Here is a 57671-nt window from a genome sequence, read left to right as displayed (position 1 = left end):
CCATCGAGCAGGACCTGAATTACTTCGGCCAGTTCCTGCTCAATTTGCTCAGTTTGGGGGCTGAAACGGCGCGGGTCCGCTGAGGTGATCAGGCAGGCCGGGATTGGCTAACTACACTGGCTGTACTGGACTCTTTATCAAGCAAGGATCTGTTCGATGCTCGATTACAGCCACAAGCGCTTTCTGATCGTCGATGACTTTTCCGACTTCCGCACCTCGCTCAAAGCCATGCTGCGCGAGCTGGGCGCCAAGGACGTGGACATGGCCGACCGCGGCGAAGACGCCCTGAGCCTGTGCCGGCACAAGCGCTACGACATCATCCTGCATGACTACAACCTCGGTGCCGGCAAGAACGGCCAGCAGGTGCTGGAGGAGTTGCTGATCGGCAAGCTGATCAGTCACCAGTGCATTTTCGTTATGGTCACCGCCGAGAGCAGCCAGGCCATGGTGCTCAGCGCCCTGGAGCATGAGCCGGACGCCTACCTGACCAAGCCGTTCAACCGCGCCAGCCTGAGCCAGCGGCTGGATAAGTTGCTGGAGCGCAAAAGCGCCCTGCAGCCGATTTTGCAGGCCCTCGATAAGCAAGACCCGACGGCGGTGTTGGCCGCGTGCGCCAGCCTAAGTCAGCAAGACCAACGCTATGCGTCGCTGTGCCTGCGTTACCAAGCCGGCGCCCTGCGCGAATTGGGTCGCCTCGATGAGTTGGAGAAACTGCTCACTGCGGTGTTGGCCGACCGCGCCATGCCCTGGGCCTGTACGGCCATGGGCAGTTTGCTGCAGGCGCGTGGGCAACTGCCGCGCGCCCAGCAAGTGTATGAGCAGGCGTTAAAAAGCTTTCCGCTGTTGCCCGGGCTCTACGATGGCCTGGCCGCCGTGCTGGCGGCGCAGGGTGAGGGCCAGCGCGCGCAAGGCTTGCTGGAGGAGGCCGTGAAGCTGTCGCCGATGGCCATTCGTCGGCAGATGCAGCTGGGCAAGCTGGCGCTGGAAAACGATGATTTCAGTATCGCCTCCAAGGCTTTTCGGCAGGCGGTGGAGCAGGGCCGCACCTCCAGCTTCAAGAACCCGGAAAACTACCTCGGGCTGACCCAGGCCCTCACCGGCCAAGCGGTCGATGGCAGTCTGGATAAACGCTTGCAGCAGGACATCAACCAGACCATCAGTGAATTGCAAAAAACCTACAGCGCCGACCAGGCGGTGCAGGTGCGCGCGCGCCTGGCCCATGCCAGCAGCCTGGTACTGTCCGGCGATGCCGCCCAAGCCAAGAAACTCACCGAAGAAGCCGTGGCCCGGTTGGGCGACTTGCAGTCGTTTTTCTCCGCCGAGACGGCCATGGCGGTGGCCAGTCAGTTGCGTGAGCTGGGGCAACCCGGAGCCAGTGATACCTTGCTGAAAAACTGCGTCGAGATCTACGGCGATGACCCGGCGGTGATGCAGGGCATTGCCCTGCAAACCAGCGACCCGGCCATCCTCGGCAGTGGCCTGCAAGCGCTGGAGCGCAATCGCCAAGGCGTGCGCAGCTACCAGCAAGGCGAGCACGGCCAGGCCCTGGAGCATTTTCGCGCGGCCCTGGCGCTGCAGCCGAAAAACATCAGCATTGCACTCAATACCGCCCAGTCGTTACTGCGCCTGGGGGGCGAGCAGCTAGAACCGGCGCTGCTCGAAGAGTGTCGGGCGTGCCTGGCGGCGGTGCGGATCATGCCGGAGAACGATCCACGTTTTGCCCGCTACCAAAAGCTGCGGCACAAGGCCTTTGGCGATGAGTGAGGAGCGCCCGGGGTTGGAGTTTTCCACGGTGATCGCCTCCACCGTGCATGACATGAAAAACTCCCTGGCCCTGTTGATCCAGACCCATAGCCAATGGTTGACACAGCTGCCGCCGGCGCTGCTGCACAGCCGTGAACACGGCATCATCGAGTACGAGTTCGCCCGCCTCAACGGCATGCTGGTGCAACTGCTGGGGCTGTACAAACTGGGCATCAACCAGCTGCCATTGCGCCCTGCTTATCATGAGCTGGAAGACTTTATCCAAGCCCAGTTGGCGCGCCATCAGGAGGTGCTGCAGAGCCGGCATATCAGCGCCCGTTGCGAGGTCGCAGAGTTCGGTTTGATGGGCTTTTTCGATCAGGAGTTATTGGCCTCGGTGGTGGCCAATATCATCACCAACTCGATCCGCTATGCCCGCCAAGAGCTGTTGGTGCGCGCCTGGGAAGAGCAGGGCGTGCTGGTGCTGGCGATCTGCGACGACGGTGCGGGCTACCCGGCGGCCATGCTCGCTGAGCAATCGGACTATGTCCTTAGCCTCAATCACAGCACCGGCAGTACCGGCCTGGGGCTGTACTTCGCTGGCCGTATCGCCGCCCTGCATGAGCGCAATGGCGTGTGCGGCCACATCGAAATCCGCAACGGCGCGCCCTTGGGCGGTGGCGAGTTGCGCATCTATCTGCCTTGAGTCTCTGTCCCCATTACCTGTTGAGCGCCAAATGTAGGAGCGGATTTATCCGCGATGCTTTGCGGTGTGTCAGCGCGCGCTGTGGCGAAGCGGTCGCGGGCAGCAGCCGTTCCATACGGCTCGCTGCATTTCCCACATCCATGTGGGTCCTAAAGCCCCTCCTACAAAAGCTGCAACCTGCACAACGCATAACTAGAACATCGCCTTTCACACGGCCTGTTGAGTCGGGGCTTTAGCTAAAAACTCAGCTCTCCAGCCACACGTCGCGGGCCCAGTGCCAGACCGAGTCCCAGGTCTCGTCGGTCAGTTCGGCTTCGGCGCCGGACCATAGGGTGACTTCGCCTTCGACACTGACCACGTAGTAGTCGTCGCCGTCTTGGCAGATCGGCACCAGGTCGCGCGGCACGCCCAGGCTCCAGGCGGTGGCGGTGACTTCCGGCAGGTAGGTGTGCGATTGCGGGTCGCTGGCGGTGACGGGCTCGAGGTGGCCGTAGACCACGTCGCTGACCTTGAGCAGAAACTCGCGCAGCTCAAACGGCAGGTGAATCAGCAGCTGTTCTTGAATCTCGACCAGCACTTCTTCTTCGGGTAATTCCAGCGGCACCGGCACGGTTTCGTTGAGTTCACGCAGTTGTTCGATGACTTCTTCCAAGGCCTGAGTCTCCAGTCGAAAAGCGACTTTAATAGCGGGTTACGGAGCGCCGGGAAACTGCGCTGGCAGTATGGCGACAGAGTTTAACAGGCTCGCCCGCCCACGGCCGAGAATGGCCAGGGTCTGTTGCCATTTCTCGCGGCAACGCGGCTCGCGATGAAACGGCAACAGACCCTATTCGCAGGGCTCAGGGATTTGCTGCTATGGTCGATATAATCAGTTATGAGTGTGGCGACTAGGCGGATGGGAATGCAGCATGAAAAGCGAATCTGAACCGAGTGGCGATGCCGTCCTGAGCGACGCGGAGCGCCTGCACCTGCTGGAAAAATCCGCCAAGGTTAACCGGCTAATTCTGTTCGGCTTGGCCGTGGTGGTGCTGGTCATAGTGCTGGTGACGGTGATAGTGCAAAGCGTCAACCTGATGAGCAGTGACCCCGTGGATGAAACCGCAGCACAGATCGAAGAATTGAAAAAGCAGCTACACGAGGTGCAAGGCGACCTCAGCACGCAGCAGGAGCAGTTACACAAACAAGAGGCGCAACTGGCGCAAGTGGCCCAGCAGCAAACCGGCAATCTGGCCGGCATTCTCAAGCCGACCCAAGATCCGGGCACGGTCGAGCAGTTGGCGAAAACCCTGCTTGGCCAGGAGAAGGATTTCCAACAGGTGATGCTGACCCTGCAAGTGGGCATGCGTGATCTGGCCTATATGCTGCCGGGTTCGCGCACCTGGTTGGAGTACTACACCGAGGCGCTGAACAAGTCGGTGGCCACCAGCAAGGTGCGCAGCACTGAGATTCAGCAATGGGCCAAAGGCCAGGCGCCAGTCGCGGTAGTGCCGGTTGTGGCACCGACGCCAGCGGTTGCCGCGCCGGCAGCGGCTAAGCATTAAGGTCAGTCCGACAGCCGTTAGGCGTGGCGCTTTTCGTAGGAGCCAGCTTGCTGGCGATCCACTCGTCGCAACAAGCATCGCCAGCAAGCTGGCTCCTACAGGTCGCAATAGGCTGGCGATTTTTTGCCACTAACGGCTGCCCTGAGTTGGCCGAACTGCCCAGGCGGTTGGCGGTTCGGCCCTAAGCGCCATGCACCGGCTGTGGCAGACTCCGGCGGCCTCTAAGCGCCGTTCTGGAGTTGCCCATGGCCGTGGCCAATCGCCTTAATCGCATCGTTGCTGTACTCAATAAATTGCCCGCCGCTTGGCGCACGCCGGCCTTGAGTTGGTTGTTCGGTGCGCAGGTCAAACTGGCCGGCACCGCGCGCATCCGGGTGCAGGAAATGACCCGTCAGCGCGCCACCCTGAGCATCGCCAATCGCCGCCGGGTACAAAACCATATCAAGGGCGTGCATGCCGCCGCGATGGCCTTGTTGGCCGAGTCGGCGAGCGGGTTTTTAGTCGCCATGAACCTGCCGGAAACTAAGTTGCCGCTGATCAAGACGCTGAAAGTGGACTATCGCAAACGGGCGGTCGGCGGCTTGACCGCCGTGGCCAGCCTGACGGCCGAGCAGATTGTCGCGTTCGAGCAGCAGGATAAAGGCGAGGTGTGGGTGACAGTGACAGTTACGGATGAGAGCGGCAGTGCGCCAATCGACTGTGCAATGCTCTGGGCCTGGATAACTAAAAAAGCTTAACCACGCCGCTTGGCAGCGTGGTTAACAGGCCGGCTTAGCCCATATGAAAGAAGGCCAGCTTGTTGCCGTCCAGGTCGCGAAAGTATCCACCGTAGAAGCCCGGCATGCGTTCGCCCGGAGCGCCTTCGTCGGTGGCGCCGAGGCTGATGGCTTTGGCGTAGAGCTTATCCACGCCTGCGCGGGAGCCGCCCGGTAGTGCGACCATATTGCCGTTGCCGGGTTGCGCCGGCTCTTGGTTGTAGGGAGTGCAGATGCCCAGCATCGGCTTGCTCATATCGATACCGAAGAAGGCCGCACGACCAACGTCCATCAGCACTTTAGCGCCCATCTCGGCGAGCAGTGCGGTGTAAAAAGCTTTGGCTTTAGGCAGATCATTGCTGCCGATAGTGGCGTAACCGAGCATGGCGAAGTCTCTCTGGTGGAGGTTTTGGAGGTATTTGCCGCGCCTTGAATGTAGCAGCAATCGCCCGTCGATAACGCACAGAGCTTTTGTAGGGTGGGTTAGCGGCGCAGAGTTGAGTTTGCCGAGCCACTGCGACAGGCGGGCGCCGCGTAACCCACCAGGCGATAATCGGCCGGGTTCAACCCATAATCAGTAGGCAAACAAAACCCGGGCATGCCCGGGTTTGTTGTACTGCCGCAAGCCTTTAGTTCTGGCGCATACCGGCAATCAGCCAAGGCTGGTTGTCGCCCTGCAAGCGTTCCATGCGCCAGCTTTCACTGAAGGCTTCACCCTGATCGAAGCGCGAGGTTTTCTCGATGCCGCTGAAGGTCAGGGTGGCGACGGTCTTGTCGGCCAGGTCATCGAGGCCATCGAGCTGTACATCGAGGTCATCGATGTAGGTCGACTGGAAGCCATCACCCAGGGACGCGCGCTCTTGCTGCAAAAACGCCAGCAGTTGCGGGGTGGTGAACTCGGCCAGCTTGTCCATTTCGTTGGCATCCCAATGCTGTTGCAGATTGAGAAAGTGCTCACGACCAACCTTGATAAAGTTGCTTTCGTTGAACCAGGCCGGCGCTTTGATCACCGGCTTAAGCGCGCTCGACGCCGTCGAAGCACCGAAAATGTTGCTCGGTTGTGGCGTGATATCGCGCTGATAAGGTACGCCGCCGGCAGCCGCGGGTTGCGCCTGTTGCTTGCGGCGTGAGGCGATAAAGCGAAAGGCCAGGAAGGCAATCAGGCCGATGATCAGGATGTCGAGAAACTGCATGCCTTGAAAGCCGCCGCCCATAAACATCGAGGCCAGCAGACCGCCCGCCGCCAAGCCGGCTAAAGGCCCGAGCCAGCGCGACATGCCGCCCGCCGCTGCGGCTTTGCCTGCCATGCCGGCCGCCGGGGCTGCCGCTGTGCTGCTAGGCGCCGCTTGGCTGGTTTGATGGCTCGGCGCCGAACCAAGGGATTTACCGCCGCCCATGCGCCGGGCATTGGCGTCCAGGCTCAGGGTCAGGCCCAGGCACAGCACCATGAAAAAGGTCATAAAACGTTGCATAGCAGTCATTCCACCAATGGATTACACGCGCGTAGTTTGCCCGCCCAGTGTGACAGAGGCTAGCGCCAGAGTGTTTCGGGATTTTTGCAGCGATATTGCTGGTGATGGGGTTTGCGTAGGCTGGGCTATGCCCACTTCCCACTTCCCACTCCTTAGGCCAACGGCAGGCTGAAGTAAAAGGTGCTGCCCTCGCCCGGCACGCTGTGAAAACCTATCTGCCCGTGCATGCGCGCCATCAGGGCTTTGCAGATGCTCAGGCCCAGGCCGGTGCCACCATGGCGGCGGGTGTCGGAGCCATCGGCTTGGGCGAAGCGCTGGAAAATGCGTGGGCGAAATTCCTCGGCAATCCCCAATCCATAGTCGCGCACAGTCACCTCGACCTGGCCATTGAGCAGGCGCGCGCCGATCTCAACCCGGCCGCCGGGGTTGGAGAACTTCACCGCATTGGAGATTAAATTACTCAGGACTTGCTGCAAGCGCAGGCTGTCGATGGCCACCGTCAGTTGCGCCGGCAGGGCGCTGTCATCCAGGCGCAGCTGCACCTTGAAGCTCTCGGCGTAGCCTTGGTTAAGCTTTAGCGCCTGTTGCAGGAGCGGGCGCAAGTCGGTGTCGGTGAGCTGAATGCTGAGTTGGCCAAATTCGAGTTTTTCGATGTCGAGGAGGTCATTAACCAAGCTGACCAGACGCTCGGAGTTGCTTTGCGCAATGTCTACCAGCTCTTGCGCGGGAGCCGGCAGTTGGCCGAATACCCCGGCGGACAGCAGGCCGAGGGAGCCCTTGATGGACGTCAGCGGGGTGCGCAGCTCGTGGCTGACGGTGGAGATAAATTCGTTTTTCAGCTGCTCAACCTGTTTGCGTGGGGCGATGTCACGCAGCAGGCAGATGTACAGCTGGCGGCCGGGTAAGGCAAAGCTGCTTAAGCTGATTTCCAGTTGCAGTTGCTGGCCATCGGCGTGCTGGCCCAGCACCTCAATGTCGTTACCGAGCAGGTTTTGCAGGCTGGTCTCGACCTGCCCTTGCAGTGCTGGCAGTAGTGTGTCGAGTGGCTGGGCAAGCATCCGCGCGGCATCGTAGCCGAACAGTTTACTGGCGGCCGGATTGCAGCGTTCGATGTGGCCGTGCTGGTCGAAAATCAGAATCGCCTCGGCGGCGTTTTCTAAAATGGCGCTGAGCTCCAGGGTGCGCTGCTTAACCAGCCGGCGCACCTGGTCGGCGCGCCCGGTCATGCTCAGCAAAAAGCCGCCGAGCAAGCTGCACAGCAGCAAACCGCCGACCAATTGCGCCCAGGATTGCCGGCTTTGATTGTGCTGCAAGAAATCGCTGCTCGTCGCAATCGATAACTGCAGGCTGCGCCCGGCCACTGGCCAGTTCTCCTGCCAAACCAGTGGCCGGGCATAGGCCGGTAAATTGTCCTCGACGGCGCCGTAGATAACGGATGGGGCGGCATCGGTGTTATCGACCAGTTGCAGTTGAAAATCGCGGGTCGAGTAGCCGCTTAACGCGGCGTTGATCAGGTCACTGATGCGCACCATGGCGGTGGCATAGCCCTGCAGATATTGGTGTCGTTCGGTCAGCTCGTTGGGCGACGTAGCGTATTGATATACCGGGTAAAATAGCAGCACTCCGGGTTCTTGTTGCGGGTCCACCACCAAACTGATGGGCGCGGTCATGCTCACCTCGCCGGTGTCACGGGCGCGCTGCATGGCTGCATGGCGGATCGGTTCGGAGGCCAGGTCGTAACCCAGCGCCTGGCTATTACCGGCCAACGGCTCTATGTAGGTGATCGGCGCATAAACATCCCGCGGGCTGGCGCTGATCAGATTACCGGTGGCGTTGCTTTGGCTGATGCTAAACCCCGGATGGCCTTGGGCGATCATCGCCGCCTCATAGGCTGGGCGTTGCGCCTGGCTGATCTGCGGGCTCCAGCCCAGCGCCCGCACGCCGGGGTAGGTGCTTGGCAAGTTGGCAACAAAGGTGCCGAACTCTCGGCGGTTGACTAGCTGCGAGGCGGCAAATAAGCGCTCGATAGACTGCACCGAGTGACTGTAAAGCTCAAAACGAGTCTTGATGGCCGCCGCCATCAGCTTGCTCTGCTGATGAAAGCGGATACGCAGACTTTCTTCTTCATCGGCACTGGCGCGAATAAATAGCAGCACCATGATGGCGCTGCCGATCAGCAGCGGCAGGCCGACACTGTTGATCCGGCTGCGCCACAGCGGGCGCGGTTGGGCGAACAGAATAAACATCAGCGGTGTGGCAATCAGCACGCCGATGCTGTCGCCGACCCACCAGGTCAACCAACTGGCGGGCACTTGGGCAGCGCTGATGATCTGGTTGGCATACAGGGTGCCGACCCCGCCGCTGGCGCTGACGATGCAGGTCAGGGGGCCGCCAATCAGCAACAGCAGAAAAATACTGCGTTCATCGGTGAGCGGGTTGGGGAAGCCAACCCAGCGGCGAATCAGCCAGTTAGCGAGTAAGCATTGCAGCGTGGTACCCAGGGCGATGCCGCCGGCCACCTGTAAGCCGGGCAGGCTCAGCGCCCCGCCGATACTGAGGTTGAGCAGGGTCGAACCAAGCAATACGCCGATCAGCAGCGGGTAACCCCAGATCAACACGGCGGCCAAGGCGATGCCCACCGGCGGAAACATCGCGCTGGCAAAACCCGGTGGAATCGCCAGCAGCAGCGCCAAGCGCCCCGCGACCAGGTAGGCCAACGCCAACAACAAAATTTTGCCCAGCAAGGGCGCGTGTGCGCGGCTGATTGCTTGCATAGCGTGCGGTGGCTCCGGTGACACGAGGGGCGGCGAGGCTTAAACGCCAGCCTTTACGGGCTGACGCCTAGCCTGCAGTTAAGCAGGTATGACCGGGCGGTGCTGGCTGGGTTGGTAAGGGCGCAGGCAGCCGGGGAGTAACGCTGGCTATGGACTCGTTATGGGTTTAACCGAGTATCGGCGCCCACAGCTAGTGTTCAGGTATTAAGGTAAACATCGCTTAAAGCTATGGGGGGCGGCACCGCAGAGCCTGAGCTTTGCGGATGCCTTAGGTGCTGCGTTTAAGGCATCAAAACCTTATCGACGACATGAATCACGCCATTTGACTGCATAACATCGGCGATGGTGATCGCCGTGTTGGTGCCTTTGCTGTCGGTTAGGCTGAGCAGTTTGCCGTTATAGCTGACGGTGAGGTTTTCGCCTTGCACTGTGGTCAGCATGGTTTTGCCAGCGGTTTTATTGGCCGCCGCCATCAGGTCTTTGGCGGTGTGCGTACCGGCAACCACGTGGTAGGTCAGAATATTGCTGAGGGCGGCTTTGTTCTCAGGCTTTACCAAACTCTCAACGGTGCCGGCTGGCAGCGCGGCGAAGGCGGCATTGGTTGGCGCGAAAACAGTGAAAGGACCCTTGCTGTTGAGGGTGTCGACCAAGCTGGCGGCCTTAACAGCGGCGACCAAGGTGGTGTGATCCTTGGAGTTAACCGCGTTTTCAACAATCGTCTTGTTTGGGTACATGGGCGCACCGCCAACCAGTACCGAATCGACGGCGAAGGCGGGCAATGCAGCGCCGATGGCCAAGGAAAAACCAGCAGTAACCAGCGCGTGGCGAACCAATTTCATGGTCTAACTCCGTAATTTAAGTGGGCCCCAAGCAGTGGGGTACTAGAGCTACGGAGTGGCTTCAGGAAAAGATGCATCAGAGGCTAAAAATATTCCCTTTAGCCACTACTGGGCCGGTCGGTTGCTGGGTCGGTGAGCCACCAGCCGGCTCGAGTGAGATGGCAAACACAGTATTTGCGCTCACCAGTTGTTGTAAGTCGTCGGGGATAGCCACGCTCATTGGTAGGTCCGCATGCAGTAACCCCAGTGAGCGCGGCGCGGCGCCGGGGCTGATAAACCACAATTCGGCAACCCGGCCATCGAGTTGCAGGGCGGCGGCCGGAATGATCACGATGCGTTGGCGCTGAGCATCGACAGTGGCGGTGTACACGGCCGCGCCATTCTCGAGCTGCAAGGCTGCCGTCAGCGGGGCGCTATAGCTGGCGGGCTTGGGTTGCACGATTAACACGCCCGCCAAGATCAGGCTGGCTGCCAGGGCACCGGCTGTTAGCCCACGCCAAACCGCCAAGCTGCTCCAGAAACGGCTGCTTGCTGTTGTCGGGCGGGGCTGCGCGCTCGCTGGCGACCACTGCAGGGCGTGAGTGATGCGCGACCAGATAAAGCTCGGCGCCTCGAGCGAGTCGTATTCGTCAGTTAAGGGGCCGAGTCGTTGTTGCCAGGCACTCAGTTGCGCGGCGTAGCGCGGGTGGCTGGCAATTAAGTCGGCCACCTCGGCGCGCTCTTTTGCATCCAGCACGCCCAACACATACTCGGCTATGCGCAGGTCAAGTTCTTGCGGGTTAACGGGGTCGGTGGTGTTCATTGTTCTAAACAAGCCTTGAGGCGCAACAGGCCCCGGCGAATCCAGCTTTTCATGGTTCCCAGCGGCACACCTTTACGGTTTGCCAGTTCGTCATAGGTGCAACCATCGAGGAAGGCCGTACGGATTAAACCTTGATGATTATCCGCAAGCGTCGACAGGCATTGATCGAGCCGGCGCCGGTCGCTGTCCACCTCAAGGGGATCGACGGGCTCGTGGGCGAGCAGCGAGTCGGCTAACTCAAGCGACGCTTGGTTACGTTCAACGCCGCCGGTGCGTAGGCGATCAATACACTTATTGCGCGCAATCATGGCCAGCCAGGTAATCGGGCTGGCGATTTTCGCGTCAAATAAATCAGCTTTGCGCCAGACCGTAACATAGGCCTCTTGCAGTGCATCTTCGGCGTCACTGCGCTGGCTGAGCATGCGCGCGCAAATGCCAAAGAGTTTTGCCGAGGTCAGTCGATAGAGCGCGTCAAAAGCTTGTCGATCTTGTTGCGCAATCGCCGTCAGCAAGCTGCTGAGGTGTTGCCGGCGCAGGACGTCATCATTCATTGGTGTTGGCTCAGGCGTATGGCTGTTAAGCCCTAACAGGTCGGTAGTATAGCCAGGGCGCGGACAATGGCTGATGGCGATTAACCGTTGTCCGCATCGGCGTTACTTAGCGTTGGTGCCGGATGCAGGTGCTGGCCCGTTACCGGCTTCAACGTCGCGATACATCGGCGCTAACTTTGCCAGTAACTGATTTTGCGCAGTAAAGGGCACAGCATGCTTATCCATAGCAATTTGTAGTGACTCAACCAGCGAGTTAAATTCGGCGCGACCAATTTTAAAGTTGGCATGGGTGGTCTTCATGTCGCGGCCTGAATACTTGCAGCCACCGTCGAGCAGGTCGCAAAACTGTTCAACCAACATAAATTTAATAAAGTCTTTTTTCGGATTATCGAAAAACGGCTTGGTCAGTGGCGCGGCAATTAAGTTGAGCATCATGTCATCGACAATCAGCACTAAGCCGGGCTTGCTGCCAAACTTCTCGAAGGTCGTTTGCTCGGCGTGCGCCTGAACGCTGATAAGGCTGAGCAGCGCCGTTAAGATCAAAGTGCAGAACTGTTGCTGAGTGGCCGCCAGCTGGGTAAAAAGTGAACGCATGGTAATATTCCTTTAACTGTTAGTCGCTGCTTGGTAATTAGAAACCAAGTTGCACGGAGAGATAGGTCGCTTGTTGATCGGCGAAGCCGCGCAAACCGAGCTTATTGCCATCAACGATATTGCCTAAGTTAACGTAGGCGGCGGTTACCGAGACGTTTTTGGTCGGCGCGTAAGCGACAAATAAGTCCCACCAGTCGTCTTCGGCTAGGGTGCCGTTGGGTAAGTTACTTTTGTCTAAGTTGTCGGGCTTCATGCGGTATTCGGCGCCAACGGTTAAGTTGCGTGACAATAAATAAGCAGTCGACAGTTCGAGTTGCGGCTTGTAACTGTTGTTGTCTTCGCTGCCAAAACCGAGGATGCCCAGTTGGTTGGCTTTGGTCATACGCAGGGTGCCGTTAACCAATAAGCTTTGGCCGATAAATAATTTAGTGGCCGACACATAGTAATCAATGCCGCTGTCATCTTTGGCACCGAGAAACTTAACCAGTTTTTCTTCTTGGTTATTTTTGTATTGCATACCGGCGGCGATTTGCGGCATCCAGGTGTCTTGATCCAGCACCGCTTCGCCAGCCAGGCGCACTTTGGCGCCGACGATGGTTTGCTTGATATCGCTGGTGCCCAACAAGCCGCCCAAGGCGCCGTTCAATTCACTGACATTGAACCGCTGCTCGGCGAGTGACAGTTCCACCCGGTCATATAAACCTACGGTCAGACCTTTGCTGCTCAAGGCAAAGTCTTGGGCGTCGGCATAGGAGTAATGCAGGCTGGCGCCGATTTCCTCGCCAGTGCCGTAGCCGCCGATAACTGCCCATGGGGTTAAGCCCCCGCCGGCCGCGCCTTCGATTTGCGACACGCCGCCGGTCAGCAGCAGTTTGCTGCTGCGGCTGGTCTCGGCAAACGCCATATTGCTGGCCAAGAGCAGGCTCAAGGCCGTGGTGGCGAGGGGTAGTGATAGGTTTCTTGTGGTTGGCCTGTTTGCGTTTTGCATGAATCCTCCAGGCTAAATTCGAGTGCTGGTCGTCAGCAACTCGCTCATCAGCCATTCAGATACGTAACAAACGCCAATGCGGATGCACGAAGGGCAGAAATTATTTCTGCCCTCATCCAGCGCGTTCAGGATGAGGGTGGATGGTGTCGGCCGATAGTGCGTAGGCGGCTACTTCACGGCACTCGGATCGCAGCTCGCTTGCAGTTGCAATTGGTTGTCGGCGCGCAGTTTGGGCGGCACTTGCGGGTCGTCGCTGAGGCTGAAGTTACGCTGCAACCACCGGGCGGACTCGGCCAGCGTGGCGTTGACCGGCGGCACGGTGAACTCCCAATTACTGTCGCGCGTGCGCATGCAGCGGCTATTGATGCTGAGCGTCGGGGCGTCGGCAAAGGCTTGCTGGGGGTTGTTCAGTGGGGTGGCGATCAGGTGCAAATTGCCCTGCTCGTCATCGACGTAGAGTCGGTAGAACCAGCCGTGGCGAATATCCAGCAACTGATTGCCCGCCGAGATGGCCGCAAAGGGTTGCTGGCGAATGAGTAAGCCGTAACTGCGCAAATACACCCAGCCCGCCAGGCTCGGGTCGAAGGGGCTGGCGGGGTAGGGCTCGCTCTCGAGCAGGTTGTCCAACTGCAATTGGCCGTTGGCATCGCTGTGGGTGCGCCAGAGGTCGTAAGGGCCGCTGCCACGGGTTTTCAGCAGCACATCGTTGCTGCCAATTACGCTTACCTCGCGGATGGCGCGCTCTTCACCGCCGCCGGAAGCATCCTCTAGATAGCGATAACGCTGACCATCTTTACTCAGCTGGTAGAGCAGTTGCGCTTGCACCTGGGGCTTTACCTCTGCGCCACCGGGCCGGTAGTCGTAGCGCAGCTCGTGCAGCTCCCAGTTGCTGCCCTTGGCCAAACTACGTTGCTTGACCGGCAGCAAGCAGCGTTTGGCCCGCTCACTGGCGGCCACCTCGTGGTGCTGATCGCTGAGGCAGAGGTCATCGGCGAGCAGGGTTTCGCTCGGATACGGCTCGGCATTGGGATGCTGGTAGGGATTGGGGTTAATGCCGCTGCAGTCCTTGGCGGTGATGTCGATGTTGTCGTCGACGCTCTCCTCGCTCGGGCTGCTGGCCCAGCCGAGACTCTCGAAGCTGCGCGGCTGCTGGCCGAGATCGATCTGTCGCAGGCTAATGCCCCAGCGCTTGGGGTCGGGCTTTGGCAGTTGCTGCTCGGCGCGCAGTTGTAGCTCGCTGCCGGGCAGCAGTTGCAAGTTGCGCGCAAACCACGCCGGGCCATCGACAAAACCCAGGCGCTGGTTAGTCGAGGCGCCCATTTTGTCGTACACCTGCGGGTGGCTGAACTCAAACTCGGGCAGCACAAAGCAGCCCGCGTCTAAGCGCAGTTCACTCAGCTGCTTGCCGCTGCTGAGGTCTACGGCGCGCACGCGCGGGGCCGGATTGCGCTCGGCATCGGCGCCCCAGGGGGTATCGGCCAGCAACGCGGTTTCGCCTTGCACATCGAGCAGCGCGCCGATGCCAACGTCGACGATGCGCAACGGTTGGCGTTGGATCATATACAGCTGCTTCTCACCCGCCAGGGAAATCCAACCGGGCCGGCGGGCATCGGTGAACCAGCTGTTGGGTAGGCCTTTTAGCAGCACCTTAGCCTGCAGCTGGTTGCCCTGCATCGACAGGTGGGCCAGTTCATAGTCTTCGCCGCTGCCGCGACTAAACAGGGTCAAGGCGTTTTGTGCGTCGAGGGTCGCGGCATCGAACAGTTGCAGGCCCCGGCGCTGCTCGGGATCGGGCTCGATCAACTCGGCCAAGTTAGCGGCGTCGATCAACTCACCGTCATATTCCAGCTGTGTTTCGATCTGGATGTAATCGGTGCCGGTATTCCAGTCGCTGTGGCTGGAACGCCGGTGCTCCACCCGGAACGCCTCAGCAGCCCAGGTCTCAGTGCTCAGCAGCAAGGTTGCCAGCAGTAAATAAGTGCGCACGTCCATGTCCTTGGGCTGGGCCCGCTGTTGTGGCGCTTGGCCGGATGGGTAGCGCCGAGTTCAACCGCCTCCTAGGGTCGGTCGCCACTCACCCCGCCTCCAGCTTGGCATAGCCGAGCATCAGCCATTTAGTGCCTTCGCTGAACAGCGAGTGGTAATTCGGATTGCTGTGATAGATGACGATGGAGGAGCCTCCACCGTCGGTTTATTTCGCTTAAGCAATAAACTGGTAATCACTTAAGGCGGATGCAGATATATTTGCCGCTGTGCCAAGCAAGGTCAGTTCGGCAGTAGAGACTAGCGCATCGGCGCCGGCAGAGTGGAACTGATAGATCGCTGTTTCACTACCGTTATCGACAGTAAACAAGCGGTTATCACCGGCCGCATAAGCACTGCTGGCTGAGCCAATGGTTGCTGCCGCGTTGCTGGTGGTAATGCTGCCAGTAATATTCTGGGTGAATATCACCAGCTCAGCTGTAGTGCCAAAACCGCCGCTAGCCGAACGCATAAGAGCGCCATCTATGACGGTGTCACCATCGCCAATACGAAGGGTTGAAAGGCTAAACGTTAGTTTGTCTTGGCCGGTGACGAAGTCCGTTATGCGATCAGTGCCCTGCAGGCTGTCGAAGGCGAAGCTGTCATTACCGGTGCCGCCCGTTAGCGTATCGCTACCAGCCCCGCCGATTAGCGTGTCGTTACCGGCAGCACCATTGAGCGTGTCGTTGCCAAGATAGCCGAGCAGACGATTATTACCGATATTGCCCTGCAAACTATTGGTCAGTTCATTGCCTGCACCCGCAATGCCGGCGCTGCCGGACAGCGTTAGATTTTCAAGATTGCTAGACAGTTTGTAGCTAGAAGATGCCAACACGGAGTCGGTGCCGGCGTTAATGCCCTCAATGGTTTGGTCTAGGGCATTATCAACAATATAAATATCGTTGCCAACACCGCCAGACATGGTGTCCGCTCCCGCGCCACCATTCAGGGTGTTGTTGTAGTTATTGCCAGTAATTTTATTGGCGAGACTATTGCCTGTAGCAGTCAACACCGTGGCGCTGTTGGCCAGCGTGAGGTTTTCGAGACCGGCACCAAGGAGATGACCATTTAAGTAAGATATGACACTGTCAATTCCGCTGGTTTCGACAATTACATCTGCAGCGTTGTCGATGTAGTAAGTGTCATTACCTTCTGCGCCATTCATGGTGTCAGCGCCGGAGCCGCCATTTAATGTATCGTTGCCAAGCAAGCCGAACAGTTGGTTGTTATTTTCGTTGCCAATAATAACGTTGCTATACTCTGAGCCAATAGCATTCGTCGCTATGGTGCCGGTGCTTAAAGTAATGTTTTCAATATAATTATAAGATTTGGATGTGCTTACCCCCGAGATATATCCACCAATCGTTGCATTAAAAGCGATTTTAATGGTGTCAACACCTGCGTTTGAAACTTCGGTTACATAGTCGGATGTCGAGTCGATGATGTAAGTGTCGTCGCCGATGCCGCCGACCATGGTGTCGTTTCCGCTACCGCCATCGAGCGTATCATTGCCCGCACCGCCAGTAAGGCTATCGTTGCCTGCCAGACCGCTGAGGGCATTGTTGTTCTGGTTGCCGGTGATCTGGTTGTTCAGTTCGTTACCGATACCGTTGCTGGCTGAGCCAATCAGCTCAAGGTTTTCCACGTTGCTGGCAAGGCTGTAGCTGGCCAACTTGGACTTGACCAAGTCAGTACCCTCGGCGGCGTTTTCGATCACCTTGTCGGAGAGGTTGTCCACGTTGTAGGTGTCGTCACCGATGCCACCTACCATGCTGTCGATACCCACTCCGCCATCCAGCAGGTCATTACCGGCCCCTCCCACTAGGGTGTCGTTGGAAACGAAGGCGCCAGAGGATACCGGCAGGCTGGTTTGCAGCATGGCACCGTTGCTGTCGAGGGTCATTAGCTTGGCAGTGATCTGGTCGGTTGCCGAACCGCTGAGGGTAATGGCGTTGGAGTGGAACTGCAGACCTAGCGGTGTAACGGTAAAACGATCCGAGCCAATCAGATCTACCAGCTCGCCATTGCGATAAACCTCAACCCAAGCGCCTTCGCCAATAGCCAGAACCGAGGTGTTGAGTAGGCCAATATCGAGCTCCTCAGGGTTAAGGACGATGGACGCAGAGTTATTGTCAATGCCGTCATCAAGTGCATCTAGCGTTGCTTCAGTTGCCCCGGTACCCATCCCGAGGGCTCTGATCACCGTACCGTTTTGGCCTAATCCCCGCAGTGCTGGTAAGAGGCTTAAGTAGTTTTGATTATCTGGCTGGCCGTCAGTGGCAAAAAACACAATGTTTTGCCCGCTACCGCTGTTACCTAAGTGGGTAATGGTTTTGCTGATCGCATCGGTGTAGTTGGTGCCAGTGGTAAGAAACTGTAGTTGAGAAAGCGTGTCGGTAATATCGGGGCGACCATTAGCGTCACTATCTAGGCTGGCTGAGCCGCTATAAGCCAGATTGGCTGTGCCACTGAAGGGTATCAATGCAACCTTCACTTGGCTGTCGAGACCGCTGTCGATGATTGATTGGTTGAGCTTCTGGAATGAGGCAATAGCAGCGTCCAGTCTAGTGTTTACTTGGCCGTCGCCGTTTAAATCGCCGATATCGACCTCGCCACTAAAATTTTCCATCATACTGCTGGACTGGTCGAGTATGTAAACCAGATTAATTGGTGTCTGCGCAAGGTTGACCGCGCTGATGGTGCCGCTGAGGGTAATGGAGCCGGTTGCTGACTCTGGTACAGAGATATTTAGCGCTACGGTTTTGCCATTAATTAATGTCTCAGCTGCGCCGACACGCATTTCCGCCGCGCCATTGTCGCCAATCAGGACATCGTCACCGTCGCCGCCAATTAGCGAGTCATTGCCAGCATTGCCGTTTAGGCTGTCGTTGCCCAGGCCGCCATTCAAGATGTTATTACTGGCGTTGCCTTGTAACTGGTTGTTTTCGCCGTTGCCATTGAGCGTGATGGCGGTATCGGTCAGGGTGCCGTTTTCCACATTGGCACCCAAGGTGTAACTGATGCTGCTCTGTACGCTGTCTGCGCCGCTGGCTATGGCCTCAACCACGACATCGCCGGCGTTATCTACCAGATAGATGTCTGAGCCAGCGCCACCGCTCATGGTGTCGGCGCCTGTGCCGCCGTTTAGGTAGTTGTCTTTGGCGTTACCGGTGAGGGCATTGTTGGCGCTATTACCTACGCCTTTGAACGCATTGCCGCTCAAGGTCAGATTCTCAAGCGTTGAGCTGAGGCTGTAGTTGATCGAAGAAACAACGCTGTCAGTGCCTTCTCCAGCAAGCTCGGTTATTACATCGTTACTGCTATCGACGTAATAGGTGTCGTTACCGATGCCGCCAATCAAGCTATCAGCGCCAGCCGCTCCGCTTAGGGTGTCATTACCGGCGCCGCCGGTGATCGTGTTGTTGGCCGCATTACCGATCAAGCTATTGTTAGCACTGTTGCCTGTCAGGCCAAGTGCAGAGCCAAGCAGAACACCGTTCTCAATGTTAGTGCCGAGCGTGAAGTTGATAGCAGACTGGACGGTGTCGGTTCCCGCATCTACAGCTTCAACCACGCCGTCGCCTGCGCCGATGATGTAGGAGTCGTTACCTGCTCCGCCCGTGAGAACGTTAGCGGCGGCGTTCTGGCTGCCGTCGAGAATGTTGTTGGCGCCATTGCCGGTGGCGCTGATGGCGGCACTGCCGGTCAGGGAGATGTTTTCCAGATATGGGCGGGCGGTGATATTGAAACTTACCGAGCTCTTGACGGTATCGACACCTTCATTGGCGAGCTCGTTGACCACATCGAGGGCGCTGTCGACCACGAAGGTGTCATTGCCGGCGCCACCGTTCATGGTGTCGTTACCTGCGCCACCGTTCAGCGTGTCGTTACCTGCGCCACCGTAGAGCGTGTTATTGCCACTGTTGCCGGTGATGCTGTTATCGCGATAATTACCCGTGCCGTTGATATTAGCGGTACCAGTCAGTGTCAGATTAAGTTCTGAACTTTGAAGTGTGGCAGTGCTGGCACTGGAAATATTCTGGGGAAAGTTAGCTAGCGTATTTAGTTCGGTACTCGTCAATCCGACAAGGTAGTCGCTGTTGGCAAGATTTTTAAGCGAGTTGGCTGTAGTTGTTGCAGTGGCTTGATCGGGGGCTAGGGCATAAAAGTGCATAATTACCTTGGTCTGCCCGGCAGCAAGGTTAAAATTGAAGTTGGTATCAAAGCTATCTGTGTCAGTACGTGTGGCGCTACTTGGCGACCCAGTGCCCCCGGACACTATATGTATGGCTTTTGCTCGTTCGGTGGAAAGGTGATCCACCATGAACCAATCGTCGGCGGTTGTGTAGGTACTGTCACCGTTGGAGCTAGTAAGGAGGCGTGTATTGCTGTCGTGATAGACGTCATCGCTTAGATTGAAATTGACGTCTTTTGAGGTGGTGCCGGTGTTGGTAACTATTTCAAGGACTCGAACAAAGCCATCACCCACATAGGTCTTGCGAGTCAAGCTCAGCGCTTCGCCGGCGTGGGTTGCTGTGAGCGTTTGAGTGTTTGCGGTTGTAGTGGCTACTCCATAGCTCCAGCCTAAAGAGCTTGTGCTTGCGCCAATTTTGACACTGAAACCCGTACTGTCGTAGCTGTCATTGTTGGCTTTAATGGCATTTTGCAGATTGCCGTGATCATCGATGAGCCAAGTGTTGTTGCTTGCATCGGTCAGATTGAGAGGCATGCTCAGACTTCCTTGTATTGATGTTTTTTGAGGTTGGTGGAGTATTGCGTTGTGTGGTTGATGTTATCTGTGCTTTTTAAAATAGCGGCGGCGCTTACACCGCTTCCAGCTTGGCAAACCCAAGCATCAGCCATTTGCAGCCTTCGTTGGCAAAGTTCACCTGTACCCGGGCCTGGGCGCCGGCGCCTTCGAAGTTGAGTATCACCCCATCGCCGAACAGCGAGTGGCGTACCGATTGGCCGAGGCTGAAGTCGGTTTCCGGCACCTGGCTGCCGGCAAACAAATTGCTGTCGCTCATGCTCTGGTTGCGCGGTGCGCCGAACGGGCGGCTGACGCTGTTGTTCAGGCGCACTTCCTGAATCAGCCCCTCGGGGATTTCGCGCACGAAACGCGAAACCTTGTTGCGGGTCTCGGCGCCGTACAGGCGGCGGGTTTCCGCGTAGCTGATGACCAGCCGGCGCATGGCTCGGGTGATGCCGACGTAGGCCAGGCGGCGTTCTTCTTCGAGGCGACCGGGCTCTTCCAGGCTCATCTTGTGTGGGAACAGGCCTTCTTCCATGCCGACCAAGAACACCAGCGGAAACTCCAGGCCCTTGGCGCTGTGCAGGGTCATCAGCTGCACGCTGTCTTCGTGTTCGGCGGCTTGGGTGTCGCCGGCCTCCAGGGAGGCGTGGTCGAGGAAGGCCGCCAGCAGGGTGGTTTCTTCCTGGATGTCGGCGTTCTCGAAGTTGCGCGCGGCGCTGACCAGCTCCTCCAAGTTTTCCACTCGGGCCTGGGCTTTCTCGCCTTTCTCTTCCTTGTGATAGGCGAGCAGGCCGGATTGCTCGATCACCGTCTGGGTCATCAGCCCCAGCGGCATTTCCAGCGCCTTGGCGGTCAGCAGCGCGACGGTTTCCAGGAAGCCGGCGACGGCCGCAGTGGCGCGCGGTGGCAGACCTTTATTACTCACCAACAATTGGCAAGCGGCCCACATCGACAGGTCGGCGGCGCGGGCCTGTTGGCGAATGGTTTCGACGGTTTTCTCGCCAATGCCACGGGCCGGCACGTTGATCACCCGCTCCAGCGCGGCATCGTTGCCTGGCTGCGACAGCAGGCGCAGGTAGGCCATGGCGTTCTTGATTTCGGCCCGTTCGAAGAACCGTTGGCCGCCGTAGATGCGGTAGGGGATGGCTTCGCGTAGCAGGGCTTCTTCGAGAATTCGCGACTGGGCGTTGGAGCGGTACAAAATGGCGATGTCGGCGCGGGCCAACCCTTCTTTATGGGCGGTCTGGATGCATTCGACTACATAGCGGGCTTCGTCGTATTCGTTGAAGGCCGAATACAGGCTGATCGGCTCCCCGTCGTCGGCATCGGTGCGCAGCTCTTTACCCAGACGGCCCTGGTTGTGGGCGATCAGCGCGTTGGCGGCCTTGAGGATGCCGCCGGTGGAGCGGTAGTTTTGCTCCAGGCGGATGGTCACGGCATCGGCGAAATCGCGGCTGTACTGGTGCATGTTTTCGATTTTGGCGCCGCGCCAGCCGTAGATCGACTGATCGTCATCGCCGACTACCATCAGGCTCTCGCCGCCCTGGGCGAGCATCCGCAGCCAGGCGTACTGCACGGCGTTGGTGTCCTGGAACTCGTCGACCAATACGTGGCGGAAGCGCCGCTGGTAATGGTTCAGCAAGCCGGGATTGTCGCGCCACAGGTCCAGGGCGCGCAGTAGCAGCTCGGCAAAATCGATCAAGCCGGCGCGGGCACAGGCGTCTTCGTAGGCCTGGTAGATGCTCAGCTGGGTGGCCAAAAACAGGTCGCCGGCCGGCTGAATATGCTTGGGCCGCAAGCCTTCGTCTTTCTGGCCGTTGATAAACCATTGCGACTGTTTGGCCGGCCACTTGTTGTCGTCTAGGCCCAGCTCGCGGATCACCCGTTTCACCAGGCGCTGCTGGTCGTCGCTGTCGAGAATCTGGAAGTTTTCCGCCAGCCCGGCTTCTTGCCAGTGGGCCCGCAGCAGCCGGTGCGCCAGCCCGTGGAAGGTGCCGACCCACATGCCCTGCGGGCTGACGTGCATCAACTGTTCGATGCGCTGGCGCATCTCGGCGGCGGCCTTGTTGGTAAAGGTCACCGACAGCACCGAGTGCAGGGAGGCGTGTTCCACCGCCACCAGCCAAGCGATGCGGTGTACCAGCACGCGGGTTTTACCGGAGCCAGCACCGGCGAGAACCAACTGACGGCCGAGCGGGGCTGCGACAGCCTGGCGTTGCGCGTCGTTGAGGGAATTTAACAGGGGGGAGAGGTCATCATGCATGGCGGCATTTTAGGCGCTGTTGGCCCCTCTTTGCGAGCCGCATAACCGAGCGCAGTCGTTTTCACCGGGGCTGTGGCGGGCCGGCCGGGCGGTGCAGATAACGCTTTAGCGCAGCCGCCAGCTCGCGGTATGCTCGCCGCACATTGAGAAGCCCGTCACGCTACGGCTGGTGCTGCTGCGGCGCTGCAGCAACCAGTTGTGCGACAGACACTTAGTAGACAGCGCCGATGACCACGCCCAATAAACACCTTCCCGTTAGCGCTGCGCTCAGCGATGGGCCTGAAACCGGTCTGTCGCTGGCGGCCGAGCGTGCCGTCGAGCGCACCCGTTTGCTCTATCAGGGCTCGCAAGTACCAACGCTGTTTATGCTGCTCAGCGGTCTGGCCTGCGCCTATTTGCTCTGGAGCCCGGAAAACACCCTGCGTTTGTCGGGCTGGCTGGTGTGGCTGGTGTTGCTGGCGGTGTTGCGGCTGCTGCAGGTCGGTGCCTTTAACGCGGCGCTGCCGTCCAAGCAAGCGCACCCCCATTGGCGGCGGATGTTTTTGCTCGGCGCCGGGCTGTCCGGGCTGACCCTGGCCTTCGTCGAGATCGCCCTGGTGCCGCCCCACTCGATGCTCCAGCAGGCGCTGGTGTACGGCTTGATCGCGGCGGCGATTCTTTCCGCCAGCGTCGCCTATGCGGTCAGCCTGACGGCCTTTCTGACCTTCACCGTGCCCGGCGTGCTGCCCTTTCTGTTGGTCATGCTGCTCAGTAATGACCCACGGCAACAGAGCTGGGGCGTGCTCGGGCTGATTCTATCGGCGACCTTGCTGGTGGTGACCTGGCAGATCAATCGCCTGCTCAAACGCAGCCTCAACCAACGCGCGCAGAATCAGGCGCTGATCAGCAACCTGGAATACGCCAAGCAGCAGGCCGATGGCCTCAACGTGCAGCTGGCCCGCGAAGTCGAACAGCGCCGCCGCGCCGAGCGCGACCTGCGCGGTGCCCATGGCGATTTAGAAATGCGCGTGGCCCAGCGCACCCTGGAGCTGGACGACACCACCCACGCCCTGGGCAAGAGCGAGGCGCGCTTGGCCCTGGCGCTGGAGGCCAGCGAGCTGGGACTGTGGGATTGGGACCTGGCCAGCGATGCCCTGCACCACTCGCAGCTGTTTGAGCTGTTTGGCCTGCAGCCGGAGTCGGTGACGGCGATGTTGACTGACCTCAAGCCGCGGGTGCACCCCGACGACCTGCCGCTGCTGCGCCAGGTACTGATCGAGCACTTAAAAGGCCAGACCGATGGCTACGCGGTGGAATACCGGGTGCGGCATGTCGATGGCCGCTGGGTCTGGGTGGAAGACCGGGGCCGCGCCGTTGAGCGCGATGCCCAGGGCCGCGTGCTGCGCATGCTCGGCACCCGCCGCGACATCACCGAGCGCAAAGGCCGCGAAGAAGAACAACGCCTGGCCGCCACGGTGTTCGAGGCGGCCAATCAGGGGATAGTCATCCTCGATCCGGACAACCAGGTGGTGGCGGTTAACCAAGCGCTTACTGCGGTGACCGGCTATGGCCGCGAGGAGTTACTCGGGCACAACATTGGGCATTTTATCCGTGGCAGCGATGCGCGCCGCCAGTACCACTTGATCAGCCAGGAGCTGGAGCGCGAAGGCCACTGGCAGGGCGAGCTGCTGGAAAGCCGCAAGAATGGCGAGCTGTACCCGCAATGGCTGCAACTGAGCATGATCCGCGACGCCCAGGGCCGCATCAGCCACACGGTCGGGTTTTTCGTCGATTTAACCGCGCGCCGCGACGCCGAAGAGCGCCTGCGTTACCTGTCCAACTACGACGAGCTGACCGGGCTGGCCAACCGCACGTTGTTCAAAGAGCGGCTGCACGAAGCCGGCCAGCGCTCGCGGCAATCCGGGCAAAGCCTGGCGCTGCTGCACATCGACCTGGACCGCTTCAAGCTGCTGAATGACAGCCTCGGCCATGAGCTGGCCGACCAACTGCTGCGGCAGATGAGTAAACGCATCAGCCAAAGCGTACCCGAGGCGCATACCCTGGCGCGCTTGTCTGGCGATGAGTTCGCGGTGCTGCTCGACGGCTTCGGCAGCTTGTCGAGCCTGGCGCGTTTGGCCAGCCGGCTGCTGGGCAAGTTGCGCCAACCAGTGACCGTCGGCGGCCAAGAGTTGGTGGTCAGCGCCTCGATTGGTATCAGCTTGCTGCCCGACAACGCGCGGGAAATCTCCACCCTGCTCAGCCAGGCGAACATGGCCGTGCAGCACGCCAAACACCTGGGCGGCAATACTTTCCAGTTCTTCACCGACAACCTGCAGGCCTGCACCCTGGAGCGCTTGCAGCTGGAAAACCAACTGCGCAAGGCGATCACCGAAGGCCAGCTGGAGGTGTTCTACCAGCCCAAGCTGTGCCTGGCCGACGACAGCCTGAGTTCCGCCGAGGCCCTGGTGCGTTGGCGGCATCCCGAGCTGGGCCTGGTGCCGCCCGGCGACTTTATCGGCCTGGCCGAAGAGACCGGCTTGATCGGCGCCATTGGCGAGTTGGTGTTGCGCGAGGCCTGCCGGCAGGCCCGTGCCTGGCAAGTGCAGGGGCTGGCGGAGATCCGCGTGTCGGTCAATCTGTCGGCGCAGCAACTGCGCCAAGGCAACCTCACCAGCCTGGTCCGCCAAGTGCTGGAAGAAAGCGGCCTGCCGCCGCACTTGCTGGAACTGGAGCTGACCGAAAGCCTGCTGCTGGATAACGTCGAAAGCGTCATCGGCACCTGTCAGCAATTGCGCAGCTTGGGCATCAAACTGGCGATTGACGATTTTGGCACCGGCTACTCCTCGCTCAGCTACCTCAAGCGCTTCCCGGTGCACTACGTGAAGATCGACCAGACCTTTATCCGCGACCTGGGCAGCAACGCCGAAGACGCCGCCATTACCCGCGCCATCATCGCCATGGCCCACGGCCTGGAGCTGAAAGTGGTGGCCGAAGGGGTCGAGAGCCAAGCTCAGCTGGAGTTTCTCAAGGCCCATCGCTGCGACGAAATTCAGGGCTATCTGGTCAGCCCAGCACTACCGGCGGCCGCCTTCGCCCAATTGCTGCGCGAGCAATTGACGAGCGACTGAGCGCATTTGGCTGCTTTTGTGGGTTAGCGGCGCAGAATTGAGCTTGCAGAGCCACTGAGGTAAACGGGCGCCGCGTAACCCACCAGGCGCTGATCGGCCGGACGCCCGCCGGTGGGTTACGGCGCAGCTAACACCGTAGAGATAGAGCGTCCGTGCCCATGCGCCCCACCCTACGATTCTGTTGAGCGCCGCAAACCTCGTAGGAGGGGCTTTAGCCGCGATGCCTTGTTGTGTGTCCGTGCGTGCGGTGGTGGCGCCGGTCGCGGCTAAAGCCCCTCCTACAAAGAGCCCCCATCACTTCTCCGGCATGCCCGAGGAATGGTGGCTGCTGATCAGCCATTGCTGGCCATCCCACTTATAGGTGTAGGTGTAACGGGCATGCACTACCGCGCCGGTTTTGCCGAAGGTGAAGGTGTACAGGCCAATATCCACCGCGCTGTTGCAGCCCAGCTGGATGGTCCGCGAATCGATCTTGCCGGACGGCCGATTGGCCAAAAAGTGCTCGAAGTAATCTTCCTTGGCCGCCGGCGTCAGGCGTGGCACGTTGGACAGGGTCGGCAGCAGCACCGAGTCTTCGGCGTAATTGCTTAACACCTGATGCGGGTCAGCAGTGATCAGCGACCGGTTCCAACGCTCGAATAACCCGGCAATTTCCGCCTGGCTGGTGACCTTGCAACTGGCCATCGGCGCGTTACTCAGTGGCGGATTCGGCGGGCTGCTCGGGTTGGTACCGCAACCGGCCAACAGCAAGGCCGCAGCGGCCATGGATAGCGTGACAAGTTTCTGCATAACGGCTCCTCGACTGAATATTTTGCCGCAGGCCTTTACCCTGCGGCTGTTCGCGCCCTAGAACTGGCGCACCCGCAGAGCCTAGTTGAGGTCGAAGGCTTTCGGCACCGACGGTTATTCAAGGAGATGTTTCAGTTATGCGTTGCGCAGGCTGCTGCTTTTGTAGGAGGGGCTTTAGCCGCGATGGCTGTGCGCTGGTCGCGGGCGCCAGCCGTTCTATACGGCTCACCGCTATCCATGTGGCTCGCGGCTAAAGCCCCTCCTACGAAATGTATGGCGTTCACGCGTAACTGGGCACAGCCTAAGCAAAAACTACGGCACACCGGCCCAAAAAACGCACTGGTTAAGCAACGCATTAGCCGAGCTTTGGCAACTCTGCATACAGGCGCTCAATCAGCTCTTTGCCATATTTTCGTTCCAGCTTGCGGACTATAAAGTGCCCCCTGGCCATGTCTTGAAAGTGGTCCATAAAGATAGTGTTAATTATCGCCCCGCCCGCCGCGCCGATGGCAGGTATGGCTTGCGCGGCGGCCTTCTCGCTTACCTGCACGCCAAATCGTTCGGCAATTTTTGCGATTAACTTAATCAATATGGGCGCTCCTTCATCGGTTAGGGTTTTACCCACAATAAACTCCGAGGCGTCGGCTACCGATTTAGCCAATACCGCGCGCACCGCATAGTAGCCACTCTCGCTGTCGTCATCAGACTTACTACTACCGCCCAACGCGAATACTTCCAGGCAGGCCAGCTTGGTTTCTATGGCGGTGATGGACTCGCCTTCACTTCTGGCAATGTCCGCGATTGAACGCAGCATGATTGACGTAGAAATAGGCAGCTCCACGGCCAGTGCGCTAATGCCAAAAAACCCACCCACCCCGCCACTCACCGCCACGCCGAGTTTGTGCCAGATATTGGAAGACGCCTCACCAGGAATGTCCTTCATGGTAAAGGCGGCAGCCTCCGAGGCTTTAAGTAGCGCCGTCTGGGTAACTTCACCGATGGTTTTATTCCAATTGTCCGGCAATAAGGCCAAGCCTTTCTCGATTGGCACGCCGATGAAGTTGGTGACCCTGGCGGCAATTCCTGGGTTTTCTAACAGGCTCTTTGCGGTCTGGAGTTCTTTTCGTTCGTGTTCGGAAAAAGTCTCCATTATATAAAGCTCCCTGGTTGGGTTTGGGTGGCGAATATTTAGATTAAAGCCGTTGGTTAGACTCTATTTTGATGAGCCAGTTCATAATGCTCAACTGTTGGTGATGGCGCGTAGAAGTGATGCAGTAGCTTTCGCCATTCTTGGTATTCGGGCGAGCCTCTGAATCCTACGGTGTGATCCTCTAGGGTCTCCCAGTTGACCAGAAGGATGTATTGCGACTGATTTTCCAGGCAACGCTGTAACTGGTGGGAGATATAACCGCGCATGGACGAGATTATGTTCGATGCTAATTGAAAAGACGATTCGAACTCTGCTTCGCGACCTGGAATTACATTCAGTTTTGCGGTCTCAAGAATCATAAGTCCTCCGGTGTATTACGATGATTCGATAGAAGCTAACCATTAAGCTAAGGGCCGGCGGCACTCGGCCGCAGAGAGAAGGAGGGAAGGGGACGAATTAATTTAATAATTTCGTAAGGACTGATTAAAAAATAAACCCGTCCCCTTTTTTCGCTCTTCCAAGTACCAGATTCACAATCTATTTCACACGGGCACTTAGCTTTTCATGTTCTTAAAAATATTCACGGCAAACAGAATCACCGAAATCGCTACAACGGTGGATGCAATCCCGATGATCGGTTCAAGCGCGGTATTGCCCCGCTGGACGCCGATGATTGCAAGATTGAGGCAGGGCAATCCGAGGTTATGCAGCCAGAATTGCACTTTCGCCAAGCGATTGTTTGCGATGGCGGGAAAGTGGCAATAAATCAAACCAATGATTGCCAACGAGGCCCAGCCAAAAAGCGCGATGTGCGCATGTACCGAACGCAATGAATAGTCGTGCGACGCGCCCATGACCAAACCGAGCGCGATTGCAAGCACGAAATAGATTGCGGCAATTTTAATCCAAGTGATACCTACGCTACTGTTCATGTTTTACTCCATCAAAAAATAGGGTTTAGGTTTTTAGTAATTGTTTGGCACGCCATGACAATGGCGAAGTTATAGCTTGTCAATTCCAAAATCTTTTGGAATAAGTCGATTTGAACAATTAAATATTATTTTTTCTCGTGCGCGACCATTCTCGCCAGGATGTTTAATAACTCCTGCGAGATCTAGTTGATTTAAAGTCTCACGATTCATTGATTGTAAAATCTCATTTACTAATTGTGTTGGCATATAGGCTCTCGGTTTCCTTTAAGGCCTGACTAGTAATTAGGCGGCATAACTTGCCACATTTATTTATCGCAACACTATGTCGTACAACCTTCCTTGTCGCCCCTATAAGTCCTTATCTAACGCTGAACAAGCCGTGGTAAGCGCAACCCGTTCAGGGAGAAATACGTGATGAAAGACGGCAGGCCTGCCGCCCTTGGGTTAGAGCGTGGCAGCGCTGACGCTACCCATTTGCCGGCGGGGTGTCTAGCGCTTGCTTTGGCTTGGTGGCGGTCTGTTATGGGGGCTTGGCCACGCGAGTCGAGTCGGTTGCAAGCAGCATGGGTATCGCTGCGCTCAACCCATCCTACTGGTCGGTGGCTTTGTTGGGCGCGGTTCTGGCGCGGGCAATTTTCGCTTGGTTGCTGGCCTTGCTGTTGGCCAGCGGGGCGTTGGCGGTGGGCTGCTCGCTCAAAGGTTTGGCTGCAGCCGCACGGGAATCCGGCGCGGGCCGAAGGCGCTGGTGTAGTGGCCGAAGCGTCCGGCGATGCGGGTGTTGCACTGTGGGCAATGGCCATCTTCCGTCACGCGGTAGGTCAGGATGCGGTGCCAGTCGCGCACTATCAGTACCTCGCCGCAGCCTGGGCAGAAGGTGCTGCCGCCTTCGGCATCATGCACATTGCCGGTGTAGGCATAGTGCAGGCCTTGCGCGATGGCGATCTGCCGGGCGCGGCTGAGGGTGGCCGGTGGGGTCGGCGGCACGTCGAGCAGCTTGAAGTCGGGATGAAAGGCGGTGAAGTGCAGGGGCACATCCGGGCCCAGTTCGGTGTAGACCCATTTGCACAGGGCTTCGATCTCGGCGGTCGAATCGTTGTGGTCGGGAATCAGCAGGGTGGTGATCTCGGTCCAGACCTTGGTTTCGTGGCGCAGGTACACCAGGGTGTCGAGCACCGGCTGCAGGTGCGCGCCGGTGAGTTTGAAATAGAAGTCTTCGGTGAAGGCCTTGAGGTCGACATTCGCCGCGTCCATCACCGCGTAGAACTCGCGGCGCGGCTCGGCATGGATGTAACCGGAGGTCACCGCCACCGAGTGGATGCCCAGTTCGCGGCAGGCCAGCGCGGTGTCTATGGCGTATTCGGCAAAGATCACCGGGTCGTTGTAGGTGAAGGCCACGCTGGCGCAGCCGGCCTGTTGCGCGGCCAGGGCGATCTGCTCCGGGCCGGCCTGATCCATCAGCCGGTCCATGTCGCGGGACTTGCTGATATCCCAGTTCTGGCAAAACTTGCAGGCCAGGTTGCAACCCGCCGTGCCAAAGGACAGCACCGAGGAGCCAGGATAAAAGTGATTGAGCGGCTTCTTTTCGATTGGGTCGATGCAAAAACCGGAGGAGCGCCCGTAGGTGGTCAGCACCACCTGATCGCCTTCGCGCATGCGCACGAAGCAGGCGCCGCGCTGGCCGTCGCGCAGCTTGCAATCACGCGGGCACAGGTCGCACTGGATGCGGCCATCCGGCAGCGGGTGCCACCAACGTCCGGGGTAATGGGCGCTAAGATCATTCATCGCCAGTCTCCTGCCACTTGGTAACGCTGTAGCGCGCCAGGCGGATATCTGCATGCCAGAAGTCGGCGGGCAGGCCGGCTTTGCGTTTGAGATGGGTGAGAAAATCCACCGGGTCGGGCAGGCTCTCCCACACTTGCGGCAAGAAGGTGCCGCGGCTTTGGCGGTATTCCAGCACCAAGCCATCGAGGCCCGGTCGCAATTGCTCCAGGGCCTGCTGTTCGCTGCCAGCGGTTAGCGCCTCGGTGGCCGAGAGCAGCGACACTTCGATGCGGGTGCCGGCCAACTCATCGCGGCGCAAGGGTGCAAAACGCCAATCGCTGCTGGCCGCCGCCACGGCATTGGCCTGCACGTCATCAATCAGCGGCCGATGGGCCTGCAGGCTGCCGATGCAGCCGCGCAGCAGGCCCTGCTGGGTCAGGGTGACAAAACTGGCGCCCGGTTTATGCAGCCAGGAGCGCTCGGGGGGCACTTGCTCGGGGCCGCCCAGATGCTCGGTAATGGCCCCCCGGGCCAGTTGCAGCAGGGTTTTGCCCTGCTCATCGTTGTAGTCCTTGGCGGCTTGCTGGGCGGGGTAGAAGGCGATGGACGCATAGCCCACCACCCGCGACTTGTCACCCGCGCTATCGCCGGAATTGCACTGTTTGAGCAGTTCGGCGTGCAGCCCATGCTCGGCGGCAAAGGCCAGCAGGCCGTTGACCGGGGTCGCCCCGCAGGCCTGCTCATGGCTCAGCGGCGGACGCCGGGCCAGAATCTGTCGCACAGTTTCACCATCAATCTGCTGCGCCTGCCCATAAGGCAGAAAATGCGAAAGGTCGGAGCTGATCACCACCAGCGTCTCCTCGCCACCCCACAGACGCGCCAGCACCTGCGCCACCTCGGCAGTGCTGGCGTCACCCACGGCCAGCGGCACCAGCTGAAATTCACCTAGCACCGCCTGCAGAAAAGGCAGCTGCACTTCCAGGGAGTGCTCCAACGCATGGGCCGCATCGCTGACGCAGACTTGGGGCAGATCGGCGATGGCGGCCATACCGGCGACATCCAAGGTAACCTGGCCCAGCGGCGTGGCGAACGCGCTGGCCCGCGACAAGGCCAAGCCGTACACCGGCACCCGATGCACCGGCCCCAGCAGCACCACCCGTTTGATCTTGGCCGCCAGTGGTAGCAGTCGGGCATAAGCCTGGGCAGCCACGGCACCGGAATACACATAACCGGCATGGGGAACAATCAATGCCTTGGGTGCCGCTGTCGCCGCCGTCGGCCTGGCGGCAGACAACAACTGCCACACCTCCCGCGCCAGTTGCGCGCAATCCGCCGGATAGAAACTGCCTGCCACTGCAGCAGGGCGAACGCTGTTCATATAAGCCCCCTTTCTCTGAACTATTTAGATAAGGCGGCAGCGCAGAAGTGCAGTGGCGGGGCTGGGCTTGTGGCGCTTTTTGGATAGGCGGTGGGTGGCAGCTGAACCGTCTCGCAGTCCCTGCAAGCCTGCGGCAATTCCCAAGCGCCTAGCGGCTGCCGGTGCCTTCCAGGTTGCGCATTAGCAGGGCGTAGTTGAGGTCGATGCTTTCTGGCACGGGCAGGTAAACCGTGTGGCCATCGCCGGGGGCGACTGTGATGGCTTCGCCGTTGTGTTTCTCCAGCCGCTCCAGGCGCAAATTCAGGTTGCCTTGCGGGGTCATCAGCTCCAGCAGGTCGCCGACGGCGAAGCGGTTCTTGACCTTGACCTCGGCCAGGCCGTTGACGCGCTCGCCGGTCAGTTCGCCGACAAACTGTTGCTGTTCGCTGACCGAGAAGCCGTGTTGGTAGTTCTGGTATTCGTCATGCACATGGCGGCGCAGGAAGCCCTCGGTGTAGCCGCGATGGGCCAGGGATTCGAGGGTGTCCATCAGCGACTTGTCGAAGGGTTTGCCGGCCACGGCGTCATCAATCGCCTTGCGATACACCTGGGCGGTGCGCGCGCAATAGTAGTGGGATTTGGTGCGGCCCTCGATTTTTAGCGAGTGCACGCCCATCTGCAGCAGGCGCTCGACGTGCTGCACGGCGCGCAGGTCTTTGGAGTTCATGATGTAGGTGCCGTGCTCGTCCTCATAGGCGGACATCAGCTCGCCGGGGCGGCTGGCGTCTTCCAGCAGAAACAGCTGGTCTGTGGGGCCTCCGCTGCCCAGGGTCGGTTCGATCTGCTGCACGGGGATCGGCGGGTACTTTTGCACGATCTCACCGAGTTGGTTTTCGCTACCTTCGTGGGTCTTGTACTCCCAGCGACAGGCATTGGTGCAGCTGCCCTGATTGGGGTCGCGTTTGTTGATATAGCCCGACAGCAGGCAGCGGCCGGAATAGGCCATGCACAGGGCGCCGTGAACGAAGACTTCCAGCTCCATGCCGGGCACTTGCTCGCGGATTTCGCCAATCTCCTCCAGGGATAACTCCCGCGACAGAATCGCCCGGGTCAGGCCTTGCTGGCGCCAGAACTCGACGCTGGCCCAGTTCACCGCATTGGCCTGCACCGACAGGTGAATCGCCATCTGCGGGAAGTGCTCGCGCACCAGCATGATCAGGCCGGGGTCGGACATGATCAGCGCATCCGGGCCCATGGCCACCACCGGCGCCAGGTCTTTGAGGAAGGTTTTCAGCTTGGCGTTGTGCGGGGCGATATTGACCACCACATAAAAGCGCTTGCCCTGGGTATGGGCCTCGTTAATGCCGATGGCCAGGGTGGCGTGGTCGAACTCGTTGTTGCGCACCCGCAAGCTGTAGCGCGGCTGCCCGGCGTACACCGCGTCGGCGCCGTAGGCGAAGGCATAACGCATGTTCTTCAGGGTGCCGGCGGGCGAGAGTAGTTCGGGCTTGAGCGGGGCGGACATGGCGATGGCACTCAGATGGCGCAGAAAATGGGCCGGGACTTTAGCAATAGCCCGCCGCCGCCTGCATTGATCCGTGTCAGGCCGGCGACGGATAGTTCTGAGCCGGGCTTTTGACGGCGAACCCTGCGGCTAACTAGCCACAGGTTCGGTGCTTTCGTTGCGGGCGACCGGTTAGGCTGCAGGGCTATTTTTAGGCGATGTACCCGTTAGGTGTTGCGACCCATTAACCGTTGAAAAGCCGGCCGTAGGATGCGGTGGAGCGCAGCGATACCCATCACGGGCTTGATCGCCGCCGGATACTCGATGGGTATCGCAAGCTCAACCCATCCTACAAAGGGCTATCGCGCTGCAACACATTAACTGGAACAGAGTCATTGTTAAGGAGCTTGGCCATGCTGCGTCGGATTGCCCTGTTATCGCTGTTGTTGCTCGCCGGTTGCGCGCAAAACCCTGCCGGCTTGCCGCTTTGGGAAGCAACCAAGGTGGCCCCGCCGAGCATGCAATACCTCGGGGTCGGTGGGTATTTGCTGCGTTGGCAGGGGGAGGCGTTGCTGTTTGCGCCCTCGTTCAGCAACCCGGCCACCCTCGGCCAGCCGCCGCTGACGGTGCTGGCCGATAACGCCAAGATCGATCAACTGATGCCGCCTGCCGCCGACGTCAGCATGCTGCTGGTCGGCCACGCCCATTACGATCACCTGCTGGACGTGCCGCGCATTCTGCAAAGCCACGCGCCGCAGGCCAAGGTCTATGGCAGCAAGACCATGGGCCATATTCTCGCCGCCGCCATCCCCCGTGAGCGCATCGTCGATGCCGAAGCGCTGATGGCCATCGGCGCCACCCCCGGTCAGTGGTTTTACTCGCCCAAGGGGCAGATGCGCGCCATGGCGATCAAGAGCGAACACTCGCCGCATATGTTCGGCATCAAGTTGCTGACTGGCGGCTATGACCAGGATCTGACTGAATTGCCGACCTCGACGTTTGGCTGGAAGGAGGGCCAGACCCTGGCCTGGCTGGTGGATTTGCTCGACGCTCAAGGCCAGCCGGTCTACCGCATCCACTACCAGGATGCCGGCAGCACCGCGCCTTTGGGCTTGCCGCCGCAGTTGCCGGATACCAAGCGAGTGGATGTTGAGGTGCTGTGCGCCGGCGCCTGGAACCAGTCGCCGGCGTATCCAGAGATACTGCTCAAACGCCTGCAGCCCCGGCTGACGGTGATTGGCCATTGGGAAGATTTTTTCGGCAACGACCCGCACGTCCCGCAAGCCCTGCGTCTGCAGGATATTCGCCAGCTGATCGCCATCACCCGCGCCAATCAGCCGGCCGATGGTGTGATCAAGCTGCCGGTGCCCTTCGCCGAAATCCCGCTGCCGCCGCTGTTGCCGGAGTAAATAAAGGCTCTGTCCCAGTTATGTGTTGAAGCGTGCGGGTCGGTTAGGCGATGCCTGGTGCGCGGTAATTCGTAGGGTGGGTTAGCGGCGCGGACAGTGGTTGTGTGCATCACCGCGCAAGCCGGACGCCGCGTAACCCACCATGCGGTTTGCCGGTCGAGCACTATGGTGGGTTACGGCGCGGTCGGGTTTTGCGTTGTTGGCAGGCCGTGGTTCGCGCAATCCCCATGGATGGGGGAGGTAGGAAAAACGCCGGGAGCGTTTTCGAGAGCGGGCGCGGCCTAACCCACCCTACAAAAGCTGTGTGCAACACGTAACTGGGACATAGCCTAAATAAAGGCCCTGTGGTCGTTGCAGGCCGCAGGTCACCTCAACCTTTTAGTTTTCGCGCCAATCCTAATCTCCGATTGGCCGCCGCTCGCGCAGGCTGTACTCGTTGCTCGCTGGCGTCTATGGTCTTTAATCCATGCTCGGACATTCATCTAATTGTCACAATCACGACATAGAGTGGTCACATGGCCTACCGATACTGGCCGCCGAGTTAACCTATCCAGCTAGGAGTAAGGCATGAAACTGAAGCGTTTGATGACGGCCATGACGTTTGTCGCGGCAGCTGTTGCGGCTGCCAGCGCGGTCGCCAATGTTGATCCAAGCATTCCTGCTTACACAAAAACCACCGGCGTATCCGGCAACTTGTCCAGCGTTGGCTCGGACACCTTGGCCAACCTGATGACCCTGTGGGCTGAAGACTACAAAAAGCTCTACCCCAGCGTGAATATCCAAATTCAGGCCGCCGGTTCTTCCACCGCGCCGCCCGCCCTGACCGAAGGCACATCTAACCTCGGCCCGATGAGCCGCCAGATGAAGGACGTCGAACTGGCCGCCTTCGAAAGCAAATACGGCTACAAGCCGACTGCTGTGCCGGTCGCAGTCGATGCCCTGGCCGTGTTTGTGAACAAAGACAACCCGATCAAGGGGCTGTCGATGGCCCAGGTTGACGGTATATTCTCGGCCAACCGTCTGTGTGGCGGCACCAACATCAAGACCTGGGGCGACGTGGGTCTAACCGGCGAGTGGGCCGACAAGCCGATTCAGCTGTTCGGCCGTAACTCGGTGTCCGGCACCTACGGTTACTTCAAAGAAGCCGCCCTGTGCAAAGGCGACTTCAAGGGTAACGTCAACGAGCAGCCAGGTTCGGCCTCGGTGGTGCAGTCGGTCAGCCAGTCGCTGAACGGTATTGGCTACTCGGGTATCGGTTACAAGACTTCCAGCACCCGCGCCCTGCCGCTGACCAAGAAAGACGGCGGCACGTTTGAAGAAGCCAGCGAAGAAAACGCCCTGAGCGGCAAATACCCGCTGGCGCGCTTCCTGTTTGTCTATGTCAACAAGGCACCCAACAAGCCGTTGGCGCCGCTGGAAGCCGAGTTTCTGAAGTCGGTACTGTCGCAGCAAGGTCAGCAAACCGTAGTTAAAGACGGTTACATCCCGCTGCCGGCCAAGGTCGTTGCCAAGGCGCTGAAAGACCTCGGCCTCTAAGTTCTAGGTGCAAGGGTAAGGAAGCCCAGGCGTGGTCTGAGCTATCGGGTCACGTTAACGAACAGGTTCGCTACCAGTGTCACTGGTCGGCGGACCTTTTGTGTTTGTCTGCTGTAATCTTTCTGTCACAAAGCGCGGTTAGGCTTTGCCTGATAATCAGCATGAACGATCTGGCCAACTTCCCGATGACTACTTTTGCCCATGACTAATTCTTCTCCTGCGCGGATTGACTTCAATACCCCGCAATTGCAACGCAAGCGCCGCCTTCGCGCGCTCAAAGACCGGCTTACCGGCTGGTACGTGTTTGTCGGCGGCCTCACGGTGCTGGCCACCATCACCCTGATTTTCTTCTACTTGGCCTATGTGGTGATGCCGCTGTTCAAGGGCGCCGAGCTGAGCGAGGGCAAGGTGCAGAGCCCGGCCTGGCTGCAAGACGCCGGTAAGCCGCTGTTGTTGGCAATCGAAGAACAGAATCAAATCGGCCTGCGGATTTCTGATCGGGGCGAGGCGCTGTTTTTTGCGCTGAAGACCGGCAATGAACTGCGTCGCGTCAGCTTGCCATTACCGGCCGGCGCCCAGGTGGTGTCGTTACAGCAAGGCCAGCCGGGCAGTGCCATGGTGGTGTTGGGCCTGTCCAATGGTCAGGCGCTGGTGCTGCGCCACGCCTATAAGGCCAGCTATCCAGACGGCAAGAAAACCATCACCCCGGAGCTGGAATACCCCTACGGTGAAACGGCGTTGCAGGTGGATACCCAAGGCCGGCCGCTGGAGCACGTCAATCTTGGCGTGCACGACGACACCTTGTTGGTGGTGGGTTCCACCGGCACGCAATTGCATGTGCTGGAGCTGACCAAGGAAGAAAACCAGTTCACCGGCGAAACCAGCGTCAGCGAAGCGCGCATCGAACTGCCGCAAATTGCCGAGCCGATTAAGGCGCTGTTTATCGACGTGCGCCAGAACTGGCTGTTTGTACAGAATGGCCGCGCCCATATGGACGTGTTCAACCTGCCCAAGCGCAGCCTCAATGGCCGCTATGAATTGCTCCAAGATGCGACTACTGAAGTGACCACCAGCAGCCAGCTGCTCGGTGGTATTTCCCTGATGATCGGCGACTCCAAGGGCGGCATCGGCCAATGGTTTATGGCCCGCGACCCGGATGATCAGCAACGCCTCAAGCATATCCGCGACTTCCAGATGGGCGATTCGGCGATCCGCCAAATCGTCCCCGAGGAGCGCCGCAAGGGTTTCGTCGCACTCAATGGCGCCGGTGAAATGGGTGTGTTCCATAGCACCGCCCAGCGCACCCTGTTGATTGAGCCGGTGGCCGCCAATGCCAGCCTGCTGGCGCTGTCGCCACGGGCCAACAAGCTGGTGGTCGAGGCCGGCGACAAGCTGCTGCCGCTCAAGCTGGAAAACCCGCACCCGGAAATTTCCTGGACGTCGTTGTGGAGCAAGGTCTGGTACGAGAGCTACGACAAACCTGAGTACATCTGGCAGTCGACCGCGGCCAACGCCGAGTTCGAGCCGAAGATGAGCCTCGCGCCCCTGACTTACGGCACCCTCAAGGCAGCCTTCTACGCCATGTTGCTGGCCGCCCCGCTGGCAATTGCCGCAGCGATCTTCACCGCCTACTTTATGGCGCCGAGCATGCGCCGCAAGGTCAAGCCGGTGATTGAAATGATGGAGGCGCTGCCGTCGGTGATTCTCGGCTTCTTCGCCGGCCTGTTTTTGGCGCCCTATGTTGAGCTGCATTTGCCGGGAGTGTTCAGTCTCTTGCTGCTGACGCCGATTGGCATTCTGCTCGCCGGTTTTACCTGGAGCCGCTTGCCTGCCTCGATTCGCCAGCGGGTGCCGGACGGTTGGGAAGCGGCGATTCTGATTCCGGTGGTGCTGTTGGTGGGTTGGTTCTCCCTGAGCATGAGCCCGCTGTTGGAAAGCTGGTTCTTTGGCGGTGATATGCGCCTGTGGATCACCAACGACATGGGCATTCAGTTCGATCAGCGCAACGCCTTGATCGTCGGCTTGGCCATGGGCTTTGCGGTGATTCCGCTGATCTTCTCGATTGCCGAAGATGCCATCTTCAGCGTGCCGCGCAGCCTGACGCTGGGTTCGCTGGCCTTGGGTGCGACGCCGTGGCAAACCCTCACCCGGGTGGTGCTTCTGACCGCCAGCCCGGGTATCTTCTCGGCGTTGATGATCGGCATGGGCCGTGCGGTCGGCGAGACCATGATTGTACTGATGGCCACCGGCAACACGCCGATCATGGACGCCAACATCTTCGAAGGCATGCGTACCCTGGCGGCCAACGTCGCGGTGGAGATGCCGGAATCCGAGGTCGGCGGTTCGCATTATCGCGTGCTGTTTCTCTCCGCCTTCGTGCTGCTGACGTTCACCTTTCTGATGAACACTCTGGCCGAATTGATTCGTCAGCGCTTGCGTGGCAAGTACGCGTCGCTCTAATACGCGCAGCCCTAGGTGTGGAATAAAAGGTAGTTATCGTGAAAAAGCATTCTCTGAAAAGTTGGTACAAAAGCGGTGCCCCCGGCATATGGATCAGCGCCGGCTCGACGTCGATTGCGGTGATCATGACCATCGGCCTGTTGCTGCTGATCAGCGTGCGTGGCCTGGGCTATTTTTGGCCATCAGACTTGCTGCAGGCCAACTATCAGATTCCCGGCCAGGCCGCGCATCTGATCGTCGGTGAGTTGGTGCAGGACGAAGAAGTGACCCGCGTGCGCTTGAAAAGCGCCGGTTTCCCGGTGCCCGAGCAGGGCCCGGAGTTTATGACCCGTGACCTGATCAAAGTCGGCAACCGCGATGTCAATGGCAACGATTTTTCCTGGGTGATCGGCGAGTGGCTGACCGAGCGCAGCTACCCGCAGGACCTGGTGGCGCTGGAGCGCCGTGAGTGGGGCAACTTCTACGGCTATATCGTCAGCCTGAAAGAAAACGGCAAGGTGATCGCCGAAGGTCAGGCTGCCTGGCCGGTGCTGCAAGAGCGTCTGGTGCGGGTTAACCAGTTGTCCAGCCGGCTCGCCCAGCTGGAAAAGAAAGACATCAGCGCGATCAACCACGGCCTCGAGCGCCTGCGTTTGCAAACCCGCAAGCTCGAACTGCAAGGGCTTTTGGACGCCACCGCGCAAGCCGATATCGACGCCGAGCGTGCGGCACTCGAGGCACGCTATAAAGCTTTGGAAGGCGAGCTGCTGAGCCTGCACACTGAGTTCGACCGTGACAGCTTGGTCGTTCGTGAAGTCGGCGGCGAACAGAAAGAAATCAGCCTGGGCAAGATCGTCAAAGCCCTGCAGCCCAACAGCATGTCGGTATTCGCCAAGCTGGGGACTTACTTTCACAACCTCTGGTCGTTCTTGAGCGACGACCCGCGCGAGGCCAACACCGAGGGCGGGATTTTCCCGGCGATTTTCGGCACCATCATGATGACCCTGCTGATGGCCATCATAGTCACCCCGTTCGGCGTGCTAGCGGCGGTATACCTGCGTGAATACGCCAAGCAAAACACCCTGACGCGGATTATCCGCATCGCGGTGAACAATCTGGCCGGGGTGCCGGCGATTGTTTACGGCGTGTTTGGCCTGGGCTTCTTCGTTTATGTGCTGGGCGGCTCGTTGGACCGGTTGTTCTTCCCGGAAGCCTTGCCGGCGCCGACCTTCGGCACTCCCGGTTTGCTCTGGGCCTCGCTGACCCTGGCGATCCTGGCCGTGCCGGTGGTGATTGTGGCCACCGAAGAAGGCCTGGCGCGGATTCCCCGGGCCCTGCGTGAAGGCTCCCTGGCCTTGGGTGCGACCAAGTCGGAAACCCTGTGGAAAATCGTCTTGCCGATGGCGACGCCGGCGATGATGACCGGGCTTATTCTCGCCGTGGCCCGCGCCGCCGGTGAAGTGGCGCCGCTGATGTTGGTTGGCGTGGTCAAGCTGGCCCCGGCACTGCCGGTGGATGGCAACTACCCTTACCTGCACTTCGATCAAAAAATCATGCACCTGGGCTTTCATATTTTCGACGTCGGCTTCCAGAGTCCCAACGTCGAGGCGGCGCGGCCGCTGGTGTTCGCCACCGCGATGTTGTTGGTGCTGGTGATAGCGCTACTGAATATTTCCGCGGTAACCCTGCGCAACCATCTGCGCGAAAAATACAAAGCCTTGGATCATTGATTGAGTGGGGAGTGGGGAGTCGGCCCACTTCCTACTCCCCACTATCTACTCTCCACTTGCCCACTTTCCGCTACAAACGGAGTGACGTTATGCAACACGAAGCACCTACTCACGGCATCAACATCAGCAGCCTCGGGCGCAGCTCGCAGAGCATGCGCCTGGCCGAAGAAACCGTCGGCCTGGAAGTGCCCGGCCTGAACCTGTTCTACGGCGACAAACAGGCCCTGTACGACGTTAAATTGAATATCCCCAAGCAACGGGTCACCGCCTTTATCGGCCCGTCGGGCTGCGGCAAATCGACCCTGCTGCGCTGCTTCAACCGCATGAATGATCTGGTCGATGGCTGCCGGGTGGAAGGCGCGATCAACATGGACGGCCGTGACATCTATCGCAAAGGCGAAGACGTCGCCGATCTGCGCCGCCGCGTCGGCATGGTGTTCCAGAAGGCCAACCCGTTCCCGAAGAGCATCTACGAGAACGTCGCCTACGGCCTGCGCATTCAGGGCATCAACCAGAAGCGCATTCTCGATGAGGCGGTGGAGCAATCGCTGCGCGGCGCCGCCCTGTGGGACGAGGTGAAGGACCGTCTGAATGATTCGGCCCTGGGCATGTCCGGCGGTCAGCAACAGCGTTTGGTGATTGCCCGTACCATCGCCGTGCAGCCCGAAGTGCTGTTGCTCGATGAGCCCTGCTCGGCGCTGGACCCGATCTCCACGCTGAAAGTCGAAGAGCTGATCTGCGAGCTGAAGACCAAGTTCACCATCGTCATAGTCACCCACAACATGCAGCAAGCCGCGCGCGTCTCGGACTACACGGCCTTTATGTACATGGGCAAACTGATCGAATTTGGCGACACCGACACGCTGTTTACCAACCCGGCCAAGAAGCAAACTGAAGACTACATCACCGGTCGTTATGGCTAATCGTAGGTTGGGTTAGGCGCGCAACCAGGATGCCTGGCGATGCGGCATTTTTACGCGCGCCGTAACCCAACACGGTCGCTACTTTTGCCGGCGTTGTGTTGGGTTACGCGGCGCTCGGGTAGTGTGTTGGTTTTAAGCACTCGGCCCCCGCCGCTAACCCAACCTACGGTTTAAGGTTTAAAGCTTTCACTTTTTGCGGAGCCATTATGATGAACAAAGACAGCCACACCCAGCACATTTCCGCCCAGTTCAACGCCGAACTGGAAGAGGTTCGCAGCCACCTGCTGGCCATGGGCGGCCTGGTTGAAAAACAAGTCAACGATGCGGTCACCGCCCTGGTCGAGGCCGATTCCGGCTTGGCCTTGCAGGTGCGCGAGAGCGACGAGCAGATCAACCAGATGGAACGCAATATCGACGAAGAGTGCGTGCGCATTCTGGCTCGTCGCCAGCCTGCCGCCTCGGATTTGCGCCTGATTATCAGCATCTCCAAGTCGGTAATCGATCTGGAGCGGATCGGCGATGAGGCGACCAAAATCGCCAAGCGCGCGATCCTCCTGTGCGAAGAAGGCGAGGCCCCGCGCGGCTACGTCGAGGTGCGGCATATCGGCGACCAGGTGCGCAAAATGGTCCAGGAGGCGCTGGATGCCTTCGCCCGTTTCGATGCCGACCTGGCCTTGTCGGTGGCGCAATACGACAAAGTCATCGACCGCGAATACAAAAGCGCCCTGCGCGAGCTGGTCACCTACATGATGGAAGACCCGCGCTCGATCTCGCGGGTACTCAACGTGATCTGGGCTCTGCGCTCGTTGGAGCGCATCGGCGACCACGCGCGCAACATCGCCGAGCTGGTGATCTATCTGGTGCGCGGCACCGACGTGCGGCACATGGGCCTCAAGCGCATGCAGGAAGAAGTGCAGGGCAAGCCACGCGAGTAAATCGCCCTGACCGGATAGCGTTTTGAGTTGGCGCTATGCCAGCACAGACGGCTATGCTTAAGACCATTCGAGCGGGAGTGGTTGATGAGCAAAGTCAGTGTACTGGTGGTGGATGACGCGCCTTTCATCCGTGACTTGATCAAAAAGAGTCTGCGTAATCACTTTCCCGGCATTCATATAGATGAAGCAATCAACGGTCGCAAAGCCCAGCAACTGCTCGGCAAGCAGACCTTTGACCTGATTCTGTGCGACTGGGAAATGCCCGAGCTGTCGGGGCTGGAGTTGCTCAGCTGGTGCCGTGAGCAGGACAACCTGAAAGCCACGCCCTTTGTGATGGTCACCAGCCGTGGCGATAAAGAGAACGTGGTGCAGGCGATTCAGGCTGGGGTTTCCGACTTTATCGGCAAGCCGTTCTCCAGCGAGCAACTGATCAGCAAGGTGACCAAGGCCCTCAGTCGCAGCGGCAAACTGGCCAGCCCCGGTGCGGCACCGGCGGCTAAATCAACGACGGCCAATCCCTTTGCCAACGACTCGTTGTCGGCGCTGACCGGCAGCAAAAGCCCGGCACCGGCAGCCAAGCCGGCGGCGACCAATCCCTTTGCCAACGATTCACTGTCGGCCCTCACCGGCGCTAAGTCGGCGCCTGGCGCTAAAGCCGCGGCCACGCCCAGCGGTCGCGGTCAGGGCCAACTGCGCTTGCCGGGCGGCATGCTCGCCTGCGTGATCAAGGGCCTGAGCCTTAAAGATGCGGTGGTCTTGGTCAAGCGCAGCGAGCCGTTGCCGCAGATTCTGGAAAGCGCAGTGCTCGACCTGGAGCAGGGCGAGGGTGGCGAGGTGGCGCGACTGAATGGCTATCTGCACGCCATCGCCGCCTTCGAACAAAGCGCGGACAGCGAATGGCTGCAAGTGACCTTCCGCTTCGTCGACCGCGACCCACAAAAGCTCGACTATCTGTCGCGGTTGATCGCCCGTGGCACGGTGCAGAAACACTTCGTGCCCGGCGCCTAATAATCAGCGCTCCTACAAAGAGCTGGAAACCCGTTCACGCGATAACGGCTGTTGGTTCGCTGGTATGCCTTGATCGGCATTAGGTCACAGGCCCGCCGCAGCTGCCTCGCGCAGCGTGAGCGGGGCTGCTAATCTTGCCGTTCTTAGTCATCTAAAAAACAGCGTGCAGTTATGTTTGGGCGTTTGCTTGTGCTTGCCGGTCTGTTGGTCGCCACCTTGCCGGTGTCGGCCCTGACCATCTACAAATACACCGATGCCTCTGGCGTGGTGACCTACACCGACAGGGCCGCGCCTGGTGCCCAAGTGTTCGTGTTTCGCGACCGCATGGTTGAGCACATCGACCAGCAGGTAAAGCTCGAAACCCAAAAGCACGACGCTGGCGAAACCCTGCTGGTGAATAACGACCTGTATGCCCCGGTGGAAATCGAACTGCGCCTGGACCGTCTGGACAACGCCGGCGGCGTGCCGGACAAACCGATTCGCTGGGTGCTGCCGCCGCGCAGCAAAATCCGCCTAGTCACCCTGGCACCGCTGGATCCCGGCAAACCCATGCACTACAAAGCCAAGTTGCGCACCGCCCTGGGTGACCCGCGCTTGCTGCCAGCGCTCTACCACTACCCGCTGCCCTGGAGTGGCGGGCCGTTCCGGTTGACCCAGGGCGCCAATGGCCGTTACAGCCACTTCACCCCTAAGGGCCGTTACGCCATGGACATTGCCATGCCAGAAGGCACGCCGATACTCTCGGCGCGCGCGGGCATGGTGGTGAGCATTGAGAACAACCAGAGCGGGCGCGGCAACAACCCCTCCGGCAACTTCGTGCGCATCCTGCATGACGACGGCACCATGGGCGTCTACCTGCACCTGATGCGCGGCTCGGTCACCGCCCAAGCCGGGCAGCGGGTCGAAGTCGGCAGCGCCATTGCCCGCTCCGGCAACACCGGCAACAGCACCGGCGCGCACCTGCACTTCGTGGTGCAGCGCAACGTCGGCCTGGCGCTGGAGTCGATCCCCTACGAGTTCAATCAGCCGGTTGGCAGCCTGCCGAATTTTGCCCGGGTAGGTAAGTAGCGCCCTTGGTGCTAAGTGGCTAAACGCTGAGCTGAAATTGCGAAAGGGTAAATGCCAGCGGACCTACCCTTTCGATCAGCCTTATTCGACGCTACCGGCCGGCATCGCCACTTGGACCTATGGGGTCGCGTAACCCATCGGACACTCTCGATGGGTTACGCCGCGCTGAACTACAGAATATCCAGCGGGTATTCGGTGATTAAACGCACTTCTTCGTTGTCAGCACCGGCGTTGACGTTGGCGTCGCTGTTACCGCGATAGGTGGCTTGGCGCAGCTTGAACGACAGCCCCTTGGCGGTACCGTCCTGCACGACGTAAGCCACTTGAATATCGCGTTCCCACTCGTCGCCGTTTTGCACCGCGTTTTCCCAGCCATAGGCGCCCGTCGCGTCGGCGCCAGTGCCATCGCCATCTTTACCGGTGACATAACGGGTCATAAAGCTCAGGCCCGGAACCCCAAAACTGCTGGCATCCAGGTCATATTGCAGCTTGTAGGATTTCTCCCCCGGCGCGTTGAAGTCACACCATTGCGAGGAGTTGGCCAGCCAGATCGAGCCGCCACCGTTGTAGGCGCTCAACGGGTTGGCACCGTTAGCCGCGTTATCCGCGCCACTGAAGCCGCTGATGCCCAGGTAGTCGAATGGCGTGTCGCCGTTAATCCGCTGATGGGCAAAGGTGAAGGTGTGCGCCCCGGTGGTCAGCGCCAGCGCCCCGCTGAATGAGTCGTTGTTGATCTCGCCAGCGCGCGAATCGCCTGCGTCATCGGTCTTGTAGTAGTTGATGCTGGTCAGCAGTGAGGTGTCTTCGCCTAGCGTCCAGTGGTGGTACAGGTCGGCGTAGTACTGGTGCCACACATCTTCAAAATTGGCCGCGTGCAGGCCACCCGACAAATTTTCACTGAACGTGTAGTCGCCACCGATATAGTCGGCGCGATCAACCCGGGTATAGCCGTAGGTGGTACCCAGGTTACCGCTGCGGTTGGTGCTGTTTTCGCTGTTGCCCGAGGTAAAGTGACCACCCTGCAGCGCCAGATCCTTGATCTCATTGCTGCTGAACATCAGGCCGTTGGTGTGTGCGGGCATCAAGTAGCCGTCCCAGGTGCTAAACACCGGGCTCTGCGGATTCAGATCGCCGGCTTTCAACACCGTCTCGGAAATGCGCATTTTCACCGCGCCGCCGACCATGCCGTAGGCGTCTTGGCCTTGGCAGCTGACCGTTTGACCCAAGGCATCTTCGGCGCAGTGGCTGCCATTGGTTGGCAGGAGGGTGCTGCCACCGGTGCCGCCGCCGCTATTAAGACGCGCTGCGCCATTGGCAAAGGCGTCGACGCCAAAGCCAACCGTGCCTTGGGTATAACCCGAGGTGTAGGTGAGCATTTCCGCCTGCGCCCACTCATTGCGATAGTTCTGGCTTTGCGGGTCGGTGTTTCTGAAGTTCTTGTAGAAGGCCATGTTGCGGCTCAGCAAGGTCAGGTCGCTGTCTTCAATAAAACCACCGGCTTGGGCCTGACTGGAGCCGCTCATGCCTTGTGCAAGCAGCTCAGGACCGATGTCTTTGGAGTCGTCATTAGCCACTTCTGCGGCATAAGCCAACTGGCTTGTTGCGGCCGTGATGGCCAAGGCCAGAATGCTCCATTTGTTTACTTTCATGATGCTTACCCCTTTGAATTTTATAGTTATTTTTCCAGCTTTTGGAGTGTGTACAGCTCATTGACGTGGCCCCCGGCTTTGCCCGGACGGCGAACATGTGGCGTTCGCCATCACCTATTTGGCTGGGTTTGATCGCGCTTGCCGCGCGGGTAGAAGCCAGCACGCTCCGGCCGGCGGTTGTGCCGTCTGGGAGCCACTGCTACCCAGGCGGCGTGGTGCACGGTTACTTGGCTGCTGTGGCCAGCGGTGCCGGGGCAAGGTTGCTGAACTGATCTTTGGCAAATACCACCTGGCCGCCAACCACGGTCATCAGCACTTGGTTACGCGCCAGCTCGTCTTCTGGAACCGTCATGAAGTTTTTGTTCAGGACGATCAGGTCGGCGATTTTGTTCACCTCGATCGAACCCAGCTGAGCATCCAGACGCAGTTGCTCGGCAGAGTTCATGGTGATGGAGCGCAACACCGCTGCACGCGACATGCCTGGGTCGCTGTTGATCTTGCCGGCCAAGTCAGGGCCATAGCTGTGCGGGTTGGTTGGGTCGCCGGAGCGGGTGACGCCAATCTTCAGCGCGAGCATTTCATCCAGTGGGTCAACCGGCCAATCGCTGCCGTAAGCTACCCGGCCACCGGCATTGGTAATGCTGCCGGACGGCTCCATGCGCGCGAACCGGTCAGGGCCGAGTTCATTATTGGTGCCATCCACCGAGAAGGGCGCTTGCTGAGCCCACTGATGGGACATGGTGGCGGTGGTATCCAGCTGCTTGAAGCGCGCATAGTCTGCCGTGGCCACGGTTTCCGCATGGGCGATGGCTGGGCGGAAGGCATTACCCGGCAGCTGCTTGCGAGCGTATTCGATGCCATCCAGTGACTCACGTACCGCGCGTTCACCGGTGGCATGCAGGTGCGGATCGAAGCCGGCTTTCACCACCTCCACCAGCAGTGGGTCGAGCACCTTGGCCGGGAAGTACAACTCACCCAGGTTGCTGCCAGGCAGCCATTTCGGCGCAGCCTCGCTGCCGGCATTTTTCAGATAGGGCGTAAGCAAGGCACCGGTGTCCGCTGGGGCGTTGATGATGCCATCCATAAACAGTTTGACGTGGCGCATGCTCACGCCGGGCGCCACCTTCAGCTCACCCTGGTCATAGGTATTGGCCAGCGCGCGCGCAGCGGCAACGGTCTTGACCGGGTCTTTGGCGGCCTCGGCCGGGTCGAGTTTGATTGACAATAGGGGCCGCGCGGTCAGCTCGCCAGACTGCTGCAAACTGGTAAAAGCCTTGCCATTTTCCGGGCTGGACAGCGCATCAAAGAAACTGGTGATGCCTTGCTGGCGCATAGCATCCAGGGCCAGGCGAGTCTGCGTGAGCTTTTCCGCATCCGTCACGGGGGGCACCACAGTGGCAATGGCTTCAGCGGCACTGTCTTCAGCAATACCGGTCGGGTTACCGGCGCTATCGCGGGCAAATTTACCGCCGACCGGATCCGCTGTGGCTTTGCTGATGCCCGCCACTTGCAGGCCGCGCGAGTTGGTCAGCACGGTATGGAAATCGGTGGAGCGCACCTGAATCGGCCGCTTGGTGTTCAGCGCATCGAGAATCGATTTATCCGGGTCGGCGTCAAGGCTGGCCATACCAATCCGGTCCCAACTGCCGACCTCCAGCCAGGCATTCGGTTCTTTATCTTTGCTGGCATCCAGGCACGCCTGAATCGAGCTCTGGAGTTTCGCCCGGGTCATTTTTTCATAATTCAGGTTGCACAACTGCAAAGCGCGGCCGCCGTCGCCGGGGTGCATATGGGCATCGACAAAGCCTGGCATCAGCATGCGCCCGGCTAGGTCCACCAGCTTGGTCTGCTCACCGACATAGGCCTTGGCGCCCTCATCGCTGCCGACATAAACGATCTTGCCGCCGGTCACCGCGATTGCCTGCTGCACCGAGTTTTTCCCATCGACGGTATAAACGTAACCGTTGCGCATCACCATATCGGCCGCCGGCGCACTGGTTGTCTGACAGCCCACCAGGCCAATGGCCGACAGCGTAGTGGTCGCGGTAACCGCGATAAAAAATTTGGATAGTTTCAATTGCTCACCTCAGTTGGAAGGTCCGTCGCGCAGTCGCACTACCGATGTGCAGCCGCTGGATATGCCGACCCACCATAGCCGGCGCAGCCGCTTCGGGGACCTCTACAAATGAGGAGGGTAAATGGACAATTTGAGGGTGCTGAGCGTATCCACGAGGACAACTGGCCGTCTTGGCGCAGGGCCGAGGGCAAGCTTGTTGGCGCGTTGTTGATGGGGCCGGTAGCCGTGCGCCGGCCTGAGCGCGAGAGTGCAACGGTGTGGCTGACTCTGCAGGGGGGGCGCAAAGTGAGTGCGCAACGGTTGGGCCGCTGGCCGGAGACGGTCAAGGTGCTCCGGCGCAATCTGTATCACCCGCTGGGGGGCGCCACCCATGCCGAGCTGTTCGCGCTGTTTCTGCAACAGAGCGGCGAGCCCGATGCGGCGGCTCGGCTCAATCCAGCTTAAGCACCTTGGCCAGCACTATCTTCGGGCCGCGCATTTTTTTGATGACGATGCGCAGGCCTTCGACTTCCAGCACTTCTTCCTCATCGGGCATGCGCTTGAGGCTTTCGTAGATCAGCCCGGCGAGGGTTTCGGCCTCCAGGTGATCGAGGTCGACGCCGAGCAGACGTTCGATCTTGAACAGCGGGGTGTCGCCGCGTACCAGCAGTTTGCCCGGCTGGTAGGTGAGGATGCCGCGTTCGGTCTTGCGGTGTTCGTCCTGAATATCGCCGACCAAGACTTCCAGCACGTCTTCCATGGTCAGGTAGCCAATCACCTTGCCGTCGGCTTCTTCGACCAACGCGAAGTGCACGGCGCCCTGGCGAAAGCGCTCCAGCAACTGACTCAGCGGCAGGTGTTTGGAGACGCGCTCCAGCGGACGCAGCAGTTCGCTGAGGTTGAAGGTCTCCGGCATGCTTTCCAGCGCGGCCAGGGCCAGCAACAGGTCTTTGATGTGCAGCAGGCCGATGAACTCGTCTTTGCTGGCGTCGTGCACCGGGTAGCGGCTGTATTTGTAGCGGCGGATCAGGGTAAGGATTTCACTCAGCGAAGCATCGTGGTCGAGGATGACCAGGTCTTCACGGGAGTTGGCCCAGTCGACCACTTCCAGTTCGCCCAGCTCCACCGCCGACGCCAGTACGCGCATGCCTTGGTCGCTGGGGTCTTGGGCGCGGCTGGAGTGCAAAATCAGTTTGAGTTCGTCGCGGCTGTAGTGGTGGTCGTGGTGCGGGCCGGGCTCGCCTTGGCCGGCGATGCGCAAAATGCTGTTGGCGCTGGCGTTAAGCAGGTAAATCGCCGGGTACATGGCCCAGTAGAACAGGTACAGCGGCGCGGCCGTCCATAGCGACAGCAGCTCGGGCTGGCGGATCGCCCAGGACTTAGGCGCCAGCTCGCCGACGACTATGTGCAGATAGGAAATGATGAAGAAGGCGCAGAAGAAGGCGATGCCATGCACCAGGGCCGGCGAGTCGATACCGGCGTATTCCAGCAGCGGCGTCAGCAAGTGGGCGAAGGCCGGCTCGCCGACCCAGCCGAGCCCCAAGGAGGCGAGGGTGATGCCCAATTGGCAGGCCGACAGGTAGGCGTCTAACTGGCTGTGCACGGTGCGCAGAATGTGTCCGCGCCAGCCATTGGCCTGGGCAATGGCTTCGACTTTGGTGGCGCGCAGCTTGACCATGGCGAACTCGGCGGCAACAAAAAAGCCGTTAAGCAAGACCAGCAGCAAGGCGAAAAAGATAAGACCAAAGTCGGCGAAGTAGGAGATGGCGGTGTAACTCGGGGAAGGGTCCATAAAGGTGATTCGATAGTTCCGGGTTATAGAGTGTAGGGAAGACCTTCGGGGAAGGCTGCCATTTATAGCGGTGGTTCGATAGTTCCAGGCAAGTGAGGGCGGCACAGCGCTGGCGGCCAGATGACTAGCCTAGCCGTTGAGGCGCTAATTGCCCAGCACTGAGGGGGCGCGGTGCTCAGCGGCTGACGATTTGCTGGGGGGCGAAGTGGCAGGTAAAGGTGCTGCCTTTGCCGACTACGCTGCTGATTTCCAGGCGGGCGCGGTGGCGCATCAGTACGTGTTTGACGATTGCCAGCCCCAGGCCGGTGCCGCCGGTGCTGGCGTTGCGGCTGGAGTCAACCCGATAGAAGCGCTCGGTCAGGCGCGGCAGATGCTTGGCTTCAATGCCCAGCCCGCTGTCTTGCACGCTCAGGTGCGCACCGGCGGCGTCGCTCCACCAGCGGATCTGAATACTGCCCTCGTCGGGGGTGTACTTGACCGCGTTAAACACCAGGTTAGAAAAGGCGCTGCGCAACTCGGCCTCGCTGCCTTTGAGCTGCAGCGTGGCATCGGCGTCCAGGCTGATGCGGTGCTGGCGGGTGCTGGACAGGGCCTGGGCATCGGCTTGGATCGACAGCAAGAGTAAATCTACCGAGACCGGCTGGTTGTCGGCCGGGTAATCGGTGGCTTCCAGTTTGGCCAGCATCAGCAGGTCGTTAAGCAGTGTCTGCATGCGCCGGTCTTGCTGTTGCATCTGTTGCAGGGCACGGCGCCAGCGCGGATTCACTTCCTCGACGTTATCGAGCAGGGTTTCCAGATAGCCGGCAATCACCGTCAGCGGCGTGCGCAGTTCGTGGGAGACGTTGGCGATAAAGTCTTTACGCATCTGCTCCAGCTGATGCACGCGGGTGACGTCGCGCACCAGCATCAGGTGGTCGTCGTTGCCATAGCGGGTGATCTGAAAATTCACCCGCAGGCGATCATTGATCGGCGACGGCAGCTCCAGCGGTTCGTTGTATTTGCCTTGCTCGAAATACTCTTTAAAGCGCGGATGGCGCACCAGATTGCCAATCGACTGGCCGCTGTCTTGCGGGCTTTTCAGGCCCAGCAGGGTTTCCGCCGCGAGGTTCCACCACTCCAAGTTACCGTCGCGGTCGAGCATGATCACCGCGTCTTTAAGTGCCGCGGTAGATTCCTGAAAGCGATCAATTACCGCCTGCAAACGGCCACGGGCCCGTTGGTCGCGGCGTTGCAGATGGTAGATATTGTCGAAGATTTCGCCCCACAGACCGTAACCATCCGGCGGTGATTCATCGGCCTGATGTTGCTTGAGCCAGGCGTGCAGGCGTTGCAGTTGATTGAGGTTCCAGCCCAGGTACAGGCTCAGGCCGAGCACCAGCGCCCAGGCGTAGTAGCCGCTGAGGAAACCGATCAGCAGGCAGACGCTGACGAGCAATAACAGACGGCGAATAACAGCGCCGCGCCAGTTGTAATTCACGTGTTGGGGATGTCCATGGCAGGCGTACTGATACGAATAGAACGCAGATTAGACACTGATTATGACTGCTTGCGGGTTTTGTGCCGAGCCTGTGGTTAAACCAACAGGCTGGTGCAGGTGACAATCTTGAGCGAGTCGTTAGCTTTTTGTCGAGAATCTATAGCCGGTGCCGCGCACGGTTTGCACCAGGTTTTCGTACACCTCGCCGAGGGCTTTGCGCAGCCGGCGGATGTGTACGTCGACGGTGCGTTCCTCAACATAGACGTTGCCGCCCCAGACCTGATCGAGCAGCTGGCCACGGGTGTAGGCGCGTTCTTGGTGGGTCATAAAAAATTGCAGCAGGCGGTATTCGGTCGGGCCGATCTCGGCGGGCTTGCCGTCGATGGTGACGCGATGGCTGATCGGGTCGAGCAGCAGGCCGCCGATTTCGATTGGGGTTTCGTTGTCGCTGACGCCGGCACGGCGCAGCACGGCTTTTAAGCGCGCAACCAACTCACGGGGTGAGAAGGGTTTGGTGATGTAATCGTCGGCGCCGACTTCCAGGCCCTGGATCTTGTTGTCTTCTTCGCCTTTGGCGGTGAGCATGATGATCGGGATATTCACCGTCATTTCTTCGCGCTTAAGCCGTCGAGCCAGCTCAATGCCGGAGGTGCCGGGCAGCATCCAGTCGAGCAAAATCAGGTCGGGTTGATGGTCGACAATAATGGCGTGAGCCTGCTGCGCGTTTTCTGCTTCCAGGCAGTTGTAACCGGCCATCTCCAGCGCCACCGCGATCATTTCGCGAATCGGCGCTTCGTCATCAACGATCAGAATGTTCTTGCCAGCCATGGATCAAACCTCGGGTCATTCGCTGTCTTAGCTCGCATTAGATAACGAAATTATTGCAGTGATGTTACATGTAGCTGCAGTCGTAAGGTGGGGAGTGGGCGTGGGAAGTGGTAAGTGGGGAGTAGGGAGTGGGGAGTCAACGCAACCCGTAGTCGGCGACTATGCCGAGGAAGATCGCCAACCCAGCCCAGTGGTTGTGCAAAAACGCCGCGAAGCAGGCCTGCGGGTCCCGTGAACGGGTGCTCCACAGTTGCCAGGCAAAGCAACCGGCGGCCACGGCCAGGCCCAGGTGGTAGTAGGCGCCTAGCTCGAAGCGCGCGCCGGCCAACAGCAGACACAGCAGCGCCAAGCCTTGCAGGCCGCCGATGATTAAGCGGTCGGCGTCGCCAAACAGAATGGCGGTGGATTTGACCCCGACCTTGAGGTCGTCGTCGCGGTCGACCATCGCGTAGTAAGTGTCGTAGGCCACCGTCCACAGCAAATTGGCCAGGTACAGCAACCAGAGTGTGGCCGGTAATTCGCCGGTTTGCGCGGTAAAGGCCATGGGTATGCCCCAGGAGAACGCCGCCCCCAAGACCACCTGGGGGTAGTAGGTGTAGCGCTTCATAAAGGGGTAGCAGGCGGCCAGCGCTACTGCGCCGAACGACAGCCAAACAGTGCTGCTGTTGGTGCACAACACCAAGGCAAAGCTGACGGCCAGCAGCACGCCGAACAACACTAAGGCCTCGCGCGGTTGCACTTTGCCACTGGCCAGCGGCCGGGCCTCGGTGCGCTTAACGTGGCCATCGAAGTTGCGGTCGGCGTAGTCGTTGATCACGCAACCGGCGCTGCGCATCAAGATCACCCCGAACACGAAGATCAGCAGATTGGCCACGCTCGGCACGCCCTTGGCGGCGATCCACAGCGCCCAGAGGGTCGGCCACAGTAGCAGGTAAATGCCGATGGGCTTGTCCAGGCGCATCAGCTGGATAAAGTCCCAGGCGCGCGGGTGCAGGCGATTGAGGTTTTTCAGTAGGCGTTGGTACATCGACAGGCTCCGGGCAAACTGCGCGAATTCTCTATGGGTTCAGGGTGGCGCGGCCCGCCACATGCTGCCAGAGGCTGGGCAGAAACACTTCTACCACCAACAGCGCCAGGGCACCCCGGCTGAAGCCTGAGCGGCGGGCCCAGAGTTGCTCGCTGCGCACCGCGCTGGGCAACCAGGCGGCGGGGTAGTGACAGGCTTGCAGCGGGCCGCGCACAAAGGCCTGATCGCTGAACAGCAACTCGCCCAGGGAGCGATTGCCCAGGTGCGCCAAGTCCAGCCCGGAGCCTTCCAGCGCACTGCGGGCCGCGACGCTGCGGGCAAATACCCAGGGCTGACCATGGCCGCGCAAATACACCTCGCGCACCCAACCCTGGCTGCCTTCGGGCACCTTGAGGGCCAGGCACTCATCGCTGCGCAGTGCTTGCCAGCCTTCCAGCAAGGGCAGCACGCTAAATTGTTCGTCAGCCAATTCGGTCAGGCGGCGGGTCAGCGAGCCTTGATCGAACAGCCAGTCGCACTGCTGGGCACTGGGCGGTGCGGGCAGTTGGCTGGCGCTGAGCCAATGGGCTGTTGCGGGATTGGCTGCAGACGGCGTGGCAGTAGGCATTGGTGGTAACTGGCAGGCGAATAATGGGCCCAGCTTAACACGCCCGGCGAGTCGGCCTGGCCCCCCGGCCAAAGGTTGGGCGGATCGCTGGCACTTGCTTCTGAGCGTGCCAGTCAGTACAAAGCGGCCTGAGTCGTGTCTAATAATTGTCCGACAATTTTAAGTGTGCTGAGGTTGCAGTAAATGAAGAAGTGGCAATGTGTGGTCTGTGGACTGATCTATGACGAGTCGATGGGCTGGCCGGACGACGGCATTGTTGCCGGTACCCGCTGGGAAGACGTGCCCGCGGATTGGCTGTGCCCAGACTGCGGCGTCGGCAAGTTGGATTTCGAGATGATCGAAATCAACTAATAAACAGCTGCTGGTAGGTCGCGATGGGCTGCTGATTAAGCGGCTGGCGAGCAGGCTAGCGCAGTGAGTTAAATGGCGGCCGAGTGGCCGCCTTATTTTTATTTGTGGAGTTTTTATGAGCGCACCCGTGGTGATAATTGGCACCGGCCTGGCCGGTTACAACCTGGCCAAGGAGTTTCGCAAGCTGGATGCGCAAACGCCGCTGCTGCTGATTACCGCCGATGACGGCCGCTCATACTCCAAGCCGATGCTGTCCACCGGATTTGGCAAAAACAAGGATGCCGACGGCCTGAGCATGGCCGAGGTCGGTGCCATGGCCGAGCAGCTGAATGCCGAGATTCGCACCCATACGCGCATCAGCGGCATAGATCCGGGCCATCGGCAGTTGTGGATTGGCGACGAAGCGGTGGCCTATCGCGACCTGATTCTGGCCTGGGGCGCCGAGGTGATCCGCGTGCCGGTGGCGGGCGATGCGCAAGACGCGGTGTTCCCGATCAATGACCTGGAAGACTACGCACGCTTTCGCGCTGCCGCCGCCGGTAAGAAGCGCGTGCTGCTGCTCGGCGCCGGCTTGATCGGTTGCGAGTTTGCCAACGACCTCAGCCTCGGTGGCTACAGCGTTGAGCTGGTGGCGCCGTGCGAACAGGTGATGCCTGGCTTGCTCCATCCGGCCGCCGCCGCTGCGGTACAGGCGGGGCTGGAAAGCCTCGGCGCACGCTTTCACCTCGGCCCGGTGCTGACCAGCTTGCAGCACAGCGACGACGGCTTGCAGGCGCATCTGTCGGATGGCACTCAAGTCGCCTGCGACCTGGTGCTGTCGGCCATCGGCTTGCGCCCACGGATCGACTTGGCAGCGGCGGCGGGCCTCGCGGTTAATCGCGGGGTGGTGGTGGATCGGCAGTTGCAGACCTCCCACGCCAACATCTTCGCCCTGGGCGATTGCGCCGAGGTCGACGGCCTCAACCTGCTCTATGTCATGCCACTGATGGCCTGCGCCCGCGCTCTGGCGCAAACCCTGGCGGGCAAGCCGACGGCCGTCAGTTACGGGCCGATGCCGGTGACGGTAAAAACCCCGGTGTGCCCCTTGGTGGTCTCGCCGCCACCGCGCGGTGTGGCCGGCGAATGGACGGTGGCGGGCAGCGGCCAAGACATCAAGGCGCTGTGCCGCGACGCCGAAGGGCGCCTGCTCGGTTATGCGTTAACCGGTACTGCCGTGCAGGAAAAACTGGCGCTCAACCGCGAGCTGCCAGCACTGTTGGCGTAAATGCCGGGCCTTTTGTCGGTTTAGCGGTGTCTATGCCGCGCTGAAGTGTCGGACAAGACTGGCGCCAGTGACAGACGCATGCCATTCTCCCGGGGTCTGCCGCAACGTAGAGCTGCTGCGGCGCCTTGGTCGCGGTTCGGGAAGAACCGCACGGACACAACAACAATAAACCGTCTACAAAGAGGCTTTTATGCGTAAACCTGAACTCGCCGCCGCCATCGCAGAACAGGCTGATCTGACCAAAGATCAAGCTGCTCGCGTGCTCAACTCCATACTCGACGAAATCTCCACTGCACTGGGCCGTAAAGACAGTGTCACCCTGGTTGGTTTCGGCACTTTCGTGCAGCGCCATCGCGGTGCACGCACGGGTAAAAACCCGCAAACCGGCGAGCCGGTAACCATCAAAGCCAGCAACACCGTGGCCTTTAAGCCGGGTAAAGCGCTGAAAGACTCAGTTAACTGAGTGCTTGTCCGGGGCCGGCAGGCCCCGGACAACCCAACTTTAGGCTGACCGCCTCTCGAGCAAAAACGCTACAATGCGCCGCCGTTTCACTCCCCTTTGCTCGAGGCTGCGCCGATGAAATTTCGTTTCCTGCTGTGGATGCTGGGTCGCCTGATGACCAAGGCCAGCCACAAAAATACCGTTTTCCAGCAGCAACTGGTTGACCGCGACATGCAGTTTCAACTGCACACCCTCGACGGCAAGGTTGCTCGCCACTTCATCGTCAAAGACCAGCGCATCACCAGCCACAGCGGACCGGCCAAAGAGCCGGCCTTTGCCCTGGGGTTTAAAGATGCCGCCTATGGTTACGCCACCATGACCGCCAAGAACAAGCAGCTGGCCTTTATGCAGGGCATCCAGAACAAAGAGATCCAGATCCAGGGCAACCCAGCGCTGGTGATGTGGTTTCAGGGCCTGATGAAGTACCTGATGCCGAAGAAGAAAAGCAGCGCGAAAAAAGCCGCATAACCGAGCGCAGTAGTTTTCACGCGGTCTGTTCAGCTGAGCCCGCTGGTCGGGCGTAGGCTGATTGACTAGGCTGCAAAGAGTCACCTTGGACATGCCCCCCATGCGTTTTTTAATTGCTCTGCCGTTATTGCTGGCCGCCACTTTGGCGTGGGCGCAAACGCCGTCGCCACAAGCCTTTAACAAGGTGTTTGAGTTGGCCGGTATCGGCCTGTTGTGCGAGCAAACCGCGCCGCTGCTGCTGCGTGGTTTGCCCGATGCACAACAGGCGGCGCTGGCCAAGGTCTTTGCAGCCGAGACGCTGTGCCTGGACTTAGCCAAGCAACTGGCCCCGCAGTTCAGCGTCAAGCACTTACAGCAAGCCCAAGCGCTGCTGGAAAGCCCGCTGGCGCAGCACTTCACGGCGGCGGAACGAGCGGTGGGGGCGAACGAAGCAGAGCTGGCCAGCTACCGCGAGCAACTCAGCAGTCGCCCGCCGCGGGCCGATCGTCTGGCCCTGGTGCAGCGCTTGGACAGCGCCGCGCAAACCACCGCATTAGCCGCTTTGCTGCGATATGAGGTGGGCAAGACCCAAGCCTTGCTGGCGCTTAAGGCCCAAGGCGGCAGCATCGATGAAGCCACCCTCAGCAGCAAAACCACCGCGCAACGGGACGCCCTGCGCGAGTCCAGCCAGCAAGGCGTGCAGTCATTTATGTTGTTCGCCTACCGGCAGACGCCCAGCGCGCAACTGGCCGAATACGCCGCACTCTATGAACAAGAGCCGGTTAAAGCCTTGCTGAAGGCCAGCGTACAGGCCTTGCCCAAGGTCTTTGCCGCCCGCCGGGCTGCGCTCAAATAGGGCTATGTAGCAGTTACCTATTGCACGCAGCTTTTGTAGGGTGGGTTAGTGGCGCAGAGCAGGGTCAGAACATCAACTGCGCAATGTGTGCGCCACGTAACCCACCAAGCGGTGATCGGCCTGCCCCATCTGGTGGGTTACGGCGCAACTGAACTAAGCATCAGCAGATAACCCGAGGTCATGCGCCTAACCCACCCTACGTTTGTGCGCGGTTCGGTCAGCCGACAATTAATGATGCGGATGAAACTGCGAAGCCAGTTCGCGCAGCGCCACTTCGGCGTCGAGCACCTTGTGCAAGGCTTCTTCGGCCTTGTCGCGCGTCAGGCCCAAACGGGCAAATAAGTCTTCCGAAATTTCCGCCTGGGGCCCCGAGCCGATGCCATGGCTGCGCAGCAGGCTGACGGCCAGGCAGACCAGATTAGCGTAGGGCGCATGCTGGCCTTGGTAGTCCGGGTCGTGCTGAAAGCGCAGGGCGGTGGACAGCTCCTCCGGCATTTCCCAAAAGCGCATCAACCAGGCGCCGATCTGCTCACGGGTGATGCCCAGCAGGTGCTGCTCGATATAGCTGTGGGACAGGTGCGGATTAACCTCCTGATGCCGACAGATCAGGGAGAAATGCGGCGGGAACACATGGGCCAGCACCAGGTAGCCGAAGTTATGCAGCAGTCCGGCCAGGTAGGTCAGCCCGGCTTCCGGCCGTTGCCCACGGGGCATGGCGCGGGTCAGGCCTTCAATCACTGCAGCGGTGTAAATCGCCTGTTGCCAGTAAGGGGTGGAATGTTGCGCTTGGTCTTTGGGCAGGCTCAGGGTCTTGCCCAGGGCCAGGCCCAGCGCCAAGTTAATCACCAGATCGAAGCCCAGCACCCGGACTATGGCGTCTTCCACTGAGCGAATTTTGCCCGGCGCCGCGTAGTAGGGCGAGGCAGCCCAGCTGACCACTTGCGCGGCCAGCGCCGGGTCGGTTTCGACCACGCCGGTGATGTCATCGACGGTGGCGTCCGGGTCAACCCGCAGCTTGATGATGCGTTGCGCGGTTTCCGGCAGCGGTGGAATCTCGATGGTTTCTTCCAGGCGCTGCTGAATGCGCCGGGCGGTGAAGGCTTGCACCGCTTGGCTGATTTCCGCGCGGTCATCGTCGGGGCGATTAAGGTTCGGCTGAATCTGGCTCAGTAGCTCGCCAAAGCGCGCGGTGCTGGCTTTGCTCAGCAGGCCGCGAAAGGCTTCGCTGGGGATCGCCAGCAGCACGCCGGGCTGGCCGGACTCGATCAGCAGCGTCGACTCTTGCAGCAAGCGTTCTTCATACAGGCAGGGCGAGCTGGTCAGCGCCGGCAGGCCCGGCAGTTGCGCCAGCTTATGCTTGCCGA

Annotated in this window: 46 protein-coding genes and 1 pseudogene (2 of these 47 only partly in view); 20 read left to right on the top strand and 27 right to left on the bottom strand. The window is 59.8% G+C overall.

The annotated features are described in order from the left end of the window. From Q8R10_RS11320 to Q8R10_RS11310, 3 genes are all read left to right on the top strand, one after another. Window positions 1–83, top strand: the final stretch of a protein-coding gene (locus Q8R10_RS11320; protein ID WP_305653824.1) for a GntR family transcriptional regulator. Its footprint begins 580 nt before the window's first position; only the last 83 of its 663 coding nucleotides appear in the window; its start codon lies beyond the left edge, outside the window; it ends in the stop codon at window positions 81–83. A 73-nt stretch (window positions 84–156) separates the two neighbouring features. Continuing rightward, window positions 157–1764 carry a tetratricopeptide repeat-containing response regulator gene (locus tag Q8R10_RS11315; protein ID WP_305653823.1) on the top strand — a complete coding sequence of 536 codons (1608 nt, stop codon included), beginning with the start codon at window positions 157–159 and terminating at the stop codon, window positions 1762–1764. Continuing rightward, entirely contained in the window at window positions 1757–2449 is a 693-nt protein-coding gene (locus tag Q8R10_RS11310) for a sensor histidine kinase KdpD (RefSeq protein WP_305653821.1), read from the top strand. The genes Q8R10_RS11315 and Q8R10_RS11310 overlap by 8 nt, the downstream gene beginning before the upstream one ends. A 244-nt stretch (window positions 2450–2693) precedes the next feature. Here Q8R10_RS11310 and Q8R10_RS11305 read toward each other — a convergent pair whose 3' ends face one another. After that, window positions 2694–3101, bottom strand: a complete 408-nt coding sequence (locus Q8R10_RS11305) for an SMI1/KNR4 family protein (RefSeq protein WP_305653820.1) — start codon at window positions 3099–3101, stop codon at window positions 2694–2696. 256 nt (window positions 3102–3357) lie between these two features. On the opposite strand from Q8R10_RS11305, the gene Q8R10_RS11300 reads away from it, so the two are divergent. Beyond that, entirely contained in the window at window positions 3358–3990 is a 633-nt protein-coding gene (locus Q8R10_RS11300) for a hypothetical protein (protein WP_305653818.1), read from the top strand. A 245-nt stretch (window positions 3991–4235) separates the two neighbouring features. Beyond that, window positions 4236–4727, top strand: coding sequence for a DUF4442 domain-containing protein (locus Q8R10_RS11295; protein WP_305653816.1), 492 nt, complete (start codon window positions 4236–4238; stop codon window positions 4725–4727). Between the two features lie 34 nt (window positions 4728–4761). Here the strand turns inward: Q8R10_RS11295 and Q8R10_RS11290 are convergent, their stop codons facing one another. From Q8R10_RS11290 to uvrD, 11 genes are all read right to left on the bottom strand, one after another. After that, window positions 4762–5130, bottom strand: coding sequence for a VOC family protein (locus tag Q8R10_RS11290; protein WP_305653814.1), 369 nt, complete (start codon window positions 5128–5130; stop codon window positions 4762–4764). A gap of 244 nt (window positions 5131–5374) precedes the next feature. Continuing rightward, a complete protein-coding gene (locus Q8R10_RS11285) occupies window positions 5375–6217 on the bottom strand; it encodes a Tim44 domain-containing protein (RefSeq protein ID WP_305653812.1) in 843 nt (280 codons plus the stop codon). A gap of 152 nt (window positions 6218–6369) precedes the next feature. After that, window positions 6370–8991 carry a CHASE domain-containing protein gene (locus Q8R10_RS11280; protein WP_305653810.1) on the bottom strand — a complete coding sequence of 874 codons (2622 nt, stop codon included), beginning with the start codon at window positions 8989–8991 and terminating at the stop codon, window positions 6370–6372. A gap of 281 nt (window positions 8992–9272) precedes the next feature. Next, window positions 9273–9830 carry a fasciclin domain-containing protein gene (locus Q8R10_RS11275; RefSeq protein WP_305653809.1) on the bottom strand — a complete coding sequence of 186 codons (558 nt, stop codon included), beginning with the start codon at window positions 9828–9830 and terminating at the stop codon, window positions 9273–9275. Between the two features lie 76 nt (window positions 9831–9906). Beyond that, entirely contained in the window at window positions 9907–10632 is a 726-nt protein-coding gene (locus tag Q8R10_RS11270) for an anti-sigma factor domain-containing protein (RefSeq protein ID WP_305653807.1), read from the bottom strand. Then, window positions 10629–11183 (bottom strand): sigma-70 family RNA polymerase sigma factor, encoded by a 555-nt coding sequence (locus tag Q8R10_RS11265; RefSeq protein ID WP_305653805.1) that lies wholly within the window; start codon window positions 11181–11183, stop codon window positions 10629–10631. The genes Q8R10_RS11270 and Q8R10_RS11265 overlap by 4 nt, the downstream gene beginning before the upstream one ends. 102 nt (window positions 11184–11285) lie before the next feature. Further along, a complete protein-coding gene (locus tag Q8R10_RS11260) occupies window positions 11286–11777 on the bottom strand; it encodes a group 1 truncated hemoglobin (protein ID WP_305653803.1) in 492 nt (163 codons plus the stop codon). A 37-nt stretch (window positions 11778–11814) separates the two neighbouring features. Then, window positions 11815–12765 (bottom strand): DUF3034 family protein, encoded by a 951-nt coding sequence (locus Q8R10_RS11255; RefSeq protein ID WP_305653801.1) that lies wholly within the window; start codon window positions 12763–12765, stop codon window positions 11815–11817. A gap of 168 nt (window positions 12766–12933) precedes the next feature. Continuing rightward, a complete protein-coding gene (locus tag Q8R10_RS11250; protein WP_305653799.1) occupies window positions 12934–14751 on the bottom strand; it encodes a hypothetical protein in 1818 nt (605 codons plus the stop codon). 214 nt (window positions 14752–14965) lie between these two features. Next, a complete protein-coding gene (locus Q8R10_RS11245) occupies window positions 14966–19516 on the bottom strand; it encodes an S-layer family protein (protein ID WP_305653796.1) in 4551 nt (1516 codons plus the stop codon). A 94-nt stretch (window positions 19517–19610) separates the two neighbouring features. After that, the gene (uvrD, locus tag Q8R10_RS11240; protein WP_305653794.1) at window positions 19611–21803 is read right to left on the bottom strand and encodes a DNA helicase II; all 2193 of its coding nucleotides are present in this window, start codon (window positions 21801–21803) and stop codon (window positions 19611–19613) included. A gap of 227 nt (window positions 21804–22030) precedes the next feature. Here uvrD and Q8R10_RS11235 point away from each other — a divergent pair, with 227 nt between their 5' ends. Then, window positions 22031–24910 (top strand): bifunctional diguanylate cyclase/phosphodiesterase, encoded by a 2880-nt coding sequence (locus Q8R10_RS11235; RefSeq protein WP_305653792.1) that lies wholly within the window; start codon window positions 22031–22033, stop codon window positions 24908–24910. Window positions 24911–25204: 294 nt separating this feature from the next. Here Q8R10_RS11235 and Q8R10_RS11230 read toward each other — a convergent pair whose 3' ends face one another. From Q8R10_RS11230 to yegQ, 7 genes are all read right to left on the bottom strand, one after another. Then, on the bottom strand, window positions 25205–25594 hold the full coding sequence (locus tag Q8R10_RS11230; protein WP_371133327.1) for an SgcJ/EcaC family oxidoreductase: 390 nt from the start codon (window positions 25592–25594) through the stop codon (window positions 25205–25207). A 460-nt stretch (window positions 25595–26054) separates the two neighbouring features. Beyond that, a complete protein-coding gene (locus Q8R10_RS11225) occupies window positions 26055–26849 on the bottom strand; it encodes an EcsC family protein (RefSeq protein WP_305653788.1) in 795 nt (264 codons plus the stop codon). Window positions 26850–26905: 56 nt separating this feature from the next. After that, the gene (locus Q8R10_RS11220) at window positions 26906–27208 is read right to left on the bottom strand and encodes an antibiotic biosynthesis monooxygenase (RefSeq protein ID WP_305653786.1); all 303 of its coding nucleotides are present in this window, start codon (window positions 27206–27208) and stop codon (window positions 26906–26908) included. A 195-nt stretch (window positions 27209–27403) separates the two neighbouring features. Further along, entirely contained in the window at window positions 27404–27781 is a 378-nt protein-coding gene (locus Q8R10_RS11215; protein ID WP_305653784.1) for a hypothetical protein, read from the bottom strand. 693 nt (window positions 27782–28474) lie between these two features. Then, a complete protein-coding gene (amrS, locus tag Q8R10_RS11210) occupies window positions 28475–29563 on the bottom strand; it encodes an AmmeMemoRadiSam system radical SAM enzyme (RefSeq protein ID WP_305653782.1) in 1089 nt (362 codons plus the stop codon). Then, a complete protein-coding gene (gene amrB / locus Q8R10_RS11205; protein ID WP_305653781.1) occupies window positions 29556–30920 on the bottom strand; it encodes an AmmeMemoRadiSam system protein B in 1365 nt (454 codons plus the stop codon). The genes amrS and amrB overlap by 8 nt, the downstream gene beginning before the upstream one ends. A 148-nt stretch (window positions 30921–31068) precedes the next feature. Then, window positions 31069–32424, bottom strand: a complete 1356-nt coding sequence (gene yegQ, locus Q8R10_RS11200; RefSeq protein WP_305653780.1) for a tRNA 5-hydroxyuridine modification protein YegQ — start codon at window positions 32422–32424, stop codon at window positions 31069–31071. 392 nt (window positions 32425–32816) lie between these two features. Here yegQ and Q8R10_RS11195 point away from each other — a divergent pair, with 392 nt between their 5' ends. The 8 genes from Q8R10_RS11195 to Q8R10_RS11160 all read left to right on the top strand — a co-directional run bounded on the left by Q8R10_RS11195 (window position 32817) and on the right by Q8R10_RS11160 (window position 43451). Then, window positions 32817–33812 carry an MBL fold metallo-hydrolase gene (locus Q8R10_RS11195; RefSeq protein ID WP_305653779.1) on the top strand — a complete coding sequence of 332 codons (996 nt, stop codon included), beginning with the start codon at window positions 32817–32819 and terminating at the stop codon, window positions 33810–33812. 567 nt (window positions 33813–34379) lie between these two features. Further along, window positions 34380–35348 carry a PstS family phosphate ABC transporter substrate-binding protein gene (locus Q8R10_RS11190; protein ID WP_305653777.1) on the top strand — a complete coding sequence of 323 codons (969 nt, stop codon included), beginning with the start codon at window positions 34380–34382 and terminating at the stop codon, window positions 35346–35348. Between the two features lie 201 nt (window positions 35349–35549). Continuing rightward, entirely contained in the window at window positions 35550–37808 is a 2259-nt protein-coding gene (locus Q8R10_RS11185; RefSeq protein ID WP_371133326.1) for an ABC transporter permease subunit, read from the top strand. Between the two features lie 38 nt (window positions 37809–37846). Then, window positions 37847–39517: a phosphate ABC transporter permease PstA gene (gene pstA, locus Q8R10_RS11180; RefSeq protein ID WP_305653775.1), complete on the top strand. Its 1671-nt coding sequence runs from the start codon at window positions 37847–37849 to the stop codon at window positions 39515–39517. Window positions 39518–39606: 89 nt separating this feature from the next. Beyond that, window positions 39607–40440: a phosphate ABC transporter ATP-binding protein PstB gene (gene pstB, locus Q8R10_RS11175; RefSeq protein ID WP_305653773.1), complete on the top strand. Its 834-nt coding sequence runs from the start codon at window positions 39607–39609 to the stop codon at window positions 40438–40440. A 206-nt stretch (window positions 40441–40646) separates the two neighbouring features. Further along, complete coding sequence (phoU, locus tag Q8R10_RS11170) at window positions 40647–41375, top strand: phosphate signaling complex protein PhoU (protein WP_305653772.1); 729 nt, start codon at window positions 40647–40649, stop codon at window positions 41373–41375. Between the two features lie 84 nt (window positions 41376–41459). After that, entirely contained in the window at window positions 41460–42383 is a 924-nt protein-coding gene (locus Q8R10_RS11165; RefSeq protein WP_305653770.1) for a response regulator, read from the top strand. Window positions 42384–42554: 171 nt separating this feature from the next. Further along, window positions 42555–43451, top strand: a complete 897-nt coding sequence (locus Q8R10_RS11160; protein WP_305653768.1) for a peptidoglycan DD-metalloendopeptidase family protein — start codon at window positions 42555–42557, stop codon at window positions 43449–43451. Between the two features lie 170 nt (window positions 43452–43621). Here Q8R10_RS11160 and Q8R10_RS11155 read toward each other — a convergent pair whose 3' ends face one another. Both Q8R10_RS11155 and Q8R10_RS11150 read right to left on the bottom strand, forming a co-directional pair. Next, window positions 43622–45100 carry an OprD family porin gene (locus Q8R10_RS11155; protein WP_305653766.1) on the bottom strand — a complete coding sequence of 493 codons (1479 nt, stop codon included), beginning with the start codon at window positions 45098–45100 and terminating at the stop codon, window positions 43622–43624. A 223-nt stretch (window positions 45101–45323) separates the two neighbouring features. Continuing rightward, entirely contained in the window at window positions 45324–47177 is a 1854-nt protein-coding gene (locus tag Q8R10_RS11150) for an amidohydrolase (protein WP_305653765.1), read from the bottom strand. A gap of 210 nt (window positions 47178–47387) precedes the next feature. On the opposite strand from Q8R10_RS11150, the gene Q8R10_RS11145 reads away from it, so the two are divergent. Continuing rightward, window positions 47388–47621 carry a hypothetical protein gene (locus tag Q8R10_RS11145; protein WP_371133325.1) on the top strand — a complete coding sequence of 78 codons (234 nt, stop codon included), beginning with the start codon at window positions 47388–47390 and terminating at the stop codon, window positions 47619–47621. Here the strand turns inward: Q8R10_RS11145 and Q8R10_RS11140 are convergent. The 5 genes and pseudogenes from Q8R10_RS11140 to Q8R10_RS11120 form a co-directional block, all read right to left on the bottom strand. Then, window positions 47608–48948, bottom strand: a complete 1341-nt coding sequence (locus Q8R10_RS11140; protein WP_305653763.1) for a hemolysin family protein — start codon at window positions 48946–48948, stop codon at window positions 47608–47610. The genes Q8R10_RS11145 and Q8R10_RS11140 overlap by 14 nt on opposite strands. A gap of 144 nt (window positions 48949–49092) precedes the next feature. Then, a pseudogene (gene phoR / locus Q8R10_RS11135) lies at window positions 49093–50425 on the bottom strand (phosphate regulon sensor histidine kinase PhoR). Between the two features lie 138 nt (window positions 50426–50563). Beyond that, window positions 50564–51253: a phosphate regulon transcriptional regulator PhoB gene (phoB, locus tag Q8R10_RS11130; RefSeq protein ID WP_305653759.1), complete on the bottom strand. Its 690-nt coding sequence runs from the start codon at window positions 51251–51253 to the stop codon at window positions 50564–50566. 136 nt (window positions 51254–51389) lie between these two features. Beyond that, the gene (ubiA, locus tag Q8R10_RS11125; RefSeq protein ID WP_305653757.1) at window positions 51390–52280 is read right to left on the bottom strand and encodes a 4-hydroxybenzoate octaprenyltransferase; all 891 of its coding nucleotides are present in this window, start codon (window positions 52278–52280) and stop codon (window positions 51390–51392) included. Window positions 52281–52311: 31 nt separating this feature from the next. Continuing rightward, window positions 52312–52887 (bottom strand): chorismate lyase, encoded by a 576-nt coding sequence (locus tag Q8R10_RS11120; protein WP_305653755.1) that lies wholly within the window; start codon window positions 52885–52887, stop codon window positions 52312–52314. Between the two features lie 183 nt (window positions 52888–53070). On the opposite strand from Q8R10_RS11120, the gene Q8R10_RS11115 reads away from it, so the two are divergent. The 5 genes from Q8R10_RS11115 to Q8R10_RS11095 all read left to right on the top strand — a co-directional run bounded on the left by Q8R10_RS11115 (window position 53071) and on the right by Q8R10_RS11095 (window position 56307). After that, entirely contained in the window at window positions 53071–53238 is a 168-nt protein-coding gene (locus Q8R10_RS11115; RefSeq protein ID WP_305653753.1) for a rubredoxin, read from the top strand. A 115-nt stretch (window positions 53239–53353) separates the two neighbouring features. Next, entirely contained in the window at window positions 53354–54502 is a 1149-nt protein-coding gene (locus Q8R10_RS11110; RefSeq protein ID WP_305653751.1) for an NAD(P)/FAD-dependent oxidoreductase, read from the top strand. A gap of 190 nt (window positions 54503–54692) precedes the next feature. Further along, window positions 54693–54965, top strand: coding sequence for an HU family DNA-binding protein (locus Q8R10_RS11105; RefSeq protein WP_305653749.1), 273 nt, complete (start codon window positions 54693–54695; stop codon window positions 54963–54965). 114 nt (window positions 54966–55079) lie between these two features. After that, entirely contained in the window at window positions 55080–55472 is a 393-nt protein-coding gene (locus Q8R10_RS11100) for an SCP2 sterol-binding domain-containing protein (protein WP_305653747.1), read from the top strand. A gap of 100 nt (window positions 55473–55572) precedes the next feature. Beyond that, window positions 55573–56307, top strand: coding sequence for a hypothetical protein (locus Q8R10_RS11095; RefSeq protein ID WP_305653746.1), 735 nt, complete (start codon window positions 55573–55575; stop codon window positions 56305–56307). A 228-nt stretch (window positions 56308–56535) separates the two neighbouring features. On the opposite strand, the gene Q8R10_RS11090 is transcribed toward Q8R10_RS11095, so the two are convergent. Beyond that, window positions 56536–57671, bottom strand: the 3' portion of a protein-coding gene (locus Q8R10_RS11090; RefSeq protein ID WP_305653745.1) for an aminoacyl-tRNA deacylase and HDOD domain-containing protein. The gene runs 274 nt beyond the window's last position; only the last 1136 of its 1410 coding nucleotides appear in the window; its start codon lies beyond the right edge, outside the window; the stop codon is at window positions 56536–56538.

Origin of the sequence: Pseudomonas sp., assembly GCF_030698175.1 — a bacterium.
In the GTDB taxonomy this organism is placed as follows: domain Bacteria; phylum Pseudomonadota; class Gammaproteobacteria; order Pseudomonadales; family Pseudomonadaceae; genus Aquipseudomonas.
This window is presented reverse-complemented; position numbering and strand designations above follow the sequence as displayed.

Coding starts and splice junctions, on each gene's coding strand:
- Q8R10_RS11315 (WP_305653823.1), top strand. CDS start 157: ATGCTCGATTACAGCCACAAGCGCTTTCTGATCGTCGATGACTTTTCC.
- Q8R10_RS11310 (WP_305653821.1), top strand. CDS start 1,757: ATGAGTGAGGAGCGCCCGGGGTTGGAGTTTTCCACGGTGATCGCCTCC.
- Q8R10_RS11300 (WP_305653818.1), top strand. CDS start 3,358: ATGAAAAGCGAATCTGAACCGAGTGGCGATGCCGTCCTGAGCGACGCG.
- Q8R10_RS11295 (WP_305653816.1), top strand. CDS start 4,236: ATGGCCGTGGCCAATCGCCTTAATCGCATCGTTGCTGTACTCAATAAA.
- Q8R10_RS11290 (WP_305653814.1), bottom strand. CDS start 5,130: ATGCTCGGTTACGCCACTATCGGCAGCAATGATCTGCCTAAAGCCAAA.
- Q8R10_RS11285 (WP_305653812.1), bottom strand. CDS start 6,217: ATGCAACGTTTTATGACCTTTTTCATGGTGCTGTGCCTGGGCCTGACC.
- Q8R10_RS11280 (WP_305653810.1), bottom strand. CDS start 8,991: ATGCAAGCAATCAGCCGCGCACACGCGCCCTTGCTGGGCAAAATTTTG.
- Q8R10_RS11275 (WP_305653809.1), bottom strand. CDS start 9,830: ATGAAATTGGTTCGCCACGCGCTGGTTACTGCTGGTTTTTCCTTGGCC.
- Q8R10_RS11270 (WP_305653807.1), bottom strand. CDS start 10,632: ATGAACACCACCGACCCCGTTAACCCGCAAGAACTTGACCTGCGCATA.
- Q8R10_RS11265 (WP_305653805.1), bottom strand. CDS start 11,183: ATGAATGATGACGTCCTGCGCCGGCAACACCTCAGCAGCTTGCTGACG.
- Q8R10_RS11260 (WP_305653803.1), bottom strand. CDS start 11,777: ATGCGTTCACTTTTTACCCAGCTGGCGGCCACTCAGCAACAGTTCTGC.
- Q8R10_RS11255 (WP_305653801.1), bottom strand. CDS start 12,765: ATGCAAAACGCAAACAGGCCAACCACAAGAAACCTATCACTACCCCTC.
- Q8R10_RS11245 (WP_305653796.1), bottom strand. CDS start 19,516: ATGCCTCTCAATCTGACCGATGCAAGCAACAACACTTGGCTCATCGAT.
- uvrD (WP_305653794.1), bottom strand. CDS start 21,803: ATGCATGATGACCTCTCCCCCCTGTTAAATTCCCTCAACGACGCGCAA.
- Q8R10_RS11235 (WP_305653792.1), top strand. CDS start 22,031: ATGACCACGCCCAATAAACACCTTCCCGTTAGCGCTGCGCTCAGCGAT.
- Q8R10_RS11230 (WP_371133327.1), bottom strand. CDS start 25,594: ATGGCCAGTTGCAAGGTCACCAGCCAGGCGGAAATTGCCGGGTTATTC.
- Q8R10_RS11225 (WP_305653788.1), bottom strand. CDS start 26,849: ATGGAGACTTTTTCCGAACACGAACGAAAAGAACTCCAGACCGCAAAG.
- Q8R10_RS11220 (WP_305653786.1), bottom strand. CDS start 27,208: ATGATTCTTGAGACCGCAAAACTGAATGTAATTCCAGGTCGCGAAGCA.
- Q8R10_RS11215 (WP_305653784.1), bottom strand. CDS start 27,781: ATGAACAGTAGCGTAGGTATCACTTGGATTAAAATTGCCGCAATCTAT.
- amrS (WP_305653782.1), bottom strand. CDS start 29,563: ATGAATGATCTTAGCGCCCATTACCCCGGACGTTGGTGGCACCCGCTG.
- amrB (WP_305653781.1), bottom strand. CDS start 30,920: ATGAACAGCGTTCGCCCTGCTGCAGTGGCAGGCAGTTTCTATCCGGCG.
- yegQ (WP_305653780.1), bottom strand. CDS start 32,424: ATGTCCGCCCCGCTCAAGCCCGAACTACTCTCGCCCGCCGGCACCCTG.
- Q8R10_RS11195 (WP_305653779.1), top strand. CDS start 32,817: ATGCTGCGTCGGATTGCCCTGTTATCGCTGTTGTTGCTCGCCGGTTGC.
- Q8R10_RS11190 (WP_305653777.1), top strand. CDS start 34,380: ATGAAACTGAAGCGTTTGATGACGGCCATGACGTTTGTCGCGGCAGCT.
- Q8R10_RS11185 (WP_371133326.1), top strand. CDS start 35,550: ATGACTAATTCTTCTCCTGCGCGGATTGACTTCAATACCCCGCAATTG.
- pstB (WP_305653773.1), top strand. CDS start 39,607: ATGCAACACGAAGCACCTACTCACGGCATCAACATCAGCAGCCTCGGG.
- phoU (WP_305653772.1), top strand. CDS start 40,647: ATGATGAACAAAGACAGCCACACCCAGCACATTTCCGCCCAGTTCAAC.
- Q8R10_RS11165 (WP_305653770.1), top strand. CDS start 41,460: ATGAGCAAAGTCAGTGTACTGGTGGTGGATGACGCGCCTTTCATCCGT.
- Q8R10_RS11160 (WP_305653768.1), top strand. CDS start 42,555: ATGTTTGGGCGTTTGCTTGTGCTTGCCGGTCTGTTGGTCGCCACCTTG.
- Q8R10_RS11155 (WP_305653766.1), bottom strand. CDS start 45,100: ATGAAAGTAAACAAATGGAGCATTCTGGCCTTGGCCATCACGGCCGCA.
- Q8R10_RS11145 (WP_371133325.1), top strand. CDS start 47,388: ATGGGGCCGGTAGCCGTGCGCCGGCCTGAGCGCGAGAGTGCAACGGTG.
- Q8R10_RS11140 (WP_305653763.1), bottom strand. CDS start 48,948: ATGGACCCTTCCCCGAGTTACACCGCCATCTCCTACTTCGCCGACTTT.
- phoB (WP_305653759.1), bottom strand. CDS start 51,253: ATGGCTGGCAAGAACATTCTGATCGTTGATGACGAAGCGCCGATTCGC.
- ubiA (WP_305653757.1), bottom strand. CDS start 52,280: ATGTACCAACGCCTACTGAAAAACCTCAATCGCCTGCACCCGCGCGCC.
- Q8R10_RS11120 (WP_305653755.1), bottom strand. CDS start 52,887: ATGCCTACTGCCACGCCGTCTGCAGCCAATCCCGCAACAGCCCATTGG.
- Q8R10_RS11115 (WP_305653753.1), top strand. CDS start 53,071: ATGAAGAAGTGGCAATGTGTGGTCTGTGGACTGATCTATGACGAGTCG.
- Q8R10_RS11110 (WP_305653751.1), top strand. CDS start 53,354: ATGAGCGCACCCGTGGTGATAATTGGCACCGGCCTGGCCGGTTACAAC.
- Q8R10_RS11105 (WP_305653749.1), top strand. CDS start 54,693: ATGCGTAAACCTGAACTCGCCGCCGCCATCGCAGAACAGGCTGATCTG.
- Q8R10_RS11100 (WP_305653747.1), top strand. CDS start 55,080: ATGAAATTTCGTTTCCTGCTGTGGATGCTGGGTCGCCTGATGACCAAG.
- Q8R10_RS11095 (WP_305653746.1), top strand. CDS start 55,573: ATGCGTTTTTTAATTGCTCTGCCGTTATTGCTGGCCGCCACTTTGGCG.